Origin of the sequence: Corynebacterium sp. HMSC056F09 (genome assembly GCF_001815785.1) — a bacterium.
In the GTDB taxonomy this organism is placed as follows: Bacteria; Actinomycetota; Actinomycetes; order Mycobacteriales; family Mycobacteriaceae; genus Corynebacterium; species Corynebacterium hiratae.
Window position 1 is genome coordinate 124384 of sequence record NZ_KV821899.1, and the last position, 56881, is coordinate 181264.

At 61.9% G+C, this 56881-nt stretch carries 49 protein-coding genes, 1 tRNA gene and 1 other RNA gene (2 of these 51 running past the window's edge); 32 read left to right on the forward strand and 19 right to left on the reverse strand.

What is annotated here, in order from left to right; all coding sequences use genetic code 11:
* Positions 1–379, reverse strand: the 5' portion of a protein-coding gene (locus tag HMPREF3056_RS02965; protein WP_046647464.1) for a DEAD/DEAH box helicase. Its footprint begins 1001 nt before the window's first position; the window shows 379 of its 1380 coding nt (coding positions 1–379); its start codon is at positions 377–379; the stop codon falls past the left edge of the window.
* A gap of 103 nt (positions 380–482) precedes the next feature.
* On the opposite strand from HMPREF3056_RS02965, the gene HMPREF3056_RS02970 reads away from it, so the two are divergent.
* Genes HMPREF3056_RS02970 through HMPREF3056_RS03005 form a run of 8 tightly spaced genes read left to right on the forward strand, consistent with a single transcriptional unit; the run spans position 483 to position 12779 of the window.
* Complete coding sequence (locus HMPREF3056_RS02970; RefSeq protein WP_046647465.1) at positions 483–704, forward strand: DUF3107 domain-containing protein; 222 nt, start codon at positions 483–485, stop codon at positions 702–704.
* Positions 705–736: 32 nt separating this feature from the next.
* Positions 737–1678 (forward strand): DUF3152 domain-containing protein, encoded by a 942-nt coding sequence (locus HMPREF3056_RS02975; RefSeq protein WP_049156095.1) that lies wholly within the window; start codon positions 737–739, stop codon positions 1676–1678.
* 30 nt (positions 1679–1708) lie between these two features.
* Positions 1709–2482, forward strand: coding sequence for a hypothetical protein (locus HMPREF3056_RS02980; protein ID WP_049156097.1), 774 nt, complete (start codon positions 1709–1711; stop codon positions 2480–2482).
* 3 nt (positions 2483–2485) lie between these two features.
* Positions 2486–5662: an ATP-dependent DNA helicase gene (locus HMPREF3056_RS02985; RefSeq protein ID WP_080975103.1), complete on the forward strand. Its 3177-nt coding sequence runs from the start codon at positions 2486–2488 to the stop codon at positions 5660–5662.
* The gene (locus tag HMPREF3056_RS02990) at positions 5655–8867 is read left to right on the forward strand and encodes an ATP-dependent helicase (RefSeq protein WP_049156101.1); all 3213 of its coding nucleotides are present in this window, start codon (positions 5655–5657) and stop codon (positions 8865–8867) included. The genes HMPREF3056_RS02985 and HMPREF3056_RS02990 overlap by 8 nt, the downstream gene beginning before the upstream one ends.
* 42 nt (positions 8868–8909) lie before the next feature.
* On the forward strand, positions 8910–10022 hold the full coding sequence (locus tag HMPREF3056_RS02995; RefSeq protein ID WP_049156104.1) for a potassium channel family protein: 1113 nt from the start codon (positions 8910–8912) through the stop codon (positions 10020–10022).
* Entirely contained in the window at positions 10022–10756 is a 735-nt protein-coding gene (locus HMPREF3056_RS03000; RefSeq protein WP_049156107.1) for an NAD(+) diphosphatase, read from the forward strand. Before HMPREF3056_RS02995 ends, HMPREF3056_RS03000 begins: the two co-directional genes overlap by 1 nt.
* The gene (locus tag HMPREF3056_RS03005) at positions 10728–12779 is read left to right on the forward strand and encodes an ATP-dependent DNA helicase UvrD2 (protein ID WP_158397690.1); all 2052 of its coding nucleotides are present in this window, start codon (positions 10728–10730) and stop codon (positions 12777–12779) included. The genes HMPREF3056_RS03000 and HMPREF3056_RS03005 overlap by 29 nt, the downstream gene beginning before the upstream one ends.
* On the opposite strand, the gene HMPREF3056_RS03010 is transcribed toward HMPREF3056_RS03005, so the two are convergent.
* Positions 12776–13606: a hypothetical protein gene (locus HMPREF3056_RS03010; protein ID WP_049156110.1), complete on the reverse strand. Its 831-nt coding sequence runs from the start codon at positions 13604–13606 to the stop codon at positions 12776–12778. The two genes, HMPREF3056_RS03005 and HMPREF3056_RS03010, sit on opposite strands and share 4 nt — an antisense overlap.
* A gap of 72 nt (positions 13607–13678) precedes the next feature.
* On the opposite strand from HMPREF3056_RS03010, the gene HMPREF3056_RS03015 reads away from it, so the two are divergent.
* The gene (locus HMPREF3056_RS03015) at positions 13679–14176 is read left to right on the forward strand and encodes a M48 metallopeptidase family protein (protein WP_046647471.1); all 498 of its coding nucleotides are present in this window, start codon (positions 13679–13681) and stop codon (positions 14174–14176) included.
* Here HMPREF3056_RS03015 and HMPREF3056_RS03020 read toward each other — a convergent pair.
* Positions 14173–15600 carry a zinc-dependent metalloprotease gene (locus HMPREF3056_RS03020; RefSeq protein ID WP_049156115.1) on the reverse strand — a complete coding sequence of 476 codons (1428 nt, stop codon included), beginning with the start codon at positions 15598–15600 and terminating at the stop codon, positions 14173–14175. The genes HMPREF3056_RS03015 and HMPREF3056_RS03020 overlap by 4 nt on opposite strands.
* Positions 15601–15693: 93 nt before the next feature.
* Between HMPREF3056_RS03020 and HMPREF3056_RS03025 the strand changes: the two genes are divergently transcribed.
* Complete coding sequence (locus tag HMPREF3056_RS03025; RefSeq protein WP_070754068.1) at positions 15694–16770, forward strand: YlbL family protein; 1077 nt, start codon at positions 15694–15696, stop codon at positions 16768–16770.
* A 3-nt stretch (positions 16771–16773) separates the two neighbouring features.
* Here the strand turns inward: HMPREF3056_RS03025 and HMPREF3056_RS03030 are convergent, their stop codons facing one another.
* Positions 16774–17454 (reverse strand): beta-N-acetylglucosaminidase, encoded by a 681-nt coding sequence (locus HMPREF3056_RS03030; protein WP_070754084.1) that lies wholly within the window; start codon positions 17452–17454, stop codon positions 16774–16776.
* A gap of 77 nt (positions 17455–17531) precedes the next feature.
* Positions 17532–18122, reverse strand: coding sequence for a PPA1309 family protein (locus tag HMPREF3056_RS03035; RefSeq protein ID WP_070754069.1), 591 nt, complete (start codon positions 18120–18122; stop codon positions 17532–17534).
* 123 nt (positions 18123–18245) lie between these two features.
* Here HMPREF3056_RS03035 and HMPREF3056_RS03040 point away from each other — a divergent pair, with 123 nt between their 5' ends.
* The 3 genes from HMPREF3056_RS03040 to HMPREF3056_RS03050 all read left to right on the forward strand — a co-directional run bounded on the left by HMPREF3056_RS03040 (position 18246) and on the right by HMPREF3056_RS03050 (position 22459).
* Positions 18246–21227, forward strand: a complete 2982-nt coding sequence (locus tag HMPREF3056_RS03040; RefSeq protein ID WP_070754085.1) for a UPF0182 family protein — start codon at positions 18246–18248, stop codon at positions 21225–21227.
* A 157-nt stretch (positions 21228–21384) separates the two neighbouring features.
* Positions 21385–21461: transfer RNA gene (locus tag HMPREF3056_RS03045), tRNA-Met, on the forward strand.
* Positions 21462–21628: 167 nt separating this feature from the next.
* The gene (locus tag HMPREF3056_RS03050; protein ID WP_070547127.1) at positions 21629–22459 is read left to right on the forward strand and encodes an aspartate dehydrogenase domain-containing protein; all 831 of its coding nucleotides are present in this window, start codon (positions 21629–21631) and stop codon (positions 22457–22459) included.
* A gap of 117 nt (positions 22460–22576) precedes the next feature.
* Here the strand turns inward: HMPREF3056_RS03050 and HMPREF3056_RS03055 are convergent, their stop codons facing one another.
* On the reverse strand, positions 22577–24553 hold the full coding sequence (locus HMPREF3056_RS03055; protein ID WP_246822460.1) for a vWA domain-containing protein: 1977 nt from the start codon (positions 24551–24553) through the stop codon (positions 22577–22579).
* 102 nt (positions 24554–24655) lie between these two features.
* Here HMPREF3056_RS03055 and HMPREF3056_RS03060 point away from each other — a divergent pair, with 102 nt between their 5' ends.
* The gene (locus tag HMPREF3056_RS03060; RefSeq protein ID WP_070680644.1) at positions 24656–25618 is read left to right on the forward strand and encodes a YwqG family protein; all 963 of its coding nucleotides are present in this window, start codon (positions 24656–24658) and stop codon (positions 25616–25618) included.
* 14 nt (positions 25619–25632) lie between these two features.
* Here HMPREF3056_RS03060 and HMPREF3056_RS03065 read toward each other — a convergent pair whose 3' ends face one another.
* Positions 25633–26082, reverse strand: a complete 450-nt coding sequence (locus tag HMPREF3056_RS03065) for a DUF1990 family protein (RefSeq protein WP_046647479.1) — start codon at positions 26080–26082, stop codon at positions 25633–25635.
* 128 nt (positions 26083–26210) lie between these two features.
* Here HMPREF3056_RS03065 and HMPREF3056_RS03070 point away from each other — a divergent pair, with 128 nt between their 5' ends.
* A complete protein-coding gene (locus tag HMPREF3056_RS03070; protein ID WP_232760993.1) occupies positions 26211–27347 on the forward strand; it encodes a DUF418 domain-containing protein in 1137 nt (378 codons plus the stop codon).
* Positions 27348–27354: 7 nt separating this feature from the next.
* On the opposite strand, the gene HMPREF3056_RS03075 is transcribed toward HMPREF3056_RS03070, so the two are convergent.
* Positions 27355–27663: a hypothetical protein gene (locus HMPREF3056_RS03075; RefSeq protein WP_046647481.1), complete on the reverse strand. Its 309-nt coding sequence runs from the start codon at positions 27661–27663 to the stop codon at positions 27355–27357.
* A 312-nt stretch (positions 27664–27975) separates the two neighbouring features.
* Here HMPREF3056_RS03075 and HMPREF3056_RS03080 point away from each other — a divergent pair, with 312 nt between their 5' ends.
* The 3 genes from HMPREF3056_RS03080 (at position 27976) to HMPREF3056_RS03090 (ending at position 32229) form a co-directional block, all read left to right on the forward strand.
* Positions 27976–28983, forward strand: a complete 1008-nt coding sequence (locus tag HMPREF3056_RS03080) for an ABC transporter substrate-binding protein (RefSeq protein WP_070680641.1) — start codon at positions 27976–27978, stop codon at positions 28981–28983.
* 399 nt (positions 28984–29382) lie between these two features.
* The gene (locus tag HMPREF3056_RS03085; protein ID WP_070680639.1) at positions 29383–31479 is read left to right on the forward strand and encodes a siderophore-interacting protein; all 2097 of its coding nucleotides are present in this window, start codon (positions 29383–29385) and stop codon (positions 31477–31479) included.
* Between the two features lie 363 nt (positions 31480–31842).
* The gene (locus HMPREF3056_RS03090; RefSeq protein ID WP_070680637.1) at positions 31843–32229 is read left to right on the forward strand and encodes a hypothetical protein; all 387 of its coding nucleotides are present in this window, start codon (positions 31843–31845) and stop codon (positions 32227–32229) included.
* On the opposite strand, the gene HMPREF3056_RS03095 is transcribed toward HMPREF3056_RS03090, so the two are convergent.
* The 6 genes from HMPREF3056_RS03095 to HMPREF3056_RS03120 form a co-directional block, all read right to left on the reverse strand.
* A complete protein-coding gene (locus HMPREF3056_RS03095) occupies positions 32226–33404 on the reverse strand; it encodes a hypothetical protein (protein ID WP_070754071.1) in 1179 nt (392 codons plus the stop codon). The two genes, HMPREF3056_RS03090 and HMPREF3056_RS03095, sit on opposite strands and share 4 nt — an antisense overlap.
* A 101-nt stretch (positions 33405–33505) precedes the next feature.
* Positions 33506–34162, reverse strand: coding sequence for a DUF4232 domain-containing protein (locus HMPREF3056_RS03100; protein ID WP_010189121.1), 657 nt, complete (start codon positions 34160–34162; stop codon positions 33506–33508).
* Between the two features lie 196 nt (positions 34163–34358).
* Complete coding sequence (locus HMPREF3056_RS03105; RefSeq protein ID WP_010189119.1) at positions 34359–35141, reverse strand: ABC transporter ATP-binding protein; 783 nt, start codon at positions 35139–35141, stop codon at positions 34359–34361.
* A complete protein-coding gene (locus HMPREF3056_RS03110; protein WP_070680628.1) occupies positions 35141–36052 on the reverse strand; it encodes an ABC transporter substrate-binding protein in 912 nt (303 codons plus the stop codon). The genes HMPREF3056_RS03105 and HMPREF3056_RS03110 overlap by 1 nt, the downstream gene beginning before the upstream one ends.
* A gap of 6 nt (positions 36053–36058) precedes the next feature.
* Positions 36059–37102 (reverse strand): FecCD family ABC transporter permease, encoded by a 1044-nt coding sequence (locus HMPREF3056_RS03115; RefSeq protein WP_010189115.1) that lies wholly within the window; start codon positions 37100–37102, stop codon positions 36059–36061.
* Positions 37102–38205, reverse strand: a complete 1104-nt coding sequence (locus HMPREF3056_RS03120; protein ID WP_070680299.1) for a FecCD family ABC transporter permease — start codon at positions 38203–38205, stop codon at positions 37102–37104. The genes HMPREF3056_RS03115 and HMPREF3056_RS03120 overlap by 1 nt, the downstream gene beginning before the upstream one ends.
* A gap of 126 nt (positions 38206–38331) precedes the next feature.
* Between HMPREF3056_RS03120 and HMPREF3056_RS03125 the strand changes: the two genes are divergently transcribed.
* Complete coding sequence (locus HMPREF3056_RS03125; RefSeq protein WP_246822461.1) at positions 38332–38946, forward strand: ABC transporter substrate-binding protein; 615 nt, start codon at positions 38332–38334, stop codon at positions 38944–38946.
* Here HMPREF3056_RS03125 and HMPREF3056_RS03130 read toward each other — a convergent pair.
* Positions 38905–39333 (reverse strand): NUDIX hydrolase, encoded by a 429-nt coding sequence (locus HMPREF3056_RS03130; RefSeq protein WP_070754072.1) that lies wholly within the window; start codon positions 39331–39333, stop codon positions 38905–38907. The genes HMPREF3056_RS03125 and HMPREF3056_RS03130 overlap by 42 nt on opposite strands.
* A 186-nt stretch (positions 39334–39519) precedes the next feature.
* Here HMPREF3056_RS03130 and HMPREF3056_RS03135 point away from each other — a divergent pair, with 186 nt between their 5' ends.
* Positions 39520–40722, forward strand: a complete 1203-nt coding sequence (locus tag HMPREF3056_RS03135) for a S1 family peptidase (protein WP_070680304.1) — start codon at positions 39520–39522, stop codon at positions 40720–40722.
* A 130-nt stretch (positions 40723–40852) separates the two neighbouring features.
* On the opposite strand, the gene hisN is transcribed toward HMPREF3056_RS03135, so the two are convergent.
* Together hisN and HMPREF3056_RS03145 are read right to left on the reverse strand one after the other, a co-directional pair.
* The gene (hisN, locus tag HMPREF3056_RS03140) at positions 40853–41626 is read right to left on the reverse strand and encodes a histidinol-phosphatase (RefSeq protein WP_049156145.1); all 774 of its coding nucleotides are present in this window, start codon (positions 41624–41626) and stop codon (positions 40853–40855) included.
* Positions 41619–42446, reverse strand: coding sequence for an inositol monophosphatase family protein (locus HMPREF3056_RS03145; RefSeq protein ID WP_070680307.1), 828 nt, complete (start codon positions 42444–42446; stop codon positions 41619–41621). Before HMPREF3056_RS03145 ends, hisN begins: the two co-directional genes overlap by 8 nt.
* Positions 42447–42515: 69 nt before the next feature.
* On the opposite strand from HMPREF3056_RS03145, the gene prfB reads away from it, so the two are divergent.
* Genes prfB through HMPREF3056_RS03170 form a run of 5 tightly spaced genes read left to right on the forward strand, consistent with a single transcriptional unit; the run spans position 42516 to position 46173 of the window.
* Complete coding sequence (gene prfB / locus HMPREF3056_RS03150; protein WP_070680310.1) at positions 42516–43622, forward strand: peptide chain release factor 2; 1107 nt, start codon at positions 42516–42518, stop codon at positions 43620–43622.
* A gap of 33 nt (positions 43623–43655) precedes the next feature.
* Positions 43656–44345 carry a cell division ATP-binding protein FtsE gene (gene ftsE, locus HMPREF3056_RS03155; RefSeq protein ID WP_070524676.1) on the forward strand — a complete coding sequence of 230 codons (690 nt, stop codon included), beginning with the start codon at positions 43656–43658 and terminating at the stop codon, positions 44343–44345.
* On the forward strand, positions 44346–45248 hold the full coding sequence (ftsX, locus tag HMPREF3056_RS03160; RefSeq protein WP_046647496.1) for a permease-like cell division protein FtsX: 903 nt from the start codon (positions 44346–44348) through the stop codon (positions 45246–45248).
* 54 nt (positions 45249–45302) lie between these two features.
* Entirely contained in the window at positions 45303–45806 is a 504-nt protein-coding gene (gene smpB, locus HMPREF3056_RS03165) for an SsrA-binding protein SmpB (protein WP_046647497.1), read from the forward strand.
* A 10-nt stretch (positions 45807–45816) separates the two neighbouring features.
* Positions 45817–46173 carry a DUF488 domain-containing protein gene (locus tag HMPREF3056_RS03170; protein ID WP_070754073.1) on the forward strand — a complete coding sequence of 119 codons (357 nt, stop codon included), beginning with the start codon at positions 45817–45819 and terminating at the stop codon, positions 46171–46173.
* Here the strand turns inward: HMPREF3056_RS03170 and HMPREF3056_RS03175 are convergent.
* A complete protein-coding gene (locus HMPREF3056_RS03175) occupies positions 46170–47441 on the reverse strand; it encodes an SLC5/6 family protein (protein ID WP_070754074.1) in 1272 nt (423 codons plus the stop codon). The genes HMPREF3056_RS03170 and HMPREF3056_RS03175 overlap by 4 nt on opposite strands.
* A gap of 211 nt (positions 47442–47652) precedes the next feature.
* On the opposite strand from HMPREF3056_RS03175, the gene ssrA reads away from it, so the two are divergent.
* Positions 47653–48032, forward strand: a transfer-messenger RNA (tmRNA) gene (gene ssrA, locus HMPREF3056_RS03180).
* A 59-nt stretch (positions 48033–48091) separates the two neighbouring features.
* Here the strand turns inward: ssrA and HMPREF3056_RS03185 are convergent.
* Positions 48092–49159, reverse strand: coding sequence for an LLM class flavin-dependent oxidoreductase (locus HMPREF3056_RS03185; protein WP_046647500.1), 1068 nt, complete (start codon positions 49157–49159; stop codon positions 48092–48094).
* Between the two features lie 867 nt (positions 49160–50026).
* Between HMPREF3056_RS03185 and HMPREF3056_RS03195 the strand changes: the two genes are divergently transcribed.
* From HMPREF3056_RS03195 to HMPREF3056_RS03220, 6 genes are all read left to right on the forward strand, one after another.
* Entirely contained in the window at positions 50027–50713 is a 687-nt protein-coding gene (locus tag HMPREF3056_RS03195) for a DJ-1/PfpI family protein (protein WP_070754075.1), read from the forward strand.
* Between the two features lie 158 nt (positions 50714–50871).
* Positions 50872–51345 (forward strand): GNAT family N-acetyltransferase, encoded by a 474-nt coding sequence (locus HMPREF3056_RS03200; protein WP_210401771.1) that lies wholly within the window; start codon positions 50872–50874, stop codon positions 51343–51345.
* Positions 51346–51644: 299 nt separating this feature from the next.
* The gene (locus HMPREF3056_RS03205; RefSeq protein WP_070754077.1) at positions 51645–53315 is read left to right on the forward strand and encodes an AbgT family transporter; all 1671 of its coding nucleotides are present in this window, start codon (positions 51645–51647) and stop codon (positions 53313–53315) included.
* 4 nt (positions 53316–53319) lie between these two features.
* The gene (locus HMPREF3056_RS03210) at positions 53320–54696 is read left to right on the forward strand and encodes a M20 family metallopeptidase (RefSeq protein WP_070754078.1); all 1377 of its coding nucleotides are present in this window, start codon (positions 53320–53322) and stop codon (positions 54694–54696) included.
* Positions 54697–54850: 154 nt separating this feature from the next.
* Positions 54851–55882 (forward strand): siderophore ABC transporter substrate-binding protein, encoded by a 1032-nt coding sequence (locus HMPREF3056_RS03215; protein WP_070444168.1) that lies wholly within the window; start codon positions 54851–54853, stop codon positions 55880–55882.
* 41 nt (positions 55883–55923) lie between these two features.
* Positions 55924–56881 carry the 5' portion of an ABC transporter permease gene (locus HMPREF3056_RS03220; protein WP_371441522.1) on the forward strand. Its footprint extends 38 nt past the window's final position, so the window shows 958 of its 996 coding nt (coding positions 1–958); the start codon lies at positions 55924–55926; its stop codon lies off the right edge, out of view.

Below are 56881 nucleotides of genomic sequence, written 5' to 3' on the forward strand. Positions count from 1 at the left end.
GGCGGCCGCCGCACAAGGTGATGACGCTGAGCGGCAAATTCGCGGCAGCGACCTGCAAGTCCCCGCTGACCTGGATGGCTAGCTCGCGCGTTGGCGCAATGACCAGCGCGCGGGGGGTTCCGTCAAGCTCTGGGATGTCGGCGTCATCGAAGACGCGATCGAGAAGCGGTACACCGAAGCCGTAGGTCTTTCCCATGCCGGTGCGAGCTTGACCAATGAGGTCCTGGCCATTGAGCGCGATGGGGAGCGTGAGCTCCTGGATGGCGAAGGTGTGCGTAATCCCGTTGTCAGCGAGGGCATCGCAGATCTCTACGGCGACGCCGAGCTCGGCAAAGGTAGGGGATTCGCGGGATTCGCGGGAAGATTTCGGGGCAAGCACACCTTGATAGTAGAGGACGTGGCTATAGTGGGGCCATTAGAGCGCCGGGGGCGCAGGCCTCACGGCACCGATTAATGACAACGATCTAAGGGAGACACACCACATGGACATCAAGTTTGGTTTTGCCGATACCGCCCGCGAACTGGTTATTCATGCCGAAGGCGAGCGCGAAGAACTGACCCAGACCATTAACAATGCCTTGGCGGAGAACTCCACCCTCGAATTGAAGGACACCAAGGGCCGCTCCTACATTGTGCGCACCGAGCGAGTCGTCTACGTAGAAATCGGCACTGCACGCGCCCACACCGTCGGTTTCGCGGGCTAAGTACGCGCGCGCCGTCTCAGCGGGTAGCCTAAATGGCCATGGAGAATCCCGCGGATCTTGGACAGCACCCACAGCGCCTTTCAGCGGTGGAGCGTTTCGCTCGCGAGTATGGCTGGTGGCGCGTGGTGGCGATCCCCGTCATGGTCGTCATCACCGTGTGGGTGCTCGTTGACGTTTTCCGCTCCCCAGCTCAGGAGGCGGACGTGACGGCGGCAGGGGAGACGTCGACAAGCAGCGCTACCGCAACCCCGTCCCTGCCCAAGGGGCCCGATCCTGCCAACGCCAGTGCGGTCGCTGCTGCCAAGGATGGCTTGCCCGCCGGCGGTGCCTTCACGGAGCAAGGTGATGAAACCTACCGCGATGCCGGCCCTTCCACCATGCACGCGGGCAAGGGTGGAAAACAGACCATCCGTTTTTCCGTGGAGATCGAAAATGGCGTGGACACCTCCGCCTACGGTGGGGATGCTGCGGTGGTCGCTCTGGTCGACGCCACCCTGTCCGACCCCCGCGGGTGGACCGCCAACGGAGACTTCGAATTCATCCACGTCAAGGCCGATGACAACCCAGATACGCACATCCGTCTGACCTCGCTGGGGACCACCGCAAAGCTGTGCGGTGCACAGCTGGAATCGGAAACCTCGTGTCACACGACGATTACCGGTGAATCCGCGGTCAACCTCAACGAGTCTCGCTGGGTGCGGGGCGCTGCACCGTTTGAGGGGGATTTGGGCAACTACCGCCAGTACCTGATCAACCATGAGTTCGGCCACGCCATTGGTTACGCGGCCCACCAGCCCTGTGGTGGCGAGGGTAAGCTCGCGCCCGTCATGATGCAGCAGACGCTGAGCCTCAACAACGGGAAGCTCTTTGAGAAGGAACCAAACGAGGTGTATCCGGACGAGGACGTCACCTGCGAGCCGAACCCGTGGCCCTACCCGAATCCGGCTAATTCTGATCACGCCAAGCCCGAGTAAGCCGCTCGAAATTTAAGGACTATTTCCCCCATGCCACTGCCACCTGAGCCCGTTCTTGCCGCCTTCAACGCCGAGTTTCACCCGCGCCGAACGCAGGGAGAGCTCGTGGGGTCTGCCTGGGATAACGGGATTCGCGTCGGGGATATCGTCTTTGCCGAGGCGCGGCCGTGGACTGGTTGGTCCGCTAAGGTACGCGAGAAACTCAGCGTGCCGGGAGCGCGTATCGCCCGCCCGGTTCTGACCGCCGATGGGCGCTACACAGCCGCTGGGTGGAAGGCCACGCAATTCGTGGACGGTCAGTTGCGAGGGCGCATCGATGAAACCGTGCAGTTGGCGCTTCGCCTTGATGACGCCCTCGATGTGGCCCCGCTGCCCACCATGGACCGGCGCGAGGACGTGTTTGCGCGGGCGGAGCGGGCCGCGTGGGAGGAGAGCGGCGAGGCCTATTCTGATGCTGAGCTTGCGCACCTCCCGTTGGTCACCGCTCACATGGATCTTCTGGGAACCACCATTTTTTCCGGGGCCAATCCGCCGGCGTTGATTGATATCGTGCCTTCTGCCGCTCCGCGTCCGGCGGGCTGGACTGCAGCGATAGTCATGGTGGATGGTCTGATCGCGGGGGCGGTCGATGGTGATATTTGCACCCGCTTTGCGTCGGTGCCCGGAATACAGCAGCTCTTGCTGCGTGCGGTGGCGTATCGCCGTTACGTCAATATCCTGCACCCGCGCTCCAAGGCGACCGTGCGTTCGAACATAGAAAGGGTGGAAGAGGCCCTCGTGTCCGCGGCATCTGACAGACTGTAGGGCGTGAAGTACAGCAGCGAATCCCCCACACGTTCCGGCGTCACGCTTCCTCCCTCGCCGGATGTCCGCCTTGTTCCCCGGAACCGCCGGGCCACGTCGCGCACATGGGATGTACCGGTGCCCACGGAAGGCACGTGGCGGGTGCTCGGCGCGGCCGGGTCCGGAGTATCGAGCCTGCTGATCGACGTGGTCTTGGGCCAGCTCAACGCCGGGGCCGATGCCTCCGGCATCCTCGTCGTCGCCCCGTCCAAGGAATCCGGTTCGCTGCTGCGCAGGGAATTAGCAGAAAACCTCGATGATTATGCGGCGCAAACATCGATGGTGCGCTCGGTGCACTCTTTGGCCTTTGCATTGCTGCGCCAGAGCAGCGAGGAAGAGCTGCGCCTGATTACCGGCGCAGAGCAGGATGCGGTCATCCGCGAGCTGCTCCAAGGCCATGCTGCGGATGGCAGGGGTGCGTGGCCGGAGGAGATGCGGCCGGCCCTGGAGTACGTGGGTTTTGCGCGCCAGTTGCGTGACTTGTTGTTGCGTGCCATCGAACGGGGGCTGGGCCCGACAGAGCTCGAGGAGCTCGGGGAGCGCCATGCTCGGCCCATGTGGACTGCTGCCGGCGAGTTCCTGCGCGAATATGAGCGGACTCAGGCGCTGGCGGGTTCGCATTCCTATTCCGCGGCAGAACTGGTCAGCCAGGTGCTTTTGCGCCCTGAGCTACTGCGCGAGCACCCGTGGCACACCATCGTGGTCGATGACGCCCAGTTGCTCGATCCGACCTCCGGCCAGCTGATCGCGGAGTTGGCGAAGACCGCCCGCCTCACCGTGATTGGTGGTGACCCCGACCAAGCGGTCTTTGCTTTCCGTGGTGCTAATTCGGAATTCCTCACCACGTGGGAGGCGGAGAACGAGCTGTGCTTAGACTCGACGCACCGCACTCCCTCCCCGGCCTGCGTGAGCGTCGTGGAGTCCCGCGGCACCTTGCGCGATGTCCTGGCCAACACGGTTCGCCGCCGGCACCTCGAGGACGGTGTGGACTGGCGTGATATCGCTGTCATCGTGCGCTCTACTGGGGATATCGGCCCCGCCCGGCGCACGCTGCTGTCTGCTGGCGTGCCGGTGCACATCAACCCCACGGACGTGGTGCTGGCGGAACAGCGCTTGGTCAAGGCGGTGCTTCTGGCTCTACGTGCTTTGGAGAATGAGCTTGAGCCCGTGGAGCTCGAGGACCTGATTACCGGTCCTGTCGGCGGTGCGGACCCAGTCACGCTGCGGAGGCTCATTCGCGGCCTGCGCCGTTGGAAGCCGGAGCAGCGCGGTATGGACACGCTGCGAGAGCTGCTGGATGGTGAGTTGCCGGACTTCAACAACCTCCTGACTGAGCGCGAAGAAGCGATCCTGGCCCGCATTCGCGGGGTGCTGTCGGCCGGGCGTGCGGCCTTGCAGCAAGGCGCTGCTGTTGAGGAAGTCCTCTGGGAGGTGTGGCAGGCCACCGGTTTGGACACGCGCCTGCAGGCGGCAGCCTTGCGCGGCGGTGCCGCGGGTTCGCAGGCGGACCGAGACCTGGATGCCATGATGGCGCTGTTCGATGCCGCCGGTGACTATGCCGAGCGCCGCCCGGCGGCCTCCCTAGAGTCCTTCATCCTGCACATCACGGAGCAAGAATTGCCCACCGGCGTGCGGGATCGTCGCTCGGCGCTGCCTGATGCGGTAGAGATCCTCACCGCGCACGGCGCGGTGGGCCGCGAGTGGGACACCGTCATCGTGGCGGGCGTTCAGGAAGGAACGTGGCCGTCGGTAGGGGAGACCGGCTCTCTCTTCGGGCAAGAGGACCTCATCGATCTCCTAGATCGCGGCATCACACCCGGCACCCCAGTCAGCCACGTGTCGGGGCGCTTGGCGGAGGAGCGCCGGCTCTTCCACGTGGCCACCACGCGTCACCGATGCCGCCTGCTCGTCCTCGCGGTGGATTCGCCGGAGAGCGATGTGGCCGAGGAGCCGTCGCGCTTCATCGATGAGTTCCTGTCCGCCCGCGGTGTCGATGTCCCAGGAGCACAAGCGCGCCGGGAAGCAGGTAAGCGGCTGGCGCGCCAGGCCTGGCCACGCGAGCTGGGCCTCGAGGTTCCGGAACCGAATCCAGTGACGTTGCCCAGTGCGGCTAGTGGGGAGGAAGAGCTCGATCCCCTTGACGTCTCCGTGCTCTCGGTTCCCGCCTTCGTGGCGCAGCTGCGGCGTTGCGCTACCGATCCGGAGACGGGTGAGGCCGAGCGCTCCCAAGCGGTGCGGCAGTTGGCCCGTCTGGCCGAGGCTGGGGTTCCGGGGGCGCACCCGGATCAGTGGTGGGCCGCCCGCGGCATCGCCTCGGAGCTGCCTCTGCATGGTTCCAGTACCGTGTCGCCGTCCCGGGTCGATGCCCTGCTCACGTGTCCGCTCAATGCGGTGCTCGGGCAGCTCGTCGAGGATGACTCAGCGGATATCAACCTTCTGCGGGGAAATTTGGCGCATGCTTTCCTGGAGGCGCTGGGCCGGGGAGCTGCCGCTGAGCCTGCGAAGCAGCTCGTGGTTGATGCCTTCGCCGCGCTGCTTGATGGCCCCGCGTGGCGCCGCGAGGCTGAGCGCGCGGACTTTGAGCGCCTTATCGACCGCACCCACAGCTGGGTGCTCTCGAGCTCGACGTCACTCGAACCCGTCGGCGTTGAGGTTCCCGTCACCGTGGACATCGGCCTCGATGTCACCATTCGTGGGTTCATCGACCGGCTGGCGAAGGCCGGTGAGGACTATGTGGTAGTGGATCTCAAGACCGGAACAACGGTTCCCTCGAAGGCCAGCGCCCAGGACAATACCCAGCTCATGACGTATCAGCTGGCCCTGGCACACGGTGAACTCGTCACGGCACCAGCGGACTCTGACGGCGAGCCTCAGTCTGTATCCATCCGGACCGGTGCCGGCCTGCCGCGTGGCGGCGGCGTGCTGGTGTACCCGCGATCCAGCGCTGCCTCCGTGTCCACCCGGGAACAAGCGACCAAGCCCCCGGAGGAACTCGAGGAATTTGCGCAGGCGCTACCTGCACTCGTGGCCGAGCTGCGCGGACCGGGGCTGACCGCGCGTGAAAACGCCGATTGTGATCGGTGCCCGATCCGCCCTATTTGCCCTGTGATGAATGAAGGAGCTCTGGTGACCGATGCCTAAGAACACCACCCAACACTTCAGTCCTGAAGAGCTGGCCAGTGCGCTGGGGAAGCCTTTTCCTCCCACCGCAGAGCAAGCCGCAGTCATCGACGGTCCACTCGGGCCGAAACTTGTCGTGGCCGGCGCGGGCGCTGGTAAGACGGAGACGATGGCCTCGCGCGTGGTGTCGCTGGTCGCAAACGGGTTGGTGCGGCCCGAGCAAGTCCTGGGCCTGACCTTTACCCGCAAGGCAGCCCAGCAGCTGGAGCAGCGCATCCGCCGCCAGTTGCTGACCCTGCGCTCCTCAGGAATCCTTGCTCCGGGCAGCCCAGCGGCAGAGGCAGTGGAGAATATCGCGCCTAACGTCTCCACCTATGACTCCTACGCGGGTGATCTGGTCCGCGAGTATGGCTTGCTCATGCCGGTGGAGCCGAATGCCCGCATTATCACTGAGGCGGAGCGCTATGCCATCGCCCACGAGGTCGTCAGCAACTACACGGGCTCGCTGAGCACCGATAATGCCGTGGCCACGGTCACCGCCACCTTGCTCAAACTGGCAGAGACCATGGACGGGGAGCTCAAGGATCCCCATGATCTGTATGAGCACGAGGACATCTTCCGCAAGACCGCTGAGGACCTAGAGAAGAGCAAGAGGACCAGCAGTGAGTACAGCCAAAAGCTGCAGGGATACCTGGATACCCAACGCCTGCGCCTGGAGTACCTGCCCTTGGTGGAAGCACTGAAGAAGGAACAGGCGGAGCGGGGCGTCATCACCTTCGGCGAGCAGATGTCCATCGCTGCCACCCTGGCCAAAAACTTCCCCCTCTTGGGCGAGCAACAAAGCGCGCGGTATCGCGTGGTCATGCTGGATGAGTACCAGGACACTTCCCACGCGCAGCGCATCCTGCTGCGTTCCCTCTTCGGTGGTAAGCGCGAGGGGCTCTCGGTTACCGCGGTCGGTGACCCCATGCAGTCCATCTATGGCTGGCGAGGGGCGACGGCGGAAAACCTCGAGGCCTTCGTCACGGACTTCCCGCAGGCTGACGGCACCCCGGCGCCCAAAGACCAGCTGACCACCTCCTGGCGCAACCCCTCGACGGTGCTGGGAATGGCCAATGACGTGGCCTCGAAGCTCTTCTCCGAAAGCCCGGGCGAGCGGCCGGTGGATGAGCTATCGCCGAAGCCCACCGCGCCGGCAGGCACGGTAGAGCTGGGCTATTTCGCCTCCGAAGATGAGGAACGAGACTTCATCGCAGAGCACCTGCGTCAGCTCTATGAGTCCACGCCGGAGGGTGAGGACTTCAGCGCCGCAGTACTCGTGCGCACCAATAAACAGTCGCCGTTGATCGCCGCGGCCCTGGACAAGGCCGGGGTCCCCAACGAAATCTTTGGTCTTGGCGGGCTGCTCTGGCAGCCGGAAATCCAAGACCTCGTAGCAGTGGCCACTCTGTTGGTACGTCCGCAAGACACCGCGGCGGCGCTGCGCGTGCTGACCGGGCCGATGTGCGGCCTAGGTATCGCCGACATCCAGGCGCTGCATTCGCGTCAGCGCAACCTTGCCGGTGCTGCGGAGGGGCGCACGCGCTGGGAGGGCGGTGATCCCCTGGAGCACCTGGCTACCCAGATCGAGGACATCACCGCAGAGGGGCCTGACCAGGTGCTGGGGCTTGCCGACGCCCTCGCAGACCTCGGCGAACGCGAGCGCTACAGTGCCGAAGGTCTAGAGCGCATGGAAGAGGTTTCCTCTAAACTGCGCTACCTCCGCACCTATTCCCTGGGAAAGTCGCTCAACGACATTGTCGCCGATATTGAGCTGCTCTTTGGCCTGCGTACCGAGGTCTTAGCCTCCGAGAAGCCAGGCGGGGCAACACACCTCGACGCCTTCGCCGACGTCGTCGCTGGTTTCCACGGGGAAGGCCTAGCCGGGCTCCTGGACTATCTTGAGCTGGCTAAGGAGAAGGAAGACGGCCTTGAGTTGGGAGAGGTCCCGCTCGTGCGCAACCGCGTCCACATCATGACGGTGCACAAGGCTAAGGGCTTGGAATGGGAACACGTCTGCGTGGCACACGCAGATTCCACAAGCTATAAGGCGCAGGCGGAGACTTTCCTGACCAAGATCGAAAAAGCACCGGGTGATGAGGATGTCATCGATGTCCCCGAGGACGCGGTGACACGCTCCGACTTCGACAAGGCGTGCGAGGCTTTCAAGGAACAAAACCGCGAGTTCCAAGCAGAGGAAGCAGCCCGCCTGTTCTACGTGGCAATGACCCGCACCGAGTCCACCCTGACGGTGACTGGCTCCGGAACCAATAAGGCGAAGGGCAAGAGCAAGAAGGGCCCGTATTCCTACCTGCAACTGCTGGCGGATAAGCACCCAGAGCTCGTCGTCCACTGGGAGGTCCCCGAGAACCCCGTGGAAGACGAAGAGCGCTCTGTTACGGAGGCCTCTTTCCCTGCACTAACCCCGCAACCGGAAGCGCTCAAGGCCGCAGACGCGGTACGCGCGGCAATGGAGAACCTGCCACCGCTGCGCGATGGCGAGGTCTTCGGGCTCTGGGAGCAGGAGGCGAGCGCGCTCATCGAGGAACACAAAGCCCTCCAGGCCCCAGTGGTCGATGTGGAGCTGCCTGGCGAGTTGACAGCCTCCGACATGGTGGCGATGTCAGCGGATCCCACTCAGTTTGCCCGCCGCCAGCGCCGCCCCATTCCCTTCAAACCCAACTCCTATGCCAAGCGCGGCACCGCCTTCCACGCCTGGCTGGAGGATCGGTTTGGGGCGCCTGCCTTGCTGGGGGAGGACGAGCTGCCCGGCTCCCACGATGAGCCGGACCACGACCTGGAATCACTCAAAGAGTCTTTCCTAGCTTCGGAGTGGGCGCAGCGCACGCCTGCCTATGTGGAAGCGCCTTTTGAGATCACCATTGGGGACTCGGTAGTCCGCGGCCGCATGGACGCGGTTTTCCAGCAGCCGGATGGCTCGTGGCTCATCGTGGACTGGAAGACTGGCCGTCGCCCCCAGGGCGCTGCACTGAACTCGGCGCAGATTCAGCTCGCCGTGTACGCGGAGGCATGGCGGCGTATTCACGGCGTGGAGACCGTCCGCGCGGCGTTCTTCTATGTGCATGAGAACTACCTTTTGGAGCCGGATGACTTGCCCACTGGAGCACGGCTGGCTGAGCTTTTAAGCTCTGCAGTTTCCACGCCACCAGGGTTGAGTCTAAGGTAGTCTCACGAGGAAATCCGCATCATCTAGGGAGGTTGGCGCTTCGTGCCCAAGCACTTAAGAAAACGCATTACGTCGCGTTTTTTATCGCAGGTTGAGCTGACCTCGCAGCCTGACCACGCGTTGCTCGATGTCATCACGATTCCGCGCACGCAAAGCACCAGCCCGTGGAAGCAACTGGCGCGCCGCGTGATATGGGCCATGGGGCTGATGGTCTTTGTCACCATCATCGTCTTTTTCGACGGTGACGGGTATAGCGAGGATTTGTCTTTCTTGGATGCCGCTTATTACTCAGCGGTGTCGTTGACCACTGTGGGCTACGGCGATATTGTCCCCGTGACCCCCACCGCGCGTTTCATTAACCTTATTATCGTCACCCCGGCCCGCCTGCTCTTCCTTGTTTTGTTGGTCGGTGCTACCTTGTCGGTTCTGACGGATCGAGCCCGTCGCACGTTTGAAATCCAGAATTGGAGAAAGCAATTGCGTAACCACACCGTCGTCATCGGCTATGGCACCAAGGGCGCCGGTGCGGTCGCCGCGCTGATCGCCGACGACGTCCCAGCCTCCCAAATCGTGGTCGTAGACAATAACCGTGCGGCCCTAGCCAGTGCCGAGCACCACGGCCTCGTCACCATCTATGGCTCCGGAACCAAGCAGGACGTCCTGCGCATCGCCGGTGCGCAGCACGCCTCCTCCGTGGTGGTGACTCCGTCCACGGACGATACCGCGGTGCTGTGTACGTTGTCCGTGCGCGAGCTTAACCCTAAGGCCAAGGTGGTCGCGTCTGTGCGTGAATCTGAAAACCGCCACCTTCTCCTCCAATCCGGCGCTGATTCGGTGGTGACCTCGGCGGAGACGGCCGGCCGCCTGCTGGGCCTTGCTACCGTAACGCCAACCGTGGTGGAGATGATGGAGGATCTCCTCTCACCAAATGAGGGTTTCTCCGTGGCGGAGCGCGCGGTGCGCGAATTCGAGGTGGGCTCCAACCCGCGCCACCTGGCCGACATTGTCCTGGCCGTCTTGCGCAACAACGAGCTGCACCGCGTCGACACGGCAGATGCGTACGCGCTCAAGCCCGGTGACCGCCTGCTCTATATCAAGCACGAGATGCAGCAGGCCGCGGAAGATTCCGATGAAGACGAGGACGAAGGCAACTAATGTTCCTTCCTGTCACCGAGACCGGCCGCGTCCCGGTTACGCCACAGGGCCAGCCGGTCTTTCTGGCTGAGCCGGCGGGGGACATCGTGGTCACGGCCGGGGCCATCCATGCTTTCCTACTGGGCACCGAGGCCGCCGAGCGGCTCGGCGCGCTGCGTGATGCCACCTTCTTTAACGGTCAGCGCGACATCCTCAAAGCCCTGCATCTGATCCGTAACCGTCGGGAAGCGCGCTTTGATCCGCGCAGCGGCCGCGAGCTGTCTTATCCCGCGCCCGGGGCGGTGGGGCGCGACGGCGAGCGCCTCGTCTTCCCACGCCTTGATCCCGCCGTCATCGGTATTATCCGTCACGCAGACTCGGACCAAATCCTGTTGGCTCGTAACCGCCACCGTCCTAACTTCTTCTCCTTGATTGCCGGCTATGTGGATCCCGGTGAGACCCTCGAAGAAGCGATGATCCGGGAGGCACTGGAAGAGACCGGCCGCCGCGTGGAGTCAGTCAAGTACTGGGGTTCACAGCCGTGGCCGCCGAGCGGTTCGTTGATGGTGGGCTTTTCCGCGGTCACGGAGGATGTCCAGCCCGTGTGCGATACTGACGACGAGCTCGCTGAGGTGCGGTGGGTGTCCCGCGCCGAGCTTCCAACAATGACCATTGCCCGCCAGGGCTCAATTGCACACACGATGATTATGGAGTGGTTCCACGGTGATGAGACCGGATCTGTCCCTGCTCGATGAAGACCAACGGGCCGCCGCCACGGCGCCGCGCGGCCCGGTCTGCATCCTGGCCGGTGCCGGAACGGGCAAAACTCGCACGATCACCTATCGCATCGCCCACATGGTGGATCAGGGCTTCGTCAACCCGCAGCGTGTTCTGGCCGTCACTTTTACCTCTCGTGCCGCGAGTGAAATGCGCGAGCGTCTCAACCAGATGGGTGTCGGGGGAGTGCAGGCTCAAACCTTCCACGCCGCGGCGCGCCGCCAACTGAAGTACTTCTGGCCGCAGGTCGCCGGGGATCTGCCGTGGCAGCTCATCGATAATAAGTTCAGCCTGGTTGCACGTGCGGTGCGTTCGCTCGGTCTGGACAATAACAAGGACACCATCCGTGACTTCCTGGGGGAAATCGAATGGGCGAAGTCTTCGTTGATTAGCCCCGAGGGCTATCCCGGCGTCATCGAGTCCACGGACCGCGAAGCACCGGGGGATCCGGCCAAGGTGGCAGAGGTCTTCCGCCGCTACGAGGACATGAAGGCCACCCCGGATCTCATGTACCTTGATTTCGATGATTTGCTCATGCACATCGCGGGCGCCATCGAGAACGTACCTGCGGTGGCGGAGGTCTTCCGTGAGCAGTACCGCACCTTTGTCGTCGATGAGTACCAAGACGTGACGCCGCTGCAACAGCGCGTGCTGGAGGCCTGGCTGGGGGAGCGCGATGACCTGACGGTCGTGGGCGATGCTAACCAGACCATTTATTCCTTCAACGGAGCTTCCCCGGAGTACCTGCTGAATTTTTCCCGCACGTATCCGCAGGCCACGGTGGTAAAGCTGCAGCGAGATTACCGCTCCACTCCGCAGGTGACGGATTTGGCCAACGAGGTCATCTCGAAGGCCACGGGCCGCGCGGCGGGGACCCGCCTGGAGCTGCAAGGTATGCGCGAGCCTGGCCCCGAGCCCACTTTTAAGGCCTATGAGTCTGAGGAGATCGAAGCCAAGGAGGTCGCGGGCCAGGTTCTGACTTTGCTCAACCAGGGCGTGAAGGCTTCCGAAATCGCAATTCTCTACCGCATCAACGCGCAATCAGAGCAGTTTGAGCAGGCGCTTGCCGACGCCGGAGTGGTCTACCAAGTCCGCGGCGGCGAGGGATTCTTCCGCCGCCCAGAGATCTTGGAGGCCATCCGCGTGCTCATCGCTGCCACGCGCCGTGATGATCTGCCGAATGATCCTGTGGCCGTGGCACGTGCGGCCTTCGTGGAGCTGGGGCTGTCCGCCACGGAGCCGCAGGGCGCGCAGGCGCGTGAGCGCTGGCAGTCGCTCACGGCGTTAGTGGATCTCATCGCGCAGATCGTGGAGGACCACGAAGGGATCGACCTGCCTGGCGTGCTGGGGGAGCTGCACCGCCGATCCGAAAACAAGCACAACCCCACGATGGAGGGCGTGACCCTAGCGACCATCCACGCTGCCAAGGGCTTGGAGTGGGATGCGGTCTTCCTCGTTGGCCTCACCGAAAAACTCTTGCCCATTAACCACGCCATCAAGGCCGGCGATGAGCACGTGGAGGAGGAGCGCCGGCTGTTCTATGTCGGCATTACCCGTGCGCGCGAGCACCTGGCTTTGTCGTGGGCGTTAGCCAAGACGACCGGTTCGCGGGCTTCGCGTGAGCGAACTCGCTTCCTTGACGGCGTGGTGCCGGGAATCGAGGAGAGCCAGTCATCGAACCGTCGCTATCGCCCGCGCCGCTGCCGCGTGTGCTCGGGCCAGCTCAGCAGTCCCGCCGAAAAGGTTCTGGGGCGCCACGAGTGGTGCGAATATGAGGGCGATGAGGATGTCTTCAACGCGCTGCGCGCCTGGCGCGCGTCCGTTGCTAAGGACTCCCAGGTTCCTGCCTACGTCGTGTTTTCCGATGCCACCCTGCAAGCCATCTCGGAGGCGCTTCCCGCCAGCGAGGCCGAGTTGCTCGACATCTCCGGGGTAGGCCCCTCCAAGCTGGAGCGCTACGGCGCGGAGGTGTTGCAGATCATCGCCTCTACCCGGGGTTAGGCACCGGCGCAGAACGTACAGCGTGGGTGCTCCATCAACAGCCGGTGTTGCTCGATCCCGTAGGGGTCTATCTCCTTAAGCTCCCCGGCTAACGGCTTGCCGCCGGGAGCCCCGGGCGGGGCGGGCCTTCCCAAAAGGCGGCGGATGGTGACCACAGCATGCATCACTATTGCGGTGCGCACGATCGGATCCCCCGGCGGTTCTACCGCGGCGGCGCGGCGCGCCACCTCGTGCCACTGCTCGTCCGCATCGATGCGGTGCAGATGCGCGCACAGTGGGCAAGGCCCCGCGCCGGCTACGCGGACCGGACCGATGATGCCGCGGGCATCCAGCATCGATACCGGTAGCCACGTCGCCGAGGATTTGTGCAGGGCTTGTGCCCATTCCGTCGCGCCGTCCAACATGTCGACGGCCACGATCGGCAGGTACCCGGCCACGTTCGCGATGTACTCGGAGGGTGTTTCGCTGTGGAGAGGGGAGCGGGGCTGGAAGGAATCGTTAAGGAGGACATCGCGCAGCTCATTGGCGAGGGCCGACGTACCCAGCACGGCCACGCGCTGGGGCTGGGGCGCTGGCCATAGAACGCGGTAACTGATCAGATCATCAACCAGGCTGCGGGCAGCGGACGGGCTCGTGCCCGTATTCTCGATGGATTTTTCAATGGTTTGCCGGGTCAGCGGGGTGCGCAACCGGTTGAGCAGGCGTGCCAGTTGCGGGTGGGCCTCGAACACGCCGACGCGCGTGGCATCCATGCCACACTGGAGCATTCCGGGTTCGCGCTCCAGGATTGTGGTTTCCGGCGCCAGCATGTACGTCTGTGCAGACATGGTTTCCTCCCCGTTGATGACCCACCCCAGCTGTGCTTAGCCATCATTGCACCACAGGTAGAATGCCCTGTCATGTCGAGCAATCCCGAGGTCCGTGTCATCCGCTCCGCCCGGCGCCGTCGCACCGTTCAAGCCCGCGTTGTTGATGGCGTTCTCGAGGTGCGCATTCCTGCCTGGATGTCGGCAGCAGAAGAGCAGAAAGCGGTGGATGAGATCGTGGCGAAGGTGCGTAAGAAGCACACCTCGTCGCAGCGTTCCGATGCCTCTCTCGCTGCCCGCGCATGCACCTTGAACACTCGCTATTTGGAAGACCGCGCCACGGTGGGATCCATTCGGTGGGTCAGCAACCAAAAATCCCGTTGGGGTAGCTGCACTACCTCAACGGGCGATATTCGGATTTCTGACCGGCTGCAGGACGTCCCCGACTATGTGCTCGATGCGGTCATCATCCACGAGCTGACGCACACCTTCATCCCGGGTCATGGTCCGGACTTCTGGGAGTGGGCTGACCGCGCGCCCAAAGCAGAGCGCGCGAAAGGATACCTTGAGGCTTACCAGCGTTTCCGCTAGTTCTCTTCTTCCGGCCCGTCCTCTTTGTCCTCGCCGCCGTCGGCGTCTGTGTCCTCACCAGCGCTGTCGCTGGTGTTATCGCTGGCATCGTCCCCGGCATCCTGCTGGCGAAGCATCTCCTCCAGCTTGGAGAATTCTGCCTCAAAGCCCTCATCAGGATTGTCATCGAGCAAACCGTCGATGAAGGACGCCGGGTTCTCCAGGTGATCCGCCGTGGGCAGAAGATCCGGGTGGTCCCAGGCGGAATCGCGCTTATCGGCGCCCACCGCGACGGTGGCGCGGCGCCACAGCTCAGCGGCGGCCTCCACCTTCGGGGCGTTGAGCTCGATGCCGACGACCTGGGAGAAGGCCTTCTCCGCGGAGCCGCCAGTGGAGCGGCGGTGCGCCCACGCCTCAGTCATTGCCTTCGTAGACGGGATGCGCTCTCCCAGTGCCTCGGTCACCACGTGTTCAACCCAGCCCTCGACGAGTGCCAGGAGGGTCTCCAAGCGGGAAGCCGCTCCCGCGTTGCGGGAGGTGATCCGCGGGGACAGGTCCATGCCCTGCAGCTTGTTCATCGCGTCCTGGATGGCCTGCGGGTCACCGGATTCCAGGTTGAGCTCGCGGGTAGCTTCCTCGATATGGGAGGTGTCGATGACCAAGCCCATGGCGTATTCCTCAACGGAGGAGACGAGGCGCTCGACCAACCACGGCACGTGCTTGAACAGGCGCTGGCGGGCGGCCTCACGGGCGCCGATGTAGACGAGTACTTCCTGGCCCGGAACGTTGAGATCGCGCGCGATGGCCTGGATATTGTGCGGCAAGAGTGCGGTGGTGCCTGCGGGGGAGACAGGCAAGCCGAAGTCAGAACCGGTCAACGCCTGCGCAGCTAGGTCACCGAGGGCGTGGCCGAGCTTCATCCCGAAGTTCATGCCAGACATCGAGTTCATCATCGAGGTCATCGGGCCCATCATCTCGCGGGCCTCCTCCGGTAGGGATTCCAACTGCGCGGAATTCATGTGTTCGGCTACCGGAGTGACCATGCGCTGCCACATCGGCAGCGTCTCATCCAGCCACTGCGCGGAATTCCACGCGGTCACGGTGCCGGACGCGGTGGGCAGAATCGTGGCATCATCCAGCCACAGTTCTGCCAGCCGCACGGCTTCTTGCACAGCGGTGCGGTCTTGCTCGCTGACCTCTTTATCGCGGGAGATCTGCTGGTGCGCGATGCGCTTGGCCAAGTCATAGTTGACCGGGCCAGCACCCTCCGGGGAGTTCATGGAGGAACCCATGCCGGACAGCATCTGGCCGAACTGATTCAACAGGTCTCCTAGGCCACCGTTGCCCGCGCTGAAGCCGAAGGCGCCGAACGGGTTCTGGTCGCGACGATCGTTATCATCGTCATCGTCGTTATTGGGGAAGGAAAAACCGAATCCGTTGCTCATGGGCCCTAATCTACTAGGTTTCCTAGCGCGGATTCTAGGACCACGGCAACGCTGAGAGCGAACAGGCAGCCTAAGGCTGTAGGCTGATCCTCCGTGAAAACCCCGCAGAACCCCCGAGCCCGCCGCCTGTCCACCCTCACGTGGGGAGCCATTCCGGTGGTGTTGACGGGAGCCCTGCTCAGCGTCGACCACATCCCCGGCACCGATATCACCCTGTCGGTTCCTTATGCCGCCGAAGGACCGGGGCCTACCGTGGATACCTTGGGCGAGGTGGAAGGGGAGCCTGTCGTTAACGTCGAAGCCCCGGAAACGTTTCAGCCGCAGGGGCATCTCAACATGACCACGGTCTCTGTGCGCACCAACATGACGCTAGCCCAGGCCCTGGGCCGGTGGCTGTTGACGGATGACACCATCGTCCCCATCGAGAATGTTATCCCGCAGGGCAAGACAGATAAGGAGGTTCAGGAGGCCAATCAGCAGGCCTTTACCCAGTCCGAGTCAGCGGCCACGGTCGCCGCCATGGACTATCTGGACAAGCCCGTGCGGATTGAGGTCGCACAAGTCCTCGACGATGGCCCCGCAGCAGGCGCGCTTGACGACGCCGACATCATCACCACCGTCAACGGTGACAAGGTCACGGAGCCTGGCCAAGTGCAAGAGAAGATTCGTGCTCTTCAGCCTGGCGATGAGGTGGAGCTAGGGATCGTTCGCAAGGGCGAGGAAAAGACAGTCCGCGTGACCCTTGGCTCCCACCCAGAGCAAGGGGATGTGGCTTTGCTAGGCATCCTCATGACCTCGGTGCCCACCGAGGACATCACGGTGGACTATAACCTGCAGGACATTGGCGGGCCCTCGGCCGGCATGATGTTTACGCTGGCGGTGATTGACAAGCTTTCCAGTGAGGACCTCACCGGCGGCCGCTTCGTTGCCGGCACCGGCACTATCGGCGAGGACGGAGAGGTCGGCCCCATCGGTGGCATCGTCCATAAGGTAAATGCAGCGCAGGAGGCGGGCGCCGAGCTTTTCCTCGCCCCAGCCGATAATTGCGCGGAGGCGGTTAGCCGCAAAACGGGCGACATGGTGGTGGCCAAGGTCCACACGCTGGATGATGCCATCGAGGCCATGCACAACTTTGCAGAGGGCAAGCCCGTCGCGACCTGCGAAGGCTAGCTCTTAGACCAGGCCGAGCTCCTTGAGGCGCTCTTCCGGATCGTCCTGGTCCGTGGAGATCATCTGCTGCATGATGAGGCCTTCATCGTTATCAACCACGGTGAGGATGGCCGTGTTGCCCAGCATGGACCAGCCCACGACGCGGCTACCGCTGTCCTCGATGACGCGGGAACTGCGCAGCTCGGTGAGCACCTGGGTGGTCTGGGAAGCCTTGGTCTTCGACTTGAAGAACTGGAACTGGCCTACCTCCGATCCGGAGCAGTTGAAAGAATCCGTCACGCCATTGGGATCGCAGCGGTCGAATTGTGCGAAGATCTCTTCCGGCACGAGGCCACCGAAGATCTCATAAGCCTGCTCCACGGATTCATTGAAGTCTCCGCTGGGCTCAGCGGACTCGCTGGCGTCTTTGTCTTTGTCCTTCCGAGCAACGGAGCTTCCTGCTGTCGCGGATTCATCCTCGGCCTCCGAGCTGTCAGCAGACTCGGACGTGGCGGGAGTAGTCGTCTCGGATTCCTCGGCGGAGGTGGCCGGGGCCGGCGCGCTGGTCTTCTCCGCGGCGGTGGTTGCTTCGCTCGCAGGTGCCGGCTCAGGGGAGGGCACATCGTCCTTCCCACATGCGGTGAGCAGGCAGCCGGTGGCAAGCACGGCCGAAGCTGCGGCGGTGAAGCGGGATGTCAAGCGCACGAGAGACTCCTCTATCAATTGCGTGCCCAGCCCCGAGAGCTGAGCGCTAATGGCCACTGCATTCTGAGTTTAGTCGATTAGAGTATTTCCTCCGGATCCTGCTCCAACCCGTAGCGCAAGGCAGCGATGACCCCCGGTGCCACATTCGGACCGCCGCGCAGCTGAATATCATCTTCCGCGAAGGGGCCGGCTTCCGCGAGCTCCTCCTCGGTTGGACGCAGTTGCAGCAGGGTCAGCTCGGCGCCGTTCTCCTCGAACTCCGTGGTGCCGTCCGCGGAGCCACCGTCCATAGCGGTAGCGCGCAATACCCCGGAGAAGAGGCGGGCGGGGCGGGCGTCGCCAAGCGCGGCGTCTGAGGTGTCCTTAAACGTGATCTCCTGTGCCAGGATGACCCCGGCGATCTCCTGTGGCCAGGCCAGGCGGGAGACGTAGTCCGCGAGGTGCTCGGAACCCGGCTCGATGCCTTCCGGCAACTCTTGCACCACGAGCGTGAGGGGAGAGGAGTCGTCGACGTCACCGAGCTGTGCGGCCACCAGCTCAGTGGGGACGAGAGCAAAAAGGGTAGGAGGCGCATCCCAGCCCTCGGCGTGGATGAAGTCCACGGCTTCGCGCATGGCCTTGTTGAGCGCGCGGTGTACAGCGGGCTGGGAGGAAGGTTGGGAACTCATAAGCGTCCTTGTTCGTTGACGGTCATAGTGCTTCTCTAGACTAGAAGCTTGATACCTCTATATTCGCACGACACTTGATTGGAGCTGGAGTTGGCTTCCGGACTCAACCGACCCGCCGCCCCGATGAAACGGCCGCCCAAATTTCTCTCGTGGGTTGTCGCCATCATCGCGGTCCTCTTGTTCATTGGCCCCATGTTGGTGGGCTTCTATACGGATTGGAAGTGGTTCGGCGCGATTGAGTACCGTGGGGTCTTCACCAAGACCTTGATCACGCGCATCGTCCTCTTCATCCTCTTCGGCCTCGTAGCAGCGGCTATTACGTACGTTGCGGGCCTGATTGTGTGGCGGGGGCGCGGTGACTCGATGGACATGGCGGATTTCAATTCCCCCGTCTATCAGTACCGCAAGTCCATTGAGAGCACGATGAGTGTCTTCCTCAAGGTCATCCCGGTGCTCGTTGGCGTCGTTTCCGGCCTGTTGGGGCAAGCCAACTGGCGGACCGTCATGCTCTTCCTCAATTCCCACGATTTTGGGGTGACGGATCCGCAGTTCAATCACGACCTTGGCTTCTACGCTTTCCGCTTGCCGGTGTGGTCAATGCTGGTTAGCGCCGCCTCCATGCTGGTTGCCGTGTGCTTCCTCATCGCACTTGTGGGGCACTACATTTTGGGCGGCATTCGCTTGGGCAATCGCGCCGCTGGCGTGCGTGGTTCGTTGTCGAAGGCGGCCCGCACCCAGCTCGCCGTGACTGGTGGCATTTGGATGCTGCTCCAGGTGGCTGGCTACTGGCTGGGGCGCTACGAGTTGCTGTACAACCAGCATTCGCTGTTTACGGGTGGTTCCTACACGGACATCAATGCCTACCTGCCGGCAAAGATCATTCTCATGATCATCGGCGTGTTCGTGGCCGTGGCAATCTTCTCTGCGGTGGTCATTAAGGACCTGCGTATCCCTGGCCTGGCCGTGGTGCTCATGGTTCTGTCCTCATTGGTCATCGGCCAGGGCTGGCCGCTCATCATGGAGCGTTTCTCCGTGAACCCGAACCGCCAGGCTAAAGAGGCGGAGTCGATCTCCCGCAACATCGAGTCCACTCGCTTTGCCTACGGCCTCACCGATGAGAAGGTGACTTACGAGGAGAACTGGGGCGCGGAGGACGTCGCCGATGACAAGGTTGCTTCCGATGACTCCACCATTTCCAACCTGCGCCTGCTGGACCCGGATATTTTGGCGCCGACGTTCACCCAGATGCAGCAGCTGAAGAACTTCTACGGCTTCCCAGAGACGCTGGCGATGGATCGCTATGAAATCGATGGCGAACTCCGCGACTTCGTGGTTGCAGCCCGCGAGCTGGATCCGAACGAGCTGCAGGAGAACCAGCAGAACTGGATTAACCGCCACACCGTGTATACCCACGGCAATGGCTTCATTGCGGCGCAGGCCAACACAGTCGATGAGGTAGCTCGTGATGCCGGTTCGGCCCGTGGTGGTTTCCCCATCTTCACGGTGGCTGACTTGCAGACCCAGGCGGGTAAGGACGCCGAAGGTGAGGGCGAAACCCAGAATGCTGAAGAATCCCTCGGTATCAAGGTGGACCAGCCGCGAACCTATTTCGGCCCGGTGATCGCTAGCGCCCAGGATGGAATGGACTACGCCATCGTGGGCAAGACCGGTGATGAGGCCGTCGAGTATGACACCGATACCTCTACCTACACCTATGACGGTAAGGGTGGCGTCGACATCGGCAACATTGTTGACCGCACTGCCTTTGCGCTGAAGTACCAGGAACTCAACTTCCTGCTCTCGGACCGCGTGGGGCCGGAGTCCAAGCTGCTCTATGACCGCGACCCGCGCGAGCGCGTGGAGAAGGTTGCTCCCTGGCTAACGACGGATTCCTCCACCTACCCGGCGGTCATCGACGGCCGCATCAAGTGGATCGTCGACGGCTACACCACCTTGGATTCTTTGCCGTACTCGCAGCGCACCTCTCTGACGGAGACCACCCAGGATGCGCAGAACCCCACGGGCACGACGCAGCGCTTGGTCAACGATCAGGTGGGCTATATCCGTAACTCGGTGAAGGCGACTGTCGACGCCTACGATGGCACCGTCGACCTCTATGAGTTCGACACCGAAGACCCCGTGCTTAAGGCCTGGGAGGGTGTCTTCCCGGGCGTCGTCAAGCCCGAGTCGGAGATCTCCGACGAGCTGCGTCAGCACATGCGCTACCCGGAGGACATGTTCAAGGTACAGCGCAACCTGCTGGCCAAGTACCACGTGGATGACCCGGGCGTCTTCTTCAACAACGATGCCTTCTGGTCCGTACCGGAGGATCCGACCGCTGGTGAGTCCCAGGGCTTGAACCAGCCGCCGTACTACGTGCTGGCTTCCGACCCGGAGACCAACAAGCCGAGCTTCCAGCTCATCACCTCCTACCGCGGTCTGAACCGTCAGTTCCTTTCTGCACACATGGCGGTGTCCTCCGACCCGGATACCTACGGTGATATCACCGTGCGTGTGCTGCCGACGAATACCCAGACCCAAGGTCCGAAGCAGGCGCAGGACGCCATGATGTCTTCTGACCAGGTGGCTCGTGACCGCACGCTGTGGCAGGGCTCGAATGATCTAAAGAACGGCAACCTGCTGGCCCTGCCGGTGGGTGGGGGAGAGATCCTCTACTTGGAGCCGATCTACTCGCAGCGCAAGGGCCAGGAGTCTGCCTTCCCGAAGCTGCTGCGTGTGTTGGTCTCCTATAAGGGCCGCGTGGGCTATGCCCCGACGATTGGTGAGGCCCTGGAGCAGGTGGGCATCGACCCGAAGGCTGCCCAGGACATCACCGAAATCGAAGGTGACTCCGGCAAGCAGACGGAGAAGGACGAGCAATCCACCGATAGCGAGAAGAAGGATGCGGAAGACGCTAAGGACTCCGATGCTTCTGCACCGGCCTCCGCTCCGAAGGCATCTAGCGAAGGTGAGGCTATCGACGCTATCAACAAGGCTCTCGACGGCGTGGACAAGGCTAAGAACGGTTCCTTTGAGGAGTACGGCAAGGCCCTGGACGAGCTCGATAAGGCAGTAGAGGACTACCGCTCGCTGCAGTCTCAGTAAGTCTGGATAGGCGCCGGTACAACAGCCCGGCGCCTTACCTATGAAATGGCGCCTGCCCAGGGGATTTGGGTAGGCGCCATGGTGTCTGTATAGTTACATCCGTCGCCGGCACACGGGACAGTGTGCAGAGCGCTTGATGTTTGGAAGTACATCTCGACGCGGGGTGGAGCAGCTCGGTAGCTCGCTGGGCTCATAACCCAGAGGTCGTCGGTTCGAATCCGGCCCCCGCTACCAACTTCCAGAACCCCACCAGTCAACATGGCTGGTGGGACTTCTTCGTTTTCGACTAGCGGGGCGGAACCCCGATTTGCGGAACGATGTTTGTGTCTAGGAATCCTGTGGCAAGAGCTAAGTGGATAGAGTGGGGTCACGTATAAATCGCAAGGTAATGGAGGATTGTCATGTCTGCTTCGGCTCCACGAGTATTGCTCCTTGGGTTTGGCGCAATCGGGCGTCAATTGGTGTCACTCTTTGACCCATCGGAATTCGAAGTCAGTGCATTTGTTCGTGATGCTGCCCCGCACCGAGAACGCGGCGCCTTGGGAGTATCCCTTTACGATGACAACCTTCCCAGGCTCATCGATGCCCACGATATCGTGGTTGAATGCGCAGGCGTTGCGGCGGCGAAAGAACACGGACCGGCGGTGATTACACGTAGCAAGGATCTGGTGTTGACTTCAGTAGGCGCTTTGGCCGATCCTGATGCGCGCCAAACACTGTTGTCTGGGCCTGGAAAAGTGCATGTCACCTCTGGTGCGATCGGCGGATTTGATTTGTGGGCAGCGCTTGCAGAGTCGAATGCCGTGGACACCGTAAAGATTCGAACGACCAAGAAAGCCGAAGCCCTCATTCAAGGCTGGATGAATGATGACGAGCGCGCGCAACTAGAAAACGCAACAGAACCGTTTCTACTTTTCAGTGGCAGCCCTAGTGACGCGATTGCAAAATTCCCTGGCAACGTCAATGTTTCCGTCGCCCTTGCCTGGGCGACTCGCGGCAAAGGCCCCAGCGATGACGAGTTACTTGCGCGTTCACTTGAGCGCGTATCGGTTGAGCTCATTGCTTCTCCGAATCTGATTAGAACACGTCATGACATCGAGGTATCAGGCTCTGCCGGTAAGTTCTCTCTGGTTAGCGAATCTGCTCCCAGTCCCGTAAATCCCAAAACCTCAGCCATTACGGCGTTGTCGGTTGCGCACACTTTAAGACACGCGATGGCTCCGCTTCAGTAGCGGAGGTGGTGCCCTGCAGGGTGGAGTACTACGTCACGACAGTCACCGTAAATAAGCCCCGAAATCTTGAAGATTCGGGGCACTATTTACCGTGAATGACGTTCTTCGGGAGAGCGGTTAGCGGTTCAGGCTTCTAATTACGACAACCAGAGCGATAACGAGACCGAACAAGACTAGCAATCCAAGCCCCACCAAAAGGAAGGGGAATCCGGAGAAGAGCGATGAGTCATCGTTGTCTTGCGCGCGGTTCTCCGTGTCTTCTTTATCTTCTTTTTCTGCTGGCGCAGAGGGCTTCTCGGTCTCGAGTTTGACTGGCGCAAAGGTCGGCTCCGGAACGGGATCGCCCATGGCGTCTGCCACGAGGTCATAAGTAAGCACCGGCAACTGGGTGTTTTCGTCGATTTCTTGCTCGGTCAGGAGCTGCTCGTAGTTAACAGCGATGTATTGCTCGCCGCCCTGCCACACTTTTTCGATTTCCGGAGTCCCAGAACCATCGTTGTGCGAACCTCCATAGCGGTTGGCAAAGAGGATCGGTGCTGGGTAACTGAAATCGATTGTGCCGTCTTTAATTACGACGGCGCGGGAACCCTCCAGATCAATTTTTGCGCGTGCTTCGTTGTAGCCGGTAAGAACGAGGGAGTCACCCGGCCCATTGTTGTCAAAGTCATCGGCCTCTTCGACCATGGAGACCGTGCCGGCAACCTGTTGCCCGTGTTCGGCAGAGATGCGATAAAAGTGGGTTTCGCCAGGCACAATCTGTGCGCGTACCGGCTGCTGTGGGGTGAGCTCAGCAGCGTCGGTGAACCACGTTCCGGGAGTAACCTCAGTGGCGCCACCGGAAGCCGTGACGTGGCCGGGTTCGGTCTTTTCCTCGGCCGGATCTGGTTGGCCCTCCATGTCCGGCTCGCCAAAGCGGGTGATGGTCACTTCCACCCCCAATTCTTCGTCCTGCTTCCAGTCACCATTTCTTTCGATGGCGAAGGCAAGCTCATCGGAGTTGCAGCCCTCTTCACCGCCTTGGGTGCTATACAAGGTTGCTGTTTGGTATTGGTTCGGGCCGAGGTCATTAGCGGTAGCGGTGTCGAGCTTGCAGGATAGCTCGGCTGAATCAATACCTAAGTGGAATGATCCACCTTTTCGGAAGTTGTTGATGCTTGGTGTTTGCGTCGTGTTGGCACTAATCACCACGTGCTCGCCTTCAGCAATGGGGGTGGTGAAGTAGGTGGTGGATTCAGCGGAGTGCCCTTTACCTTCCGTCGGTGGAAGGGTGGTGGAAAAGGCCTCTACGTCACGGCCTACCTTGGCCGGGGAACCTTCGGTTTCGCCGCCTTCGATCTCCTCTAAGTCTGACTCGTAGGCGTTGAAGGTGCGCGGTGCTGCGCGGTTGAGTTCCTTGGCCAAACTATCGGCGTCGGAGGCGTCGGCGTAGGTCCCGCCGGTGGCGTCGGCAATGCACTGCAGTTCCTGCTGTGCCTCGGGCTCAACGTTGAAGCCGACGGTGTTGATGACTAGGTCGATGCCCTGTTCTTTCAGCTCTTTCGCCACATCACACACGGGTGGCGGGGTGCAGGTGGCAACGCCATCGGAGACCAAGATGATGCTGCGCTGGCCTTCCTTTGGTAGCTCAGCGGCGGCCTTGCGGAGGGACTCGCCGATGGGGGTGAAACCACGTGGCTGCAAGCCATCCATATGGGCGATCATTTTCTCAGAGTTACCGGCCTCGGGTGGTGTTACTACGGTGATGTCCTGGCAACCGGCCGCCTCATCTTCGGGGGCTTCGCCGGTGTTGCCACCATAGGTGACAAGCCCCAGAGGGGCGTCGTCACCAGCCTCCGTGATGAAGGTGCGGGCGGCATCTTTGGCGGCATCAATGCGGGTCTGCCCGCCGGCATCGTTGGTGATCATGGAACCGGAGGAATCGAAGACCACCATGGTCGGAGCCATGGTGCTGGAAGAGGAACTGGGGGCATTCGTCTCTTCTTCAGCAGAGGCTACTGGAAAGAGGCCTGATACAACGGCAAGAGCGGTTGTTCCAAGAACAGCGATCAACGCCGTTAACAGGGGCGTTAGAGAGAAGCGTGACGTGTTTTCCATGTGAGCCAAGCTACATTGAACGCCTGCGTGCCGCTTGCCTTCGAAAAGGCGGTGGGGAATATCCCCCGAGCTACCTGCATGATTCTTCTTTAAAATCGCCCCATGACAGCAGAAGACGACTTTTATGCCCTGAAGTATTCCTTCGACAGTGTCCCCACGCGCCCGATCATCGACTTTGCGGAAAGCGCCCGCCCAGATTCGCCTACCACCTCCAAGCTGTGCGGAACCCCGTACCTGCCAGAGCACGCGCCGTACCCCGAGTACGACGACGAGCCCATGTTCTTTATTGCCCAGTTCAACTTCGCTGAGTTTGAACCGCTTCCCGGTTTCCCTACCTCCGGCCTCCTTCAGCTTTTCGTACCCGGTGAGTACGGATGGGGAATGGAACTCTGTAACAAGTATGTGGCGACAGGTGAACGCACTTCCACGCCCTTCGCTCGATACCTTGAAGACATCTCCGCCCCACACGTAGGCGAGGTGCCGGAGGAAGTAGAGGATTCAGGAGAGCACCCAGCGGAGGAACCGCTGGAGGCTACGACTATCGACGGGAAGCTGAGCGAGCTGAGCGTTACCGAAAACGCGCACGAGTTCGGCCGCACCGCCTTTTGGAACAACGACCTTAGGGCTCTCCTGCGGCGCGGCGAGGACCTGGTGGATGTTCACACATACGGCTGGGGCATTATCACGCGGCGCGTTATCGACGGGGAAACCACAATCGAGGCGACGAAGCTCCCCGGCGATACTAAGGACGGCCAGAAGGAATTGTTCGATGAGATTGTGGCCAGCGTTGAAGCCGAGGGGTTCAGCGTTGATCCCACCGCTGAGGAATCAGAGGAGCGCGTAAACCTCGAGGACGGGCAGTGCGAGGTTCGCCTCGGCGGCTACGCTACCTACTGGAACCCCAGCAAACTTCCTATTAGCGATGAACACATCGCACTCGCGACGGCGGATAATGGTGGCACATTCGAATGGGGTGATGGAGGAATCGGAAACTTTTACATCCACCCCGAAGACCTCGCCGCGCGTAACTTCGACAAGGTTCTCTTCGACTGGGACTGCGGCTAAAGCGGCTGCCATCCCTATCGCTCATCCAGCGCCCGCAGATAAAACCACCGGATCAGAGCGCGCCGGGGTATATCGAGCAGCGGGCGCAGGAAGGTTAGGTGGGCGGGGTGGGAGGAGGCGTCGACAAGCAGCAGCGTGCGCCCATCCCGCAGGCGTTCTAAGGTGAAGGTCTCCTCGCCGCGCTCAATGTGGCCGGGGAGGGTGCCGTAGGTAAAACCGCAGCGTCCCTCCTCGTGGAACACATCCACCACTCGGCAGCGAAACTCCCACGGCCCCAACCCGAGGCCGACCTCCGCGCCTTCTTCCACCGTGGCGTGGCTCGGGCGAACCCGAAAAAGACCGCTGCGCTGCGGGCCCCAGCGGAACAGTTTGTCTGCGGCAATATCGAAATCGGCGTCTATGACACGGGACATGTGCAGCTGCGGGAACCCTTCGGCGGAGGAGTAGGAGAGTGGCTCAGGCATGGGGCTTAGCCTAGTCAAACTGCCCTTAGAAGATGCTTGAGAAGAGTAAAATAGGGTGTATACAGGAGAAACGACAACGACTTATCGTTCCTGACTTAGCGCGCGGCACGGCGCTTTTGGGGATTGCCATGGCGAATGCTGTGCAGAGCTGGGTAGTCAATGAGTGGTCGATAGGCCCCAGCTCCACCGTGGGCGGTGTGCGCCCCGGCAGCACTTTAGACATTTTCTCCGCGGTGTTCACCGGCATGTTTGTACGTGTGCGAGGCCTGCCGATGTTCTGCATGCTGTTGGGCTTCGGCATTGGTCTCATTGCTGCGAGCCTGCAGCGCAAGGGCTACACCACTACAGAGTCACGGCGTGTGCTCATCCGCCGCTACGGATTGCTGGCGGTCTTTGGTCTGGCACATGGCTTCGTGCTTTTCGACGGGGACATCATGCTGGTCTATGGCCTCATGGGCATCGCGTTGGCTCGGTGCTTTACGCTCTCGACGCGCACGCTGCGGCGCATTGCCTACTGGTTCTTTGGCGGCTATGCGGCTTTCGCCGGTTCGGGCGCATTGGGAGCCTATTTTGGTTACTTCAATCCTCTGCCCAGTTCGCGGCCGATGACCGATGACCTTGTCACCTTCGGCGACTATTTCGCCCGCAACCTGCGCGGTGAGGTTGCTGCCTTGGGGCAGGTCCCCATCGTCTTCGTGGGGCTAGTAGGTGCCTTGCTCATCGGGTACATCTGGGCGCGGGAGGGCGTGCTGGCCAACGTTTCTGCACACCGCCGCACTCTCATCACCTGGGTTGTCATCGCAGGCGCGGTCATCGTCTTTGTGGGGCTTCCGTGGGGTCTTACTGCCGCTGGCGTTTTACCAATTGAACTGGAACCAGTGTTCTTCATGCTGAACCAGGCTTGTGGCTTTCTTACTGGTCCTGGCATTCTGGCGATATTGGCACTGCTCACGGAGAGACTCGACAACCGGGTCCCCGGGTGGGCCTATGCTTTCGTAGCGCTAGGCAAGCGCTCGATGTCGGGCTACATTTCGCAGTCGGTCTTCTTCATCATTCTGGTTACCCCAGCTGGCTTCGGACTAGGTGCGGATGCTTCGGTGAGTGGCAAGCTTGGTATCGGTCTGCTGGTCTTTGTCCTGACGCTGCTGCTCGCTGCTCTGCTTGAGGCTTGGGGCAAACCTGGCCCGTTCGAGTGGGCGCATCGCCGGTTGGCGTATGGCCCAACGGGTCGTATTGAGCCTAAGTCGGCTCTCGGGTCGGCTTGACGTTGGTCTAAGCGGCTGCTTCCTCACACAGGAGCCAACTGCAGAGCTCCTTTTGGGCGCGGTCGACGCCTCCGGAGTAGCTTTCCTCGAGCTCCAGCTTGACGCCATCAAAAATGCGCTCTGAGATGAGTTCCGCGCGCTCTCTGCTCAGCTTCCCCTGCAGCTCATCGAGGGGCACCTTGAGCTCCGTATACGGGCTCGGACGAAAGTACCATGACCGCATGTCGTCGGCGTAGACGACGATAATCGTCTTCGTCATCTGCGATTCCAGCACAACATTTCCAAATACCAGTGACGTCAGCGTCTTCGATTCCATGGCCGCGATTGTAGGCCTGTGTAATGGAATATACGAGGCTTCATTTTTGGAGGCGTTCCGATATATTTTGTCAACCTCGCGGGTGTCTTAATCGGGGTTGATGTTTCAGCCGGGGCCGTTTGGACGTGTTGTTGTCGGACATGGCTTCAGCTCTGCAGGCATTGCCGCTGAGCAGTAATGGGAAGCTGGATCGTCGTGCCCTCCCCGATCCAAATTAAGTTAAAAAGTCTCGGATTACCCTTGTTAGCCTACCCTGGGTGATGGTAGCCTTACCTAACCTTGTTCGTTTAGTGAAATGGAAACCCATTCAGGATGAAGAACTCAATCGTTGTCCGTGCGCTCAGTCTCGCCGTGCTCTCCACTACCCTGATGTTGGGAGCCTGCAGCTCCGATACAGATGGCAAGGCGGAAAATACTTCCTCAGGCGCAAACTCCGCAGCGAATTCCGGTGATAATGCCTCCGAAGTCACCATCAAGCACGCCAGGGGGGAAGACACATACCCCGTAAACCCCGAGCGCGTCGTTGCCATTGGTCCAGCCATCGACAACCTGCTGGCTATGGGCATCAAGCCCTCCGCCGTGGTGGTGTCTGCTAAGGACATGAATGCCCCGTGGCGCGACGGCAAGTTGGACGGCGTGGAGATTATCAAGCAGACCGATTTCAAGACTCTGCCGAAGGAAGAGATCGCTGCCGCTGCTCCGGATTTCATCGTCGGGGACTACTGGACGATCTCCGAGGATAACTACACACAGCTCTCCGAGATCGCGCCCACTCTGGGTGGTATTGGCACCGAGGGTGAGGGGATCGGCTGGAAGTCGCAGCTGAAGGAGCTCGGCAAGATCTTCAACAAGGAAGATAAAGCTCAAGAAGTCATCGACCAGGATGAGAAGGTCTTCACCGATGCGAAGTCCGAGCTGCCGAATATCGAGGGTAAGACCGGTGTGGTCTCCCAGTTCGCTCAGGGATCCTTTGGAGCTGTGGCCGACCCGAAGGACCCAGGAGCCTCTTTCATCTACGACCTGGGTATGAAATTCCCGGAACATCTGACCGACGGCTCTATTGAGGTAAAGCAGGGGCGCGTGACTCTGTCGCCAGAAAACGTCTCCGCCCTGGCTGCGGACTTCATGGTGATCTATAACCGCACCGGTGACATCGCGGAGGTGGAGAAGATCCCGGGCTACTCAGACCTGCCGCAGGTCAAGTCCGGCGCCACCCTGGCGGGTAACGAGGCTGTGGTTGCCGGCCTGAACACGCCGACCTCCCTGTCCCGTGCATGGGTATTGGAGCAGGTCAAGCCTACCTTGAAAAAGCTCTCTTAGTCTCTTTTTCTCCAGCACCCCTCGCGAGTGTGTCGCCCGGTGTGGCAGCGTGGGGTGTTTTCTTTTGCCCTTTCTTGTTCGCTCACTCGCCTCCCCGCTGCCGCCCGCCGACCCGCAAGGAACTTTGCTTGTCTTCTGCGCAGTGGGATCCGGCTGCTGCGTGGAGGCGCCGTCCAGGGGCGTATCCGGTGCGGGTGAGCGAACTTGAACTTACGCACGCGCAGCTGGTGAAAGCCGATGGCTGGAAGAACGTTTTCCAGCAGTGGGCACCGCGGTGCTGGACAAGAGTTCGGCTGACCGGCCAGCACCCGAGGCGAGAGGCATCGACCCTGCGCATGCCGACCCACCGCATGCCGATCCACCGCACACCGCCAACCCAGAAACGAGAAAGGAATGACCATGGCGAGGAATAGCCGAGACAGGGAAATCTACCCCATTACGATCCGCGAACTGCAGGTCGATGACATCGAGGACATCACACCAGGGATGCGTCGCATTACTCTGACGGGCGAACAACTACGCGCCCATAGTGCGTTCGGCGTAGACGCACCCCCGCTAGTCAGCGATGGTTTCGACGACGATATCCGCATCATCTTCCCAGACCCGGCCACCGGGGAGCGCCCTCACCCCATCACACGGGAGGACGCGACGGTGCTATGGCAAGAGGAAGTCAAAGATCTGTTTCGGACATATACCGTCCGTTCATTCGACGCCTCCCAGGGCCGTCTCGTCGTAGACTTCGCGCGGCATGGCCAAGGCCTGGCCGAGGACTGGTCCGCACGAGCTCGACCGGGAGATCCCCTGTATATCGCAGGGCCGAAGTCTTGCGCAGCGCTGCCCACCCACACTCCGTGGCTACTGATGGTGGGCGACGAGACGGCGCTGCCGGCGATTGCTCGCTGTATAGAGTCTTTGCCCGCCGGGTATAGGGCAATGGCGATTATTGAGGTAGCCACGCGGGCACATGTCCAGCGACTGGAGTTCGAAGCACAGGTGGACATTCACTGGCAGGTGCGAGACGAGGGCGGGGACTTCGTGGCGAAAGTTACCGAGTTGTACGGAGAACACCCAGAGTGGGCGGCCGAGCCCGCTGCGATGCCCTATGTATGGGCTGCGGGAGAGGCCGGGCGATTGAAGGTGATCCGACGCTGGGTTCGAGCTCTGGGGATTCCGCGGGAAAACGTGGAGATTACGGGGTACTGGCGCGCAATGGCACCGGTGCAATCGGAAGCAGGGGCGACGGCTACGCAGGCTGAGAGTGCGGGGCAGGTTACGGGCACTCCGTCGCAGGGCGACAGTGAGGGGGCGGAGACAGGGGCTGTGACGAGCCACCGTAATGCGCTGGTTGAGCTGCATGAACTCATCGAAATGGGGTCGGCGATTCTGGTGCGCCAAGCCGTAGGTTTGGGGATTTTTGGCCTGATTGATGAGGGCGCGGATCGAGTGGATCAACTGGCCGAAGCAACTGGCCTGCAGCAGGAGCTGGCTCTCCGGATTGCGCGTTACCTGGAGGCAGTGGGGTTAGTGACGTTGTCGGCGGATGTAGCACTGGATAGCTCAGCGGAGGATGTGGCGGACCAACGGGCGGTTCGAATCGGCCTCACTGCGCTGGGCAGCGAGTTGGCAAACCCGGATTCTCCAGTAAGGGATTGGATTACCGGGCCGGCAGCCGCCAAGACCGCAGCACTTGGCCGGCTAGGGCAGGCACTGCAGAATCCGGCTGATACCGGCGAGCACCGCTGGGACTACATTGTGCAAACCCAGCCACAACTGGCCGTGGAGGAACACGAACAGGCGGCCTCCAGTGCTCAGTGGTCGGCCCCGGCCGCAGCGGAGATTCTGAGCAGCAAGCTACTAGCGCGACAGGATGCTGGCTCGCTTCGGTGCGCGGTGGGGGGTCCGGCCGCGGCGGTGTATGCGGATGAGATTCTACGTAAGATACCGCAGGCAAACGCCGTGGTGTTGGGGTCGTTTTCGGAGGCAGAGGATGACGCAAGGATCTCAGTAGGCGCAACAACTGCAGCGATGACGGAGCCTGGGGCCAGCGCAGAGGATGTTATGCTGCGCGATATTGCTCCACGCCGCCGGGATCGTGCTCGCTATAGTGCACTGCACGCTCCAACGGTTGGGCATAGCGGTGGGGATGCGCGCCGGGCGGATTGGGCTGGCACAGTGACTACTTTGTGCGAGCAGGTAGATGCTGTGGTGCTGGTTGATCCGTGGCGACGTTGGCCAGCTATAGAGTTGCAGCAGCTGGTAGCTGCCGTACTACGTTCTGGGGCGCAGCTGTTCCTGGTGACCCCAGTGTTGCAGGAAAGTGGGGCCGAGGATCATGACTACCAGGAAGATTTATCACGCCTCGTTCTGTATGGATCGCAGCTGCCCACGGCCCGTGTGATTGCGAAGCACCTGGCTGCCGTGGGTGCGGTAGTGCGTTCGAAGCAGCCGGTGGGGTGGAGTGCCCAGCTGTTCGAGGTGGGGAGGGGAGGTAGGTAACTGCCGGTGGTCGGGCGAAGCGTGTGGAGGAGCAGCGGACGTTCGGTGGTTTGCTAAACCGTTTCTAAAGTGCCCCCTGTCGGCCGGGCCCCCTTCCGCTGGGAGCCTTCCTATCGGCTGGGGTCTCACCCCTTCGGCTGGGAGCGCCTGTCGGCTGGCCCCTAGCGGCTGAGCTGCCTCCATATCGGCAGCCACACACCCCCAAAAATAATTAACTTAGCCTATCCTTTATCTAGTTAGGCTGCCCCATGTGGGGTAGACGCGGTAGACGTGATTGACGCGCGCTCGAGGATCGATCAACACCCCGTGCGTCCGATGGCCTTCACCGCACCCCAATGAGCTCCCTACACGTTAGGCTTCTATATGTTTCGAAACAATTCGCTGACCCGTCGCGCGGCAATGAAGACGGCCGCTGTCTTAGCAGCATCCACTCTCGTCCTTTCCGGTTGCTCCCGAGGCGAGGATTCCTCGGCGTCAAATATTGAGGGCAATGGGAACGAGCGCATTGCCGCAGTTGGCCTAGGAGACAGCGATACCTTGCTCGCGCTAGGTATCCAGCCTGTTTGGCAGCAACACGCACATCGGGAAAACGTTGTCATCAACTCGGGCGCGCGTTTCCAGGATCAAGGTGGCATCCACAAAGGGGAGCATGCGGTCGTGGCCGCGGGCACGGTGGTGACCAAGGACGTCGCGCTGCGCACTATTGCGGGCGGGGTGTTGACCCGTTACTTGCGCGACATCGAGGGCTAATCCGCGCGGGCAGAGGACGTTGCCGCCGAGCGCATGGTACCCGCCTCCAGGTCATCCTCGTTGAAGAAGTCGAGGACGCCGTCCTCGAAGACGTAGGCGCCGTCGGGGAAGTAGAGGGTCAGAGTGCCGTCTTTGAGCTCCGCCTGGATGGGGTGACCCAAGGTGCCGGCCTCGTAAGTGCCGTCGCCGACCTTTTCAAATTTCTTGTCGGACAGGAAGTCCTTGGAGTCGTCTCTGAAGGTGGCGAGGTCGACTTCCGTTTCGCCATGGGTTTTGAGGAAGTAGTTGCTTGGTCCGTTCATGGCTTCCGCGGGGGAAAAACCGCCGTCGATGAAGCCGCATTCACTTTCGCTGATGGAGAAGCGGCAGCGGACGGGGCCGCTATTGGTGTCGAATTCGTAGAACTCGTCGAGGTCGGCCGGATCGACGGCGTCGCTCAGCTGGGTGAGGTCGATTCCGATGTGGTGTTTGTCTTCTGCGTTGAGCTCGGTCTTGAGTGCTCCGAAGTCCATCGCGGTAAATGTCACGCTCACTGGCTTGCCTGCCTCATGTGCGGGAGTATCGCCCGTAGTGAAACTTACGGAGTCGCTGCCAATGGTGAAGTCGAAGCCGTCGCCGGAGAAGTACCCATTTCTGTCATTGAGCGGGTGGCCCCAGTTGAAAACGATGGGGAAGACCACTTGTTCGCCCTCGTAGTTGCCGGAGGCGATGATGTAGCTCAGGGGCTCGCACGAATCGAAAGAATCTTGGGTGACCTTGAAGTCTTTGAGAGGTGCTCCGCGTTCAGGCTCCTCCGTCGACAGGAAATGAACGATGGCCGTTGGTGCTTCGCCTTTGCCAACGAATTCGCCGGCTCCGGTGTCGGCGACTCCGGCGTTCGAGTCGCAGCTTTCTTCGGCCAAGGATACGGGCCAGTTGCGTGTCGATGCCGCCCTGCTCGACGTAGCTGGGCTGGTTCTGCTGCGAGTCGCGCGTGAGGAAGTGCTCGAGGTCGCTGTTGGGTTGGAGGCAGACTCGGTCGCCGTGCTCGAGTCAGGTGCCACTGCGGATTCCGACGGGGCTGCCTCGCGCCGGGTGTCGGGGAGGGAGCAGGACGCAACGAGCGCGGCTGCTGATGCCGCCGCTACTGCGGCACGCGCGGTGCGTTGGGGCAGGAGGGCAGGGAGAGTGGTCATGGTGTATGTCCTTCGTCCGAGGGGCGAACTCGTGGCCGAGACTAACGAAGCGCGAAGCCGAGTTCTATCACCGGCTGGAAATTGTTAGAGATCGAAATGATTTACGGGGAGAGCTCAGTAATGGGCTGGACAGACAAGATGTCGACCTCGCCCGCGCAGCCCTGCAGGCCCGGTACTGCGACATAGAGGCTGTCGGTGTTTTCGGGCGGATAGATCCGCAGGCCATCGGCGTCCTGCGGTTGGCAGGCCGCCGCGTCGAGCAATCCCACGTTGGTGATCTTGAGCCCCGCGCGGGCCTGGGCCCCTGGCGCCAGCGTCACGGTGGCAGCTTCGGTGCTGGTCTCACGCAGCGCGGCGGGGCCTAGTTGAGTGCCGTCGTTGCCGGTGACGGCGGAGACGCCGGGGAAGCCCGTGAGGGTGCACTCCTCGCCAGAGGTATTGGTCAGCACGATGTCGACGAGCAGGGAGCCAGCGGCTCCTTGCTCGTTGGCGATCTCGGCGGAGAGCTGGGAGGTGGCGCAGGCGCCCTCGGGCAAGGGCGGGATAGTGGAGGATGCTGGGGCTGGTGCGGTGCCGGACGCGCCGGGAGCGGCCCCGGAAGCAACGTCGTCGGCGGCATCGTCACCCGCAGGGGCGTTGGCCGAGTGAACGACGGTGGTCGTGACTGCCGACGGTGCCGCAGAGTCCTCCTCGCCGGCGGAACACGCGGCGAGTGGCAGCAGCAGGCTGAGGGACAGGAGTGCGCGCAGATTCTTCATACCCACAGGGTAGTTTCACAGCACGACGGGGACTAGAGATTACTGGTCACGAGTCTGTTAAGTCTTTGCTAGCAATGAGCAACGATTCGCAGAATGTGTCACACAGTGTGCAGTAGCCGTCCTGTGACTGAAAGTGTGAACATGATGAACTCCCGCCGCCTTTCCCATGATCGAAAAACGCAGGGAACGACGGGGCTTATGGGCGCTCCGGCACGATGAGCGGCCCGCCGGTGACGGGGTCCTCGATGACGCGGGAGTCCAGGCCGAAGACGTCGCGCAGGGCCTGCGGCGTGATGGTGGACTCGGGCGAGCCCAGGGCCGTGACGGAGCCGTCCTTCATGAGGACGAGGTTGTCCGAGTAGCGGGCGGCTAGGTTGAGATCGTGGAGCACCATGACGATGGTCTTGCCCTGTTCCTTATTGAGCGTGGAGACGAGCTCGAGGACGTCGATGGAGTGCGCCAGGTCCAGGTAGGTGGTGGGCTCGTCGAGGAAGACGATGTCGGTGTCCTGAGCCAGGACCATGGCTATCCACACGCGCTGGCGCTGGCCGCCGGACAGGGAGTCCACGGGGCGGTCGCGCAGCTGAAAGACGTTGGTGAGCGCCATGGCCTCGTCCACGGCGGCGGAGTGGGAGGCGGACCACTGCTGCAGCCAGGACTGGTGCGGGTGCCTGCCGCGGGCCACGAGGTCTGCGACGGTGACGCCGGCAGGGGTGATGGGGGACTGGGGGAGCATCGACAAGCGCGTGGCTAGCTCCCGGGAGGAGTAGTCACCCAGCTTCTTCCCGTCGAGGGTGACGGAGCCCGCCGACAGTGGGAGCAAGTGGGACAGGCCGCGCAGGAGGGTCGACTTGCCGCAGCCGTTGGCGCCGATGAGCGTGGTGACCTGGCCGTCGGGGATGTCGAGTGTGACGTCGCGGCTGATGACGGTATCGCCATAACCGACGGAGACGGAGTGCGCGGAAAGTCGAGCGTTCATTACCTGATGTTGTCCTTCAGACCCTGGAGGATGATGGTGGCCGAGAGCAGGGACGCGTTCATGTACCAGGACTCGTAGTCCACGGACACGGCCTGGTTGGCCTGCACTGCCTTGAGAGAGTGCCATGTGGCGGCCTGCGAGGGGTCGGCGGCGCCGGCGTTGACGCCGTAGAAGATCCAGTCGGCGTCGGCCTCGGAGAGCTGCTCGGCGGAGATGTCCTGGCCAGCCTTCTCAATCTGCTTTTGGTTGGCGGGGCGGGGCAGGCCGGCATCGGCGGCCACGGAGCCCGCCATGGAGTTGACCCCGTAGAGCTGGAACTGGTCTTCCTTGGAACGCAGGAAGGAGACGGTGGGCTTGGAGGATAGGCCCTCGCCCCAGGCTTTGGCGTTGGACTCGTACTCGGCCAGGAGGGTCTCGGCGGAGTCCTTCTTGCCCACGGCCTCGGCGATGGTGAGGAGGTCCTGCTTCCAGTTCTCGCCGCCGCCCTTACCGGTGACGACGGGCGCGATGGCCTTGAGCTGCTCCAGGATGGCCTCGTCCGTACGCGAGTTAGCGCAGATGAGGGTGGGCTTCAGGGAGGCGATGGTCTCCAGATCCGGGTTGGCGCGTAGGCCGCAGTCCGCGATGGAGTCCAGATCGAAGTCGGAGCCGAAGCGGTTGCGGATGTAGTCCGGGACGACGCCCAGGTTCTTGGCCTTGGCCGCGCCCACCGGGAGAATGCGCAGCATGAGGAGGTTGTCCAGCTGGCCGGTGTTGAGCGCGATCACGCGCTGGTGCTGCTCGGCGGCGCTGGACGATGCCGCGGAGGTGGCCGCCTGCTCGCTCGGCGCAGTCTCCTGTTTGGAGCAGGCCGCAGCGAAGGCGGCGACGCCGAGGCCAGCGGTGATCTTGAGGAAGTTACGTCGTTGCATGGTCGTCTACTTTCGTGTTCGAGTTTGCTGCCAGAGCAGCCAGATGAGGAAAGGTCCGCCGATGACCGAGGTGATGATGCCCACCGGGATCTCCCAGCCGAAGGCACAGCGGGCGATGAGGTCGGACACGCACACGATGATTGCGCCCATGGCCGCCGATGTCCCCAGGGGCGGCGCCCCGACCCGCGCCAGGCGCGCGGAGATCTGCGGGGCGACGAAGGCCACGAAGCCCACCGGGCCCACGGCGGAGACGGTCACCGCGGCCAGTAGAACTGAGACGATGAGCAGTGCCGCGTTGATCTTCTTCAAGGGGGCGCCGAGGGCTTGGGCGGAATCCTCGCCGAGCTCCAGCGCGGGCAGATCGATGGCGATGCGGGCTAGCACTAGGCCACACACCACGAGCATGCCCAGGGTGGGCCATAGGTGCTCGAAGGTGCAGCCGTTGAGCGAGCCGACCATCCACACCTTGGCCGCGGCCGCGGTGTTGAGATCTGTGGCGGCCAACATGTACGTGACCAGGGCGTGGAGGAAGGCGTTGCCGCCGATGCCCACGAGGACGAGGCGGAACATATCCACCCTGCCGCGCCGGGACAGCATCCAGATGGCCGCGCCGGTGGCGAGACCGCCGGCCATGGCGGCGAGCGGGATGCCGACGTAGGCGCCGAACGCCCCGCCGGCCCCGGCAGATCCTCCGAAGACCATGATGGCCACGGCCGCCACGGTGGCGCCCTGGTTGATGCCCAGGATGTCCGGGCTGGCCAGGCCGTTGCGGGCGATGCGCTGCGTGATGGCGCCGGAGAGCCCCAGCGCGGCGCCGACGGCTAGACCCACGAGCGAGCGGGCCAGGCGCCAGTCGATGACGACGGTGCGCTCGAGCTTGTTTCCGCCGCCCGCCAGCACGCCGATGACCTCGGCGGGGTTAAGGGGGAACTCGCCGATGCCGAGGCTGATGACCCACACGAGCGCGCTCGCGACCACGATGGCCGCGGTCCAGGCTTGCGTGCGCGGGTGGTAGAGGAAGCTGAACTTTCCGAGGCTGAGGTACTTCATTACAGGCTCACCACCGTTCGGTGCCGGACGAGCCAGATAAACGCCGGCCCGCCGAGCAGCGCGATGACGATGCCCGCCTGGAGCTCGCCGGGGCGCATGATGAGGCGGCCCACGATGTCGGCGCCGAGCAACAGGCAGGCGCCCGCCAGCGCGGAGTAGGGGGTCACCCACTTGTAGTCCGGGCCGGTGATGCCGCGGGCGACGTGGGGCACCACGAGACCGATGAAGCCGATGGGGCCCGCGGCTGCCGTGGCCGCGCCGGCCAGCAGGGTGATGGCCACGAGGCCCAGGATATTGGCGCGGGCAACGTTGGTGCCCAGCGCCTGCGCGGCCTCCGTGCCCAGATTGAGGATGTTGAGCGTCGGGCCCAGCGCCAGCGCTAGTACCGCGCCGATGGCGAGCGGCACGAGCGCAGGGGTGATGATGTCGAAGCCGCGTCCGGTGACGGACCCCGCTTGCCAGAAGCGGAGGGTGTCGAGCGCGTTGGGATCGATGTAGACGATGGCCGACGTGGCCGCCGCGAGGACGGCGGACAGGGCGGAACCCGCGAGGACGAGGCCCAGGGTGTCGCCGCGACCGATGCCGCCGGCGGAGAGCCCGAAGACGAGCAGCGCCGCTAGGCCCGCGCCGAGGAAGGCGAGGAAAAGGTGCGACTGCATGGACGTCAGCCCGAAGAGGAAGATGCCCGCCGCGACGAAGAGTGCGGCGCCCGCATTGACGCCGAGCAGGCCAGGGTCCGCGAGCGGGTTGCGGGTCAGGCCTTGAACGAGTGTGCCGGCTAGTCCGAGCGCAGCTCCGACGACGATGGCGAGCACGGTGCGCGGGATGCGCATGGTGGCAAGGATTCCGGCGATCTCGGCGACGCTGCTGCCCACGGTGCCGGCGGCCTGGGCGGTGTCGGTGTGCCCGCGCAGGATCTCCCAGGCGGTGGGCCAGGCCTGGGTGAGCTCTGAGATGGAGGTCGCCTTGGCGCCCAGTGCCAGGCTGGCGAAGACGAGGGCGACGAGTGTGGCCACGAGGAGGGCTAGGCCGAGGAGTCGTCTGCTGTGGCCCGCGGCGCGCGGGGTGCCCGCGGCCGGTGTCGGCAGAGTCGTCGATGTCATGTAGGTAAGGATAACCTTATTTCGACGATGTACGTGAATTGTCTCTCCTTGCTGGAGGTTCGTCGGCTTGAGATAGGTTCACCTAATGTTGGTTAGGCTATCTTTTCTCAATTCGACAGGCCTTTTATGCCTCTGCGGACTTCCCGCACTCGTCGCTCGGCCGCGGTATTCTTGTCGCTCGCCCTTGTCGGCTGGGGTGCGGCCGCATGCTCGTCGGACCCCGATTCCGGTGCGGCCGACAACTCGGTGGCGGCATCGTCGGCATCGTTGGCGCAGTCGGCATCGGCTGACGGCGACGCCGCGGCCTATCCGGTCACAGTGGCCACCAAGTTCGGTGACGTCACCGTCGAGGAGGCCCCGCGGCGCGTGGTGGCCCTGGGGTGGGGCGGCGCCGAGGTGGCGCTCTCGCTCGGCGTGCAGCCGGACCTTATCCTCATCCTCGACGTTCGTTCCTCGGGCGATCGAGAGCGCTACGACGCACTGTCGGCCATCGCGCCGGTCGTGGGTATCCCGGAGGGCGCAGACAACTGGCTGACGGATCGCTCCACCCAGCTTGAGTGGTGGGGGGAGACAGCGGAAAGCGTGCCATCAGTGCTGTCGTCGGTGACGCAGCCGGCCAGTGCAAGGGCAAGGGAATCGGCGGCGAGAACGGGGAGTAGTCGCTGCGTAATCATGGTGGGGAGTCTAGACGTTATGGACCTAGAGTTCCTGCAAGGCGGGGAATACCCTCTCCCTAAGTAATGGCGCGATAGTGACGTCCGGGGCGGCGGGATCGACCCACGCCAGCTCAGCGATCTCCTTATCTGGGTGTGCCACGGAGATTTCTTCTTCGTAGACATAGACGTGTGCGTGGATAGTTTGTGGGGCGTCGTTGGCGGCCGGGGAGATGTAGGTGGCAAGCCGGCGCAGTTTGGACATATCGACCACGGCACGTATGGCCTCGTGAGCGATGAGCTGGGCCGCGCGGGCGGGATTGATCATGTCATCGATGGAGCCGAAAGGCAGGACGAATTCTGGGGTGGAGGTGATGCGGAGGACTAGCACGCGGCCGTGGGTATCACGTAGGACAACGGCGACAATTTCCTCAATGTCTGCAGCGGGTGAAGGAGAATTGGAGGTCTCAGACATGCCTCCATAGTAGGGCCGCGCCGGGGCGGGGAGGCGGTGAAAGAAGAGAGGGGGCACCCGAAAACTGTCAGTAATGTAACGGGTTGGACACAGTCTCACACGTTAGAAACGGCCGCTTCGATGCGCGTGCCATCATGGGTAGGTCTTATAGACCAATACGAGAAGAAATGAAAGAGGAATTGCTCAATGCGAAAAATTCCGCACCTTAAGAAAGTCCTCGTGGGCTCGGCTTTCGCAGGTGCGTTCTTCCTGGGTAACCCAGCGGCGGGTGCCCAGGAGCTCCCCACCATCCCGGAGATCGATTCGGCTGGTTTTGTTGACCAAGTGCGCGCGGACCTGAAGTCCGTAGGCATCGAGACCAAGCCAGTGGACGCAGCGCTGACCGACGCCGTCGACACCGCCGTCAACGGGGCTGCCGCAGCGGCATCGAAGGATGTGAACAAGGCGGTCGAAGGAGCCGTGAATTCTCCTGCGGCGCAGCGCGTCGCGGAGCAGGCGAACCTGCAGACGCAGCTGCCGGCCCCGTCCGAGCAGCAGGACTATGCCGGCGCTGATGCCATCACGGGTGAACCGCTGACGAACCCGACTCCCATCGGGTTGCTGGAGGAGGCCACGCAGCCGGAGTTCGTGCCCCAGGGTACTGATCCGAACTACGTGTGGAAGAACGACCTGTTCTCCAAGATTGCGGCCGGTAAACCGCACGCGGACTATGTTCTGCACCGGGTACCCGGCTCCTTCTACGATGCGCCCCAGATTCCCGAGGAATCTAATGTTGCGATGACTGAAGGCAAGTCGCTGTACGGCCCGGGTACCCCGCTGTACATCCGTGAGGACACCATGTGCACGCTGACGGCTGCCGGCACGGATGCTGAAGGCCGCAAGGTCGGGATTACTGCCGGTCACTGCGGCAACGTGGGTGATCCGGTGTCTTCGGCGGATTCCTGGCAGGTAGGTCCCACCGGCACCGTGGTGTCCAAGAACGCGCAGCTGGACTACTCGCTCATCGAGTTCGGCTCCCAGGCAGAGGTGACTCGCAGCTACAACGGTGTGACCGCGTACGGGATTGGTGGGGCCACCCAGCCGGGTGACATCACCTGCAAGCGCGGCGTGGCTACCGGCCGCACCTGTGGCATGACCTTCCAGCACAGCCAAAAGATCACCATCAACCAGGTGTGCGCCATGGTTGGAGATTCCGGTGCGCCGGTCTTCCACAATGGCCGCATTGTTGGCTCGGTATCCCGTGGTCTGATTCCGGGGCTGCCGTCCTGCCGCACTCCGTGGCAGGGTGCGCTGCACAACCCGACGGTCGTGTCCAACACCGATGCCATCATCGCGGACCTGAACCGCCGCGAGGGCGTGGGTTCCGGATTCACGATTCCGGAGAACTAGAAGTACGTTTCTAACATTTAAGGCCCCAGATCGTTAACGATCTGGGGCCTTATTTGATCGAAATGACCTGCGGAGTGCGGTTCGCGGGCCGGCGCTGGGGGATGACGCTGGGGTGCGGCGCCGCACGCCGCTAGGAGAGGGCGCTGAGGGCGGCGTCGTGAAGCTTGCCGTTGGAGGCCAGCGCTGAGCCGCCGTGGGGGCCGTCTTCGCCGCGGACGTTGGTGAAGCGGCCGCCTGCCTCGGTCACGAGGAGCGCCGGGGCCGCTAGGTCCCAGAGGGAGACCTCGGGCTCGGCGGCGATATCGACGGCGCCTTCGGCCACGAGGCAGTAGTTCCAGAAGTCGCCGTAGCCGCGCAGGCGCCAGACCTTGTCCGTGAATGAGATGAAAGCATCGCGGTGCGGGCGCCAGCCTGACAAAGAGCTCATGGCCAGGGAGGCATCTTCCAGTTTGGAGACCTCGGAAACGCGCAGGCGTTTCGGTTCGCCGCCGAAGACGCGGTAGGCGCCGCCGCCCTTGGCTGCGTACCAGCGGCGCCGCAGGGCAGGGGCGGAGACAACGGAGACCACCGGCTCGCCGTCTTCCAGTAGCGCGATGAGGGTGGCCCAGACGGGAACACCGCGGACGAAGTTTTTCGTGCCGTCGATAGGGTCGATAACCCACTGGCGGCCCTCGAAGCAGGCCTCGCCACCAAACTCTTCACCCAGCACCTCATCGCGCGGGCGGGAGCGTTTGAGCGCCTCACGGATGGCCTTTTCGCAGGCCAGGTCCGCATCGGAGACCGGGGTCATGTCCGGCTTTTCCTTGACGGACAGGTCCGCAGCCTCAAAGCGGTGCATCGTGATGGCGTCCGCGTGGCCTGCCATCTCCAAGGCCAAGCCGAGGTCTTCTTTGTACTTACCCACGAAGCCATTCCTCCATCTGATCAACTACCTGTTTATTACCCGCGATACACCATTCCACACCGCCGGCCTCAACCTTGCGCGCCGCGCCGCCCGCGGCCAGCACTAGCGCCTGGCCGGGATACCAATCCCAGTCCTTGACCGAGTGCTGCATCCAGGCACCCCACGTGCCATCCGCCACGCAGGAGAGATCCACGGAACCCGCCCCCAGCATGCGCACGGTGGCAAAGTGTGGTGCCACCTTCTCCCACGCGGCGGCGATGTTCGGGTCGGTCATGGACGTAGGGTGCAGGTACGTCGACAAGCACAGTTTGTCGGCGGGGGCATCGCTGAGCTTGGCGACGTCCTTTCCGTCCAAGCTCGTGGTGTGGTCGCGGCCGCCGAACCAGGTATAACCCATGGCGGGGCGGTGGACGGCGCCGAGGATGACCCCTTCAGCGTCGACAAGCGCGAGCGCAGAGCACCAATAGTCGGAGCCCGAGGCGAAGTTGTAGGTGCCGTCGACGGGGTCGATGACCCACGTGCGGCCGGACTTCGACTCGCGGTTCGCGCCCTCCTCGCCCACGATGCCGTCCTCGCCGCGCAGGGCCTCGAGCACGCCGGCGACGAAACGCTCGGCGGCGAAGTCGGCGTCGGTGACGACATCGGAGACGGAGGTCTTTTGCTCGATGTCTACTCCCTGCTCGCGCAGGCGCCAGGCCAGGCGGCCGGCGTTATAGACAAGCGCCTGGGCAAGGTGAGCGTCGGTATCGTCCGCGTGGGCAACGATGAAGGTCTTGATGATGGCATCGATCATCTCGGTGAGGCTTGGCTGGTCACTCATGCCGCCTATTGTCGCGCTAAACGTGGCCGATGGCTAATCAGGGAGAAAGAATAAGTAGAGTAGGGGGCTATGCGTCCGGAACAAACAGCACGACTTGAGGAACTCAGCGCCACCTTGACCTCCATTGAAAAGGTGATGGACCCGGAGGCGGTGTCCGAGCGCGTGCGCGAACTCGAGGCCCAAGCGGGGGACCCGTCGCTGTGGGACGACCCCGACCATGCGCAGAAGGTGACCTCGGAGCTGTCGGCGCAGCAGGCAAAGCTGCGCAAGTTGAAGTCCCTGCGCGGGCGGATTGAGGATCTGCCGGTGATGGCGGAGCTAGCGGAGGAGGAGGGCGATGAGGCCTCCCAGGAACTCGTCGATACAGAGCTGAAGGAGCTCGGTGCCGCCATCGAATCGCTCGAGGTGACCACCATGCTCTCGGGTGAGTACGACCAGCGCGAGGCGGTCATCAACATCCGCTCCGGTGCCGGTGGCGTGGATGCCGCGGACTGGGCGGAGATGCTCATGCGCATGTACACGCGGTGGGCGGAAAAGCACGGCCACAAGGTGGATGTCTACGACATCTCCTATGCCGAAGAAGCAGGCATTAAGTCCGCCACCTTCGTGGTGCATGGCGAATACATGTATGGCCAGCTCTCCGTGGAGCAGGGCGCGCACCGCCTCGTGCGCATCTCGCCTTTTGATAACCAAGCCCGCCGCCAGACCTCCTTCGCTGAGGTCGAGGTGCTGCCGGTGGTGGAGCAGACCGACTCCATCGAGGTGCCGGATTCGGAGGTGCGCGTGGACGTCTACCGCTCTTCGGGCCCCGGTGGTCAGTCGGTGAACACGACGGATTCGGCGGTGCGCCTGACACACATCCCGACCGGCATCGTGGTGACCTGTCAGAATGAGAAGTCCCAGATCCAGAACAAGGCCTCTGCCATGCGCGTGCTGCAGGCGAAGCTGCTGGAGCGCAAGCGCCAGGAGGAGCGCGCGGAGCTCGATGCACTGGGCGCGGGCGGCAATGCCTCCTGGGGCAATCAGATGCGTTCTTATGTGCTGCACCCGTACCAGATGGTCAAGGATCTGCGCACTAACTATGAGGTAGGAGACCCTTCCAAGGTATTGGATGGGGATATCGATGGCTTCCTGGAAACCGGGATCCGGTGGCGCATGGCGCAGCAGGAGCCCTAGGCCCGAGTAACAAATGTTGCTAATGTGGCTTAAGTGATCACTTTCGAGAATGTGTCCAAGGTCTATCCGACCTCCACTAGGCCCGCGCTGGACAACGTGTCCTTTGAGATTGAGGACGGCGAATTCGTCTTCCTCATCGGCCCGTCCGGCTCCGGCAAGTCGACCTTCCTACAGCTCATGGTGCGCGAAACCAATGTGAGCTCGGGAGACATCTACTTCGGGGACTTCCACGTCAACACGTTGAAAGGCCGCGAGGTCAATAGCCTGCGCCAATCCATCGGCTACGTCTTCCAGGATTTCCGGCTCCTGCCTAAGCTCAACGTCTACGACAACGTCGCCTTTGCCCTCGAGGTCATCGGCAAACGCAAGGCGCGGATTGCCAAGCAAGTGCCCGAGGTCCTCGACATGGTCGGCCTAGGCGCCAAGCAGCACCGCATGCCGCACGAGCTTTCCGGTGGCGAGCAGCAGCGCGTAGCGATTGCGAGGGCCTTTGTCAACCGCCCCAAGCTGCTGCTTGCCGACGAACCCACGGGCAACCTCGATCCCTCCACTGCCGCGGAGATCATGGCCTTGCTCACCAAGATCAATCGCCACGGAACCACAGTGGTGATGTCGACGCACAACGCGCGCGCGGTCAACGAGGCCCGCCAGCGCGTCATCGAGCTGCACAACGGCACGCTCGTGCGTGACGAGAAGAACGCAATGTACGGGGAGGCGGTTTAGGTGAATCTGGGCTTTGTTTTTAGAGAGGCTTTCAAGGGGCTTGGGCGCAATATCACCATGACCATCGCCATGGTGATTACCACGGCCATTTCGGTGGCCCTGGTGGTGGCCGGTGTTCTGGTGACCCAGATGACCAACGAGACCAAAGACATCTACCTCGAGCGCGTCGAGGTCATGGTCCAGCTCAATGAGGATATCTCTGCCAATGATCCGGAGTGTAAGGACTCCGCCTGCGCCGGGTTGAAGAAGAAGCTGGAGGCGGATGAAGACATCGAGTCCGTGAGCTACCGCAATCGTGCAGATTCCTATGAGCGCTTCGTGGAACTGTTCAAGGAAACCGATCCGGTCATGGTTGAGGAAACCTCCCCGGATGCGCTGCCGGCGGCCTTCCACGTGCGGCTGAAGGATCCGACGGATACCGCGCCTATCGACGCCATCGCGTCCGACCCCGCCGTCAGCGACATCATCGACCAGCAGGAGGAGGTACGCAGCGCCGCGGGCAACCTCGACGCCATCCGGAATGCCACGTTTGTCGTTGCCGCAGTCATGGCGCTGGCCGCCATCATGCTGATTGCGAACATGGTGCAGATCGCCGCTTACCAGCGCCAGCGGGAGACCGCGATCATGCGCATGGTCGGTGCCTCGCGGTGGATTACCCACGCGCCCTTCATTATGGAGGCTGTCCTTGGCGCACTCGGCGGTGTCATCCTCGCCGGGGTCGGCGTCATCGTGGGAAAGCACACCGTGATCGATCCCGCGCTGAAGGACCTGTACCACAACCAGCTGCTGGCCCCAGTGACGTCTGGGGACGTGTGGACGGCTCTGCCCATCGTGGGGCTCGTGGCAATCCTGTGCGCTGCACTGACCGCGCAGGTGACCATGCGCGCCTACGTGCGGACATAGGTCAACAGGCCCGTTGTGGGTTGTGCCTGGCAGTAGCGTAATATAGTCCGAACTATGGCGAAGAAGGCAAAGAAGAAAAAGGCGGCCGTCGACAATAACTCGACCTTGGCCACCAACCGACGTGCCCGCCACGACTACACCATTCTCGACACCCTAGAATGCGGCATGGTGCTCGTGGGCACCGAAATTAAGTCGATGCGCGAAGGTAAGATCTCGTTGGCAGATGCCTTCGCCACCATCGACGACGGCGAGGTCTACATCCGCAACCTCCACATCCCGGAGTATTCCCAGGGTACGTGGACCAATCACTCACCCAAGCGCACGCGTAAGCTGCTGCTGCACCGCCGGGAGATTGACAAGCTCATGGGCCAGGTGCGCGATGGCAATAAGACGCTGATTCCGCTCAAGGTGTACCTGAAGAATGGCCGCGCCAAGTGCGAGCTCGGTTTGGCCAAGGGTAAGCAGGACTATGACAAGCGCGAAGCAATCAAGCGCCGCGATCAGGACCGCGACATCACCCGCGAGCTGGGTCGCCGCGTAAAGGGGATCAACGCCTAACCTGGGAGCCATGATTTATACGGCCAAGGTTCATGACGTTATTCGGGGTGATGAAAAGCCGCGCGGGGTGGCGGTGCTCGTCGATAAGCTCTGGCCCCGTGGCGTGGCCAAGGAACGTCTCTCGTATGAGCACTGGTTCAAGGATGTCGCGCCCAGTCCAGGGTTGCGTAAGTGGTGGGGGCACGATGCGGACACCTTCGAGGAATTTGCCCGGCGCTACCGTGCGGAGCTCGACGAGAACGACGGCGAAGAGCTGGAGCAACTACGCCAGCTTGCTGCGGCTGGCGACGTCACCCTTCTCTTCGCCGCCAAGGACCGCGAGATCAACCACGCCACTGTGTTGAAGGCGTGGTTAGAGGAAAGCTAGACGAATAGTCCCCAGATGGTGGCGCCCACGGCGATGAGGCCGGTGACGACAACGAAAACGTTGCTGGGGCGGCCGCGGAATTGCTTGAGGGCATCGATGCGGTGGATGGCATACATCGGCAGCAGGTAGAGGATAGAGGCGATGAAGGGGCCGCCGATGGCCTCGATGAGGCCCAGGATTGACGGATCAATGATCGCGACGATCCACGCGCAGACGAAGATGATGCCGTGCATGACGGAGTTGAGCTGCTTCTCCGACAGCTTCGCTGTGGCGCGCGGAGCGGCGCTGCGCAGCAGGAAGTTACCGCCCTCGGTAGCGCCCAGCACGTGGCCGAAGTAGGAAGAGATGATGGCGATCATCGCGATGATGGGGGAGAGGAAAGCCAAGACCGGAACACCGGTGACGTTCGCCAGGTAGGACAGAACCGGCAAGTTCTGTTCGCGGGCTTCGGTGAGACCATCCGCGCCGAGGGTCAGGGTGCAGGACCACACGAAGAACATGGTGAACACGGTGAGCAGAATGGCGGTCAGCGCCAGCGCGCGCGAGGCGTTCTCGGAGCTCTTTTCGCGGCCGTGCGCGGCAACCATGGCCAAGGAGAACTGGGAAATAGCGGGGGAGTGGTTGAAGGAGAAGACCAGCACGGGGATGATGAGGGCGACAGCGCCAACAACGCGCCAATCATTGTTGCCTACCTCCATGAAGGAGGCGATATCCCAGCGCGGGATGAGGTAGATGGACAGTGCGCCCAGACAGAAGATCAGCGGATACACCAGAAACTGCGTCACGGCGAGCACGATGCGTTGACCAAAGGCGAAGACGATGGTCATAAAGCCCACGAGAACGAACGCGAGGAGCGGGCGCGGAAACGTGGGCCCGTTCAGTTGGTTGACGATGAAGCTGTTGACCGTGTTGGTAATCGACACGCCATAAATGAGGACGATGGGGAAGATGGCGCAGAAATAGACCACCGAGATGACAAACCCTGCGCGTTTGCCGAAGTAGTCGGTCACCACGGCGGTGATGTCCTCACCTTGGCGCGGTGATGCGCAAATCATGCGGGCGAGTCCGCGGTGGGAGAAGTATGTCATCGGGCCGATGAGAAGGGTGGCCACGAGGAGGGGCCAGAAGCCGAAGCTGCCGGCGTTGATGGGGAGGAACAAAATGCCGGCGCCCACGGCGGTGCCGAAGAGCGAGATGGCCCATTCGGTGTTGCTGACTGGACGTTTAGCGTCTTCCGGGGAGCTAGTGGTTTCGGTATGTGTGCTCACTTTGCAGCCTTTAACAAAGTACGGGGATAGGACTCACACACCTTAACAGCGTTTAAGTAGATGTTAATCACAAGGGGGTGCTTATGAAAGCTATGCCTCACGTGGCCTGCGGCGGAGCTTGCGGGAATAGGGGCGGGTGCAGTAGCGTTGAACGAACCGTAGGACGCATAAAGATGCGTTCTGCGCAGCTTTCACAGCAATGTGTAATTGAGGGGTCGACTTGGTTTCGACTTCGTACATTGAGCCAGGGGAAGCGTGCCGGTGCAGGCTAGAGACCACCGTTAAGCGTCGTAGCGACCAATAAACGCAGAGAAGAACTCTCAGCGTGACTACGCCCTCGCTGCCTAATTACAGCGACGCGTGTCTGTCAGCCTAGGTTTGGTTCCTGACCTAGATCCTGGCATCGACTAGGGAACTTGCCTGACCGGTTTGTTGTTCGGCCGGTTGGGGACTTCTAGAGCAACTGGGCCCATCATCCGGAGCGAGTTTGCCCGAGCCGGAGGGCCGAGTAGAGATCCTGTGCAGACTGCGCACGGAGAAGCCCTGGCGAGGTGACGAAGGACCCGGGTTCAATTCCCGGCGGCTCCACTGAATAGCAAGAAACCCGCTGGTCATAACGGCCAGCGGGTTCCTTGTGTGAAGGGGGCGGATTAGTCGATCGGGTAACCGGTGACCGGGCCCTCAGTGTTGGGTTGCCAGCCCAGTGCAGGGGCGACATGTGTGGCGAAGTTTTCCAGAATCTTCACGTTGACGTCCACGCCCATGCCGGTTGGGATGGTGATGAGCAGGGTGTCGGCGGACATTACCGCCGGGTCGGCCTTGAGCTGCTCGATGAGCTTGTCAGGCTCGGCGGCATAGGTGCGGCCGAAGGTGGAAGCGCCGGCGTCGGGCAGCACGCCTACCTGGTCGGAGCCGGAAGCCTGCATGCCGAAGCGTTGCATGTCGGCGCCGTCCACGATGGGGAAGATGGAGCGGGAAACGGACACGCGCGGGGTCCAGTCGTGGCCCGCTTCCTTCCATGCGGCCCGGTAGCGGCTGATCTGGTCCGCCTGGATCTCGCCCAAGGTTGCGGCGGTGGTCTCGGAAACCAGGGAGGAAGACATCAGGTTTAGTCCGTCCTTGGCGGTCTGCTCTGCCGACGTGTGAGTGCCTGAACCGTAGAAGATGTGTTTGCGCAGCTCCGGTGCCATGGGGAAGACCGGGAGAGCGGAGCCGGGTTGGAACATATTCGGGTACTGGCGGTCCAGAGGTGCAGCGGTGGCAAACCCGTTGCCGTCTACCGCGGCCATGAACGCCTCGAGGTGGGCGCGTGCCACGTCCGCGCCGTTGGGGGCTTCGCCCTTGTAGCCGAAAGCCCCCCAGCCGCGCTCGGCAACCTCCGGGGCACCGCGCGAGACGCCCAAGGCCACGCGGCCGCCGGAGAGCTGGTAGAGGGAGGCGGCCTCTTCGGCGAGGTAGAGCGGGTTTTCGTAGCGCATGTCGATCACGCCGGTGCCCACCTCGATGTTCTTGGTGGTGGCGGCGACTGCGCCGAGTAGCGGCATTGGGGCTGAGGCTTGCGGTACGAAGTGGTGGACGCGGAAAGACGCGTTGTTCACGCCGATCTCATCTGCAGCCTGGGCGATGTCCAGGTGGATCTTCGCGACTTTTTCGGCGGACGGTCCGCGCTGGCCGCCGAATGCGTAGTGTCCGAAGCTTAAGAATCCGAATGCTTTCATTGGTTAAATGCTCCTATTGATGACGTATCAACAACGAGATTAGTGTCTCGCTCGAAGATTGTCACGGCCTAAGGCAGGCTCCGCTTCAAACCTTAAGTGAAAAACTTCTAGTCAAGCATACAACCGCGCATGCTCAGGGGATTGTCCGAGCCGGAGGGCCGGTTAGGGATCCTGTGCAGACTGCGCACGGAGAAGCCCAGGCGGGGTAACCCGCTGGGCCGCTAAACTGGCGTAACAGCTGTCTGGCGGGAAACGCTAGGGGGTTCTGAATAGGGGAAGATGCGTGAAACCGCTTGCAGGCTTTCTTGAGTTCCCTAAGGGGGTAGAAGTGATCGCTTTCGCTGGGGCTATCGCGGCCGTGCTAGGGCTGAATATCGTGGCGAATGAAACTGGTGCGAACTCCGAGGGGTTCGTAGTTACAGCTATTCTGTTGGGGTTCGGGCTCGCACCCTTTGTTGGAGATTCTCTGGAGCGCCATATTCCGGTTTCGATGTGGCGGCGTGTGTCTTTTTCTCGCGTTGCTAGCCGTCGGTGGGGTGTCGAGCTATTTAATGCTGTGCTCACGCGAATCGGATGGAACGGCATGATTTTGGCGATGCGCAGAGAAGAGTCCGCCAAGCGTGAAGGGGCGAACCCCCTTCGGCCGGTGCGAGCGTCGGCAGCTGGGCATGTATGGGGATTGCTGCTCCATATATGTAGCGCTGGATGGTGCGCTGCGGCAGGCGGATGGTTAGCGGCTGCAGTTCTTCTTGTTATCGGCGTTGTGGGTCACCTGTATCCGGTCTTGCTTCAACTTCGTGTGCTTACGGATGCTCGGGAGAGATAGGTCAAAATCGGCGGCGTTGCGGCCTGCTTTAGGATGGCCGCATGGATACCGAACCTCTCCGCATTGCAGTCGTCTTGTTTGAGGGCTTTGAGCTTCTCGACGTCTTCGGGCCCGTCCAACTGCTTCAAGCCGTCCCTGAGGTCACCGTGGTTTTCGCCGGGCCGGATGGCAAACCAGTTGCCAGCTCGCAGGGCGTAGAAGTGGTTCCGACGATTTCTTATGCCCAGATTGAGCCGACCGACGCCCTCCTCGTCCCGGGCGGCAAAGGAACCCGGCGGCTCGTGGAAGACGTATCTTTTCTGGCGTGGCTTCGTGAGGTGGGCGCACAAGCACCGTGGGTTGCCTCCGTGTGCACGGGTTCTGCGGTCCTGGCGGCGGCGGGGCTCTTGGAGGGCTACGCCGCAACAAGCAATAAGCGTGCGTTTGCGTGGGCGAGCTCCTTCGGGGAGTCCGTGACTTGGAAGCCCAAGGCGCGGTGGGTGCGGGACCGTAATCGGTGGACTTCCTCAGGCGTGGCGGCGGGGATGGATATGACGGTCGCGCTCATTGAGTACCTCAGCTCCGAAGCTGTTGCCATCGACGCTGCCAACTTTGCGGAATACGAGCCGCATCGCGATTGCGAGTGGGATCCTTTCGCCCGGCTTTATGGGCTGGTGCCCTCGAGCGGTGACGAAGCTGAGCGTGGGGACGTAACATTCGGGCAATCTGACGACGCTCACGGTAGATAAGGTGCTAAAACGGTCGATTTTGGGCCACTATTTACCGTGAGTGTAGCGATGGGTGAAAAGCGCTCTTGGTGAGAGGGCACTCGGAACTTCGTCGTCAGCAGAAGCGTTAATGTTCTAGTGACTGATCAAATCTTGCGTGGTGAACTATGGCGATAAAGATGCCTATCGACTTAAGGCCGCTTCGTGTCGAGGATGCTACCGAGATGGCTACTGTGCTTTCCAGCCGTGCCCTGTACACGTTTACGGGTGGTGAGCCGCCTTCTGCTGATGAGCTTGCGCGACGGTACGCGTTCCAAACCCGAGGCGGCTCGAGCGACGGTACCGAAGAATGGATCAATCTCATCGTCACCCTCGGTTCGAGTAAGCAACCGATAGGTTACGTCCAGGCGACTGTGCCTCGCAGTGGTGATCCGACGGAGATCGCATGGGTGATTGGGAAACAGTGGCAAGGGCATGGATACGCCAAGGAAGCCGTGAAACTGCTTAGCGCTTATCTTGCGGAGCGATGCATTACGCATCTCATCGCTCATATCCATCCCGAGCATTTAGCCTCACAGCATGTCGCTGCCTATGCAGGGATGAGCCCCACGGCACAGGTCGTTGACGGCGAAGTCCGTTGGGAGCGCAGATAGTCTCCAACGAAATCGTGAAAAGCGAGCATCATTGCCAACTCAGGGCTAATGGACACCTCTCAGTGTCGTTCACGGTAGATAAGGTGCTAAAAACGGTCGATTTTGGGGCACTATTTGCAGTGAGCGTAATGAGAATCCCGTGAGGGGTGTAGGGGCGCGGGGCGAAAGCGGAGTAGGGCTGGCCGGGAAAATGTGACGAAGAAGGAAAATATTTGTTACCCAAGTTACATTCCCGTGGTAGTCTTTCCCCAACAGTGTGACGTGGAGCACTGGGACTGACCCCTACGACAGGAGTACCCATGAACAGCCCATCCAATGCTGCGCCACAAGGCGGCGCCGGCACCACGGAGAAGTCGAAAGCAAATCCCGCCAAGGCCGAGCAAAAATCGAGCCAACAGTCCGGCGGGGGAATGCTGGATAAATTCCTCAACGGAGTCGAGTACATCGGCAACAAGCTGCCGGAACCCTTCACCATCTTCCTGATTCTTTTCCTGATCACAGGCGTTCTCTCCACCATCATGGCCAAGATGGGCGTGGAGATTAAGATTCCCGGATCGGATGAAATCCAGCCGGTCAAGGGTCTCTTCACCGGTGAGGGGCTGACGTGGTTCACCACGACAATGGGTGAGAACTACATCAACTTCCCGCCACTGGTAACGGTGCTGCCCATTATGCTGGCGGTGGGTGTGGCGGAGCGTTCCGGCATGCTCTCGGCGCTGATCCGCAAGCTCTTCGGTTCCGCCAAGCCCTGGCTGCTTCCGTACGCCGTCGGCGTTATCGGCGTGACCGCCTCCGTTATGGCGGACGCAGCCTTCGTTATCGTCCCGCCGCTGGCCGCGATGGTCTTTAAGGCCGCGGGCCGTCATCCTGTCGCGGGCCTGATTGGTGGCTTCGCCGCCGTGGGTGCTGGCTATTCCACTGCCTTGGTGCCCACCTCCCTGGATGCGCTCTTTGCCGGTATTACGACCGCAGTCATGGAGACTCTGCCAAATACCGAGTTCGCACCCGTTAATGCGATGTCGAACTACTACTTCAACGTGGCTTCTTCCATCGTGCTCGGTGTGCTGGCCGGCTTCATCATCGATAAGGTCATCGAGCCGCGCATGTGGAAGCAGGAAGTCCCCACCGAAGAAGACATCGACCCCGAGGATGCCGCCGAGCGCGGCGACCGCGACGAGAACGGCGAGGAGCTCACCGCTGAGCTGCGCCCAGCCGAGTCCAAGGGCCTCATCTGGTCCGGTGTGGCCACGGTCATCCTCACCGCCATCATTCTCTTCGCAGTTCTTCTGCCAGAATCGCCGTGGCGCAATGAAGAAGGCGGCTTCTTGCCCAAGTCCCCGCTGCTGAACTCCATCGTCTTTATCGTCTTCGCCTATTTCTTGGTCCTCGGCGTGGTCTACGGCAAGGTTGTCGGCACGGTCAAGGGAATCACCGATGTTGTGAACATGATGATCGGCGCGCTCAAGGACATGATGAGCTTCCTCATCTTGGCGTTCATCCTGGGCCAATTCGTGGCACTGTTCTCTTGGACCGGTATCGGCACCTTCACTGCAGTGAAGGGCGCGGCTTTCCTTGAATCCATCGGGCTCACTGGTTTCCCAGCCATCTTCGCCTTCATTGCACTCGCATCTTGCCTTAACCTGCTGATTATTTCCGGATCCTCGATGTGGACTCTCATGGCGGCGGTCTTCGTTCCCATGTTTGCCCTGCTGGGCTATGAGCCGGCGTTTATTCAGGGCGCATTCCGCGTGGGCGATTCCGCAACCCAGATCATCACCCCGCTGAACCCGTACATGATTGTCATGCTTGGCTTCCTCCAGCGTTATGAACGCGAGGCGGGCCTGGGAACCCTGATGTCACGCCTCGTGCCCTTCGTGGTGCCGTTCTTTACGGCTTGGGCGATCTTGCTGGCCATCTGGTTCTACGTGGACCTTCCGCTGGGACCGGGCAACAACGTCATGATTGGTTAAGCGCATGAATCAACGCAACAATCCATCGACAGCGTATTTGGAAGCGATGGAGGAGGGCGTCGCCAAGCGCGTGGCGTCCGCAGCACCACCGGAAAAACAGGGAGAGGACTACCCAGGCCAAGCGAAGCTCTGGGATGCGGCGGCCGCGCGGGCTGAGGCCTTGCGGGAGAAGGCCGCGCACATCGTCGCGGACCTGCACGCTCACCCTGAAACGGCCTTCGAAGAACATCGTTCCATGGCGGTGCTCGCGGACATCGTTGAAGAGCATGGCTTCTCCACGTGCCGCGGGGTCTACGGCGTGGAGACCACGTTTGAAGCTTCCTGGCAGAGTGCAGATTTCGACCCTGAACGGCATCCCACTGTGGCCATCCTGGCGGAATACGATGCCCTGCCTCAGATCGGGCACGCGTGCGGGCATAACGTCATCGCCGCAGCGGGCGTTACTGGATTCTTGGCGGCTACTGCCGTGCTGGACGCCGCCCCTCCTATGTCCGGTCGCATCCTCCTCCAGGGGACCCCAGCGGAGGAGGGGCATTCCGGCAAGGAATACATGATCCGCGGCGGCAGCCTCGAAGGGGTCGATGCCGCGGTGATGATCCATGGCTTTGGCTATGACATCGGTGCGCATGCCTGGGTGGGCCGCCGCATTCTGCGCGTTCGTTTTCGCGGCGTAGCCGCTCATGCCAGCTCCCAGCCTTTCATGGGGCGCAACGCCCTTGACGCTGCGAGCCTGGCCTACCAGGGGATTGGGCTTATGCGCCAGCAAATGCCGCCATCGGATCGCGTGCACGCCATCATGAGTGGTGGCGATCGCCCTTCGATCATTCCGAGCGAGGCGGAAATGACCATTTACGTGCGCTCGTTAGGAACGCGCACACTCATGGATCTGTCCGCCAGGGTGGAAGACATCGTCCGGGGCGCGGCACTCATGGCAGGTATCGAGGTGGAAGTCGACTGGGATGAGCACCCGATGACCCTGCCCGTGCGCAATAATGCGGCGCTGGTGGATCGGTGGTCGGCCACGCAGGCGCGCCGCGGACGCACCGCGCTGCCCGCTGGGACGGTGCCGGATACAGTGGCCGCCTCGACTGACTTTGGCAATGTCTCTCATCTCGTGCCCGGCCTGCATCCAATGGTGAAGGTATCGCCAACTGACGTGGCCCTGCACACGGAGGACTTTGCGCGCTGGGCTGCCACGCCGCAGGCGGTAGATGCGGCCGTTGATTCGGCGGCGGGTTTGGCACAGGTTGCCCTCGATTTCTTGGCGGATCCGAATTTCCGCCACGCGGCGCGGGAGGATTTTGATAGGGAAGGGCCAGTGTCGGTGAGTGATCTCATCGCGAAGAAGGGGGGAAGGCTAAGCGTAAACATTTTTTTCTAAAAGGCATGTCACGGGCTATCGTGCGGAGGTCTGCTACCCCCGTCATGAATTAGGAAACATGAGTGTTCTTGAAGGGTAAGCCTTACTTGAGTTAGGTTAGGCGCTGTCCTTATTTGCCAACTGTGGTTAGCCACACCTAATATGCAAGGAAGCTATGTTTAACCTTTCTCGCCGTGCCTCGCGCACGACCGCCGCCAAAGTTGCCGCAACTCTCTCGGTCGCAGCGCTTGCTCTCACCGGCTGCTCTTCCAGCCAGTCTGAGGAGACCGCTGAGCCGACCGAATCCGCGGCGGCAGGCGCCTCCACCATCACCCTGGAGGATAACTTCGGCTCGAAGGAAGTCACCCTCCCGGTGGAGAACCCCGCGGTGACGGATAACCGCGCCTTCTCTATCCTGGCGCAGTGGGATATTGACCTTGCTGCTGCACCGCTGAGGCTGGTACCGAAGTCGCTGCGAGACACCTACAACAAGGACACGGTCGAGGTTGATCTGGGCTCCCACAAGGAGCCGGACCTTGAAGGTCTGGTAGCTGCAGAGCCGGACGTCGTGTGGAACGGCCAGCGCTTCGAACAGCACCAAGAGGACATTGAGAAGCTGCTCGAGGATGTCCCGGTGCTTGACTTCGAGCCGCGCGATGACGAAGACTTTTTCGACGAACTCAAGCGCCACACTGAGGCCCTGGGCCAGGTTTTCGGCCACGAAGAGGATGCTGCGAAGCTCATCGAGGATTTCGACGCCGCTGCTGAGCGCGCTAAGAAGGCCTACAACCCAGAGCAGAAGGTCATGGCTGTGAACACCTCCGGCGGTGAAATCGGCTACATCGCTCCCGGTATCGGGCGCGTGTATGGCCCGGTCTTTGAGCTGCTTGGCCTGACCCCGGCCCTGGAGGTCTCCAACGCCTCCGATGACCACGAGGGTGACGATATCTCCGTTGAGGCCATTGCCGAATCCAACCCGGATTGGATCCTCGTCATGGACCGTGATTCCGCTATCTCCAAGGAAGGCCAGGATGTCACGCCGGGCGAGAAGCTGGTCAAGGACAACGCGGCGCTCAAGAACGTTACCGCTGTGAAGGAAGGCAACGTTTACGTGGCGCCGAATGACACCTACATTGATGAGTCCATCATTACCTACACCGAGATCTTGAACGCGCTTGCCGACGCCTTCGAGAAGGCCAACGCCTAAACAACTCTCTCGGCAGCCAAGGAGGAGACTAAACCGTGACGGTGAAGAGCAGCGCTGCGGCAGAGCACTCAGCTGTCAGCCCGCGTAACTCCCGCGGACCTGTGCTGACCTGGAAGCTAGGCCTCGGCGTGCTCGGCGTCATCGCGCTGCTCCTCCTTTCCCTCATGGTGGGGGAGTACAGCATCCTCGATAATGAGGACGGCTGGTCCATGTTCTTCACCACCCGCATACCGCGAACCGTGGCGCTCGTCTTGGCGGGCGCTGCGATGGCGATGAGCGGTTTGGTCATGCAGCTGCTGACCCAAAACCGTTTCGTGGAACCCACGACGACGGGAACCACCGAGTGGGCCGGATTGGGCCTGCTCTTTTCGCTTATCCTTTTCCCGCACTCATCCGTGCTGGTGAAAATGGTCATTTCGGTTTCCTTCGCGTTTGTGGGAACCATGGTCTTCTTCGCTTTCCTTCGCCGCGTGGCGTTGCGCTCCTCACTCATCGTGCCGATCATCGGCATCATGCTGGGCGCTGTCGTTAGTGCCGTATCCTCCTATGTGGCGCTAGCCACGGATACCTTGCAGCAGCTCGGAATCTGGTTCATGGGATCCTTTACCTCTGTCTATGAGGGGCAATACGAGGTCCTGTGGATCGTCCTGCTGGTTCTGATGGCGGTGTATTTCTACGCTGACAAGCTCACCGTCGCTGGGCTGGGTGAGGATATCGCCACCAATATTGGGTTGAACTACCAGCGGATGATTCTGCTGGGCACTGGGCTCATCGCGGTGGCGACGGGTGTAGTCACCGTCGTTGTCGGCGCATTGCCGTTCCTTGGGCTCATCGTTCCCAACGTAGTGAGCATGATGCGCGGCGACGACCTGCGCTCTAACCTCCCGTGGGTCTGCCTGCTCGGTATCGCCACGGTGACCTTATGCGACCTCATCGGCCGCACCATTATTTCCCCGTTTGAAATGCCCGTATCAGTCATCCTGGGCATTGTGGGTGCTA

Excerpts from the sequence above, each read along its gene's own strand:
- HMPREF3056_RS02970 (WP_046647465.1), top strand. The coding sequence starts at position 483 with ATGGACATCAAGTTTGGTTTTGCCGATACCGCCCGCGAACTGGTTATT.
- HMPREF3056_RS02975 (WP_049156095.1), top strand. The coding sequence starts at position 737 with ATGGCCATGGAGAATCCCGCGGATCTTGGACAGCACCCACAGCGCCTT.
- HMPREF3056_RS02980 (WP_049156097.1), top strand. The coding sequence starts at position 1,709 with ATGCCACTGCCACCTGAGCCCGTTCTTGCCGCCTTCAACGCCGAGTTT.
- HMPREF3056_RS02990 (WP_049156101.1), top strand. The coding sequence starts at position 5,655 with ATGCCTAAGAACACCACCCAACACTTCAGTCCTGAAGAGCTGGCCAGT.
- HMPREF3056_RS03000 (WP_049156107.1), top strand. The coding sequence starts at position 10,022 with ATGTTCCTTCCTGTCACCGAGACCGGCCGCGTCCCGGTTACGCCACAG.
- HMPREF3056_RS03005 (WP_158397690.1), top strand. The coding sequence starts at position 10,728 with ATGAGACCGGATCTGTCCCTGCTCGATGAAGACCAACGGGCCGCCGCC.
- HMPREF3056_RS03010 (WP_049156110.1), bottom strand. The coding sequence starts at position 13,606 with ATGTCTGCACAGACGTACATGCTGGCGCCGGAAACCACAATCCTGGAG.
- HMPREF3056_RS03015 (WP_046647471.1), top strand. The coding sequence starts at position 13,679 with ATGTCGAGCAATCCCGAGGTCCGTGTCATCCGCTCCGCCCGGCGCCGT.
- HMPREF3056_RS03020 (WP_049156115.1), bottom strand. The coding sequence starts at position 15,600 with ATGAGCAACGGATTCGGTTTTTCCTTCCCCAATAACGACGATGACGAT.
- HMPREF3056_RS03035 (WP_070754069.1), bottom strand. The coding sequence starts at position 18,122 with ATGAGTTCCCAACCTTCCTCCCAGCCCGCTGTACACCGCGCGCTCAAC.
- HMPREF3056_RS03040 (WP_070754085.1), top strand. The coding sequence starts at position 18,246 with ATGAAACGGCCGCCCAAATTTCTCTCGTGGGTTGTCGCCATCATCGCG.
- HMPREF3056_RS03050 (WP_070547127.1), top strand. The coding sequence starts at position 21,629 with ATGTCTGCTTCGGCTCCACGAGTATTGCTCCTTGGGTTTGGCGCAATC.
- HMPREF3056_RS03055 (WP_246822460.1), bottom strand. The coding sequence starts at position 24,553 with ATGGAAAACACGTCACGCTTCTCTCTAACGCCCCTGTTAACGGCGTTG.
- HMPREF3056_RS03060 (WP_070680644.1), top strand. The coding sequence starts at position 24,656 with ATGACAGCAGAAGACGACTTTTATGCCCTGAAGTATTCCTTCGACAGT.
- HMPREF3056_RS03065 (WP_046647479.1), bottom strand. The coding sequence starts at position 26,082 with ATGCCTGAGCCACTCTCCTACTCCTCCGCCGAAGGGTTCCCGCAGCTG.
- HMPREF3056_RS03070 (WP_232760993.1), top strand. The coding sequence starts at position 26,211 with ATGGCGAATGCTGTGCAGAGCTGGGTAGTCAATGAGTGGTCGATAGGC.
- HMPREF3056_RS03075 (WP_046647481.1), bottom strand. The coding sequence starts at position 27,663 with ATGGAATCGAAGACGCTGACGTCACTGGTATTTGGAAATGTTGTGCTG.
- HMPREF3056_RS03080 (WP_070680641.1), top strand. The coding sequence starts at position 27,976 with ATGAAGAACTCAATCGTTGTCCGTGCGCTCAGTCTCGCCGTGCTCTCC.
- HMPREF3056_RS03085 (WP_070680639.1), top strand. The coding sequence starts at position 29,383 with ATGGCGAGGAATAGCCGAGACAGGGAAATCTACCCCATTACGATCCGC.
- HMPREF3056_RS03090 (WP_070680637.1), top strand. The coding sequence starts at position 31,843 with ATGTTTCGAAACAATTCGCTGACCCGTCGCGCGGCAATGAAGACGGCC.
- HMPREF3056_RS03095 (WP_070754071.1), bottom strand. The coding sequence starts at position 33,404 with ATGACCACTCTCCCTGCCCTCCTGCCCCAACGCACCGCGCGTGCCGCA.
- HMPREF3056_RS03100 (WP_010189121.1), bottom strand. The coding sequence starts at position 34,162 with ATGAAGAATCTGCGCGCACTCCTGTCCCTCAGCCTGCTGCTGCCACTC.
- HMPREF3056_RS03105 (WP_010189119.1), bottom strand. The coding sequence starts at position 35,141 with ATGAACGCTCGACTTTCCGCGCACTCCGTCTCCGTCGGTTATGGCGAT.
- HMPREF3056_RS03110 (WP_070680628.1), bottom strand. The coding sequence starts at position 36,052 with ATGCAACGACGTAACTTCCTCAAGATCACCGCTGGCCTCGGCGTCGCC.
- HMPREF3056_RS03115 (WP_010189115.1), bottom strand. The coding sequence starts at position 37,102 with ATGAAGTACCTCAGCCTCGGAAAGTTCAGCTTCCTCTACCACCCGCGC.
- HMPREF3056_RS03120 (WP_070680299.1), bottom strand. The coding sequence starts at position 38,205 with ATGACATCGACGACTCTGCCGACACCGGCCGCGGGCACCCCGCGCGCC.
- HMPREF3056_RS03125 (WP_246822461.1), top strand. The coding sequence starts at position 38,332 with ATGCCTCTGCGGACTTCCCGCACTCGTCGCTCGGCCGCGGTATTCTTG.
- HMPREF3056_RS03130 (WP_070754072.1), bottom strand. The coding sequence starts at position 39,333 with ATGTCTGAGACCTCCAATTCTCCTTCACCCGCTGCAGACATTGAGGAA.
- HMPREF3056_RS03135 (WP_070680304.1), top strand. The coding sequence starts at position 39,520 with ATGCGAAAAATTCCGCACCTTAAGAAAGTCCTCGTGGGCTCGGCTTTC.
- HMPREF3056_RS03145 (WP_070680307.1), bottom strand. The coding sequence starts at position 42,446 with ATGAGTGACCAGCCAAGCCTCACCGAGATGATCGATGCCATCATCAAG.
- prfB (WP_070680310.1), top strand. The coding sequence starts at position 42,516 with ATGCGTCCGGAACAAACAGCACGACTTGAGGAACTCAGCGCCACCTTG.
- smpB (WP_046647497.1), top strand. The coding sequence starts at position 45,303 with ATGGCGAAGAAGGCAAAGAAGAAAAAGGCGGCCGTCGACAATAACTCG.
- HMPREF3056_RS03170 (WP_070754073.1), top strand. The coding sequence starts at position 45,817 with ATGATTTATACGGCCAAGGTTCATGACGTTATTCGGGGTGATGAAAAG.
- HMPREF3056_RS03185 (WP_046647500.1), bottom strand. The coding sequence starts at position 49,159 with ATGAAAGCATTCGGATTCTTAAGCTTCGGACACTACGCATTCGGCGGC.
- HMPREF3056_RS03195 (WP_070754075.1), top strand. The coding sequence starts at position 50,027 with ATGGATACCGAACCTCTCCGCATTGCAGTCGTCTTGTTTGAGGGCTTT.
- HMPREF3056_RS03200 (WP_210401771.1), top strand. The coding sequence starts at position 50,872 with ATGCCTATCGACTTAAGGCCGCTTCGTGTCGAGGATGCTACCGAGATG.
- HMPREF3056_RS03205 (WP_070754077.1), top strand. The coding sequence starts at position 51,645 with ATGAACAGCCCATCCAATGCTGCGCCACAAGGCGGCGCCGGCACCACG.
- HMPREF3056_RS03210 (WP_070754078.1), top strand. The coding sequence starts at position 53,320 with ATGAATCAACGCAACAATCCATCGACAGCGTATTTGGAAGCGATGGAG.
- HMPREF3056_RS03215 (WP_070444168.1), top strand. The coding sequence starts at position 54,851 with ATGTTTAACCTTTCTCGCCGTGCCTCGCGCACGACCGCCGCCAAAGTT.